At 74.8% G+C, this 56,093-nt stretch carries 44 protein-coding genes, 1 tRNA gene and 1 riboswitch; of the genes, 30 read left to right on the top strand and 15 right to left on the bottom strand.

Annotated features, from left to right (window positions below; translation table 11 throughout):
* Window positions 1–104 precede the first annotated feature (104 nt).
* Window positions 105–611: an ATP-binding protein gene (locus tag ACIOFR_RS23585; protein ID WP_401000374.1), complete on the bottom strand. Its 507-nt coding sequence runs from the start codon at window positions 609–611 to the stop codon at window positions 105–107.
* 694 nt (window positions 612–1,305) lie between these two features.
* Between ACIOFR_RS23585 and ACIOFR_RS23580 the strand changes: the two genes are divergently transcribed.
* A tRNA-Leu gene (locus tag ACIOFR_RS23580) sits at window positions 1,306–1,390 on the top strand.
* A 151-nt stretch (window positions 1,391–1,541) separates the two neighbouring features.
* Here ACIOFR_RS23580 and ACIOFR_RS23575 read toward each other — a convergent pair.
* Complete coding sequence (locus tag ACIOFR_RS23575; RefSeq protein ID WP_401000372.1) at window positions 1,542–2,174, bottom strand: TetR/AcrR family transcriptional regulator; 633 nt, start codon at window positions 2,172–2,174, stop codon at window positions 1,542–1,544.
* A gap of 146 nt (window positions 2,175–2,320) precedes the next feature.
* Between ACIOFR_RS23575 and ACIOFR_RS23570 the strand changes: the two genes are divergently transcribed.
* From ACIOFR_RS23570 to ACIOFR_RS23560, 3 genes are all read left to right on the top strand, one after another.
* Window positions 2,321–3,130, top strand: coding sequence for a class II aldolase/adducin family protein (locus ACIOFR_RS23570; RefSeq protein WP_401000370.1), 810 nt, complete (start codon window positions 2,321–2,323; stop codon window positions 3,128–3,130).
* A gap of 64 nt (window positions 3,131–3,194) precedes the next feature.
* Window positions 3,195–4,007, top strand: a complete 813-nt coding sequence (locus tag ACIOFR_RS23565; RefSeq protein ID WP_401000368.1) for a maleylpyruvate isomerase family mycothiol-dependent enzyme — start codon at window positions 3,195–3,197, stop codon at window positions 4,005–4,007.
* A 50-nt stretch (window positions 4,008–4,057) separates the two neighbouring features.
* Window positions 4,058–4,414 carry a hypothetical protein gene (locus ACIOFR_RS23560; RefSeq protein WP_401000366.1) on the top strand — a complete coding sequence of 119 codons (357 nt, stop codon included), beginning with the start codon at window positions 4,058–4,060 and terminating at the stop codon, window positions 4,412–4,414.
* A 15-nt stretch (window positions 4,415–4,429) separates the two neighbouring features.
* Here ACIOFR_RS23560 and ACIOFR_RS23555 read toward each other — a convergent pair whose 3' ends face one another.
* Window positions 4,430–4,990, bottom strand: coding sequence for a WhiB family transcriptional regulator (locus tag ACIOFR_RS23555; protein ID WP_401000364.1), 561 nt, complete (start codon window positions 4,988–4,990; stop codon window positions 4,430–4,432).
* Window positions 4,991–5,384: 394 nt separating this feature from the next.
* A riboswitch (cyclic di-AMP (ydaO/yuaA leader) is annotated at window positions 5,385–5,535 on the top strand.
* Window positions 5,536–5,540: 5 nt separating this feature from the next.
* On the opposite strand from ACIOFR_RS23555, the gene ACIOFR_RS23550 reads away from it, so the two are divergent.
* The 14 genes from ACIOFR_RS23550 to ACIOFR_RS23485 all read left to right on the top strand — a co-directional run bounded on the left by ACIOFR_RS23550 (window position 5,541) and on the right by ACIOFR_RS23485 (window position 25,773).
* On the top strand, window positions 5,541–6,572 hold the full coding sequence (locus ACIOFR_RS23550; protein WP_401000362.1) for a transglycosylase family protein: 1,032 nt from the start codon (window positions 5,541–5,543) through the stop codon (window positions 6,570–6,572).
* 184 nt (window positions 6,573–6,756) lie between these two features.
* The gene (locus tag ACIOFR_RS23545) at window positions 6,757–7,692 is read left to right on the top strand and encodes an AEC family transporter (protein WP_401000360.1); all 936 of its coding nucleotides are present in this window, start codon (window positions 6,757–6,759) and stop codon (window positions 7,690–7,692) included.
* 148 nt (window positions 7,693–7,840) lie between these two features.
* Window positions 7,841–9,190, top strand: coding sequence for a M14 family metallopeptidase (locus tag ACIOFR_RS23540; protein WP_401000358.1), 1,350 nt, complete (start codon window positions 7,841–7,843; stop codon window positions 9,188–9,190).
* Window positions 9,191–9,547: 357 nt separating this feature from the next.
* Complete coding sequence (locus ACIOFR_RS23535; protein WP_401000356.1) at window positions 9,548–11,122, top strand: APC family permease; 1,575 nt, start codon at window positions 9,548–9,550, stop codon at window positions 11,120–11,122.
* A 7-nt stretch (window positions 11,123–11,129) separates the two neighbouring features.
* Entirely contained in the window at window positions 11,130–12,374 is a 1,245-nt protein-coding gene (locus ACIOFR_RS23530) for a saccharopine dehydrogenase family protein (protein WP_401000354.1), read from the top strand.
* Window positions 12,375–12,473: 99 nt separating this feature from the next.
* Window positions 12,474–13,757: a glycosyltransferase family 4 protein gene (locus tag ACIOFR_RS23525; RefSeq protein WP_401000352.1), complete on the top strand. Its 1,284-nt coding sequence runs from the start codon at window positions 12,474–12,476 to the stop codon at window positions 13,755–13,757.
* On the top strand, window positions 13,754–14,920 hold the full coding sequence (locus ACIOFR_RS23520) for a glycosyltransferase (RefSeq protein ID WP_401000350.1): 1,167 nt from the start codon (window positions 13,754–13,756) through the stop codon (window positions 14,918–14,920). The genes ACIOFR_RS23525 and ACIOFR_RS23520 overlap by 4 nt, the downstream gene beginning before the upstream one ends.
* Complete coding sequence (locus ACIOFR_RS23515) at window positions 14,917–15,888, top strand: SGNH/GDSL hydrolase family protein (protein ID WP_401000348.1); 972 nt, start codon at window positions 14,917–14,919, stop codon at window positions 15,886–15,888. Before ACIOFR_RS23520 ends, ACIOFR_RS23515 begins: the two co-directional genes overlap by 4 nt.
* On the top strand, window positions 15,885–17,771 hold the full coding sequence (gene mutA / locus ACIOFR_RS23510) for a methylmalonyl-CoA mutase small subunit (protein ID WP_401000346.1): 1,887 nt from the start codon (window positions 15,885–15,887) through the stop codon (window positions 17,769–17,771). The genes ACIOFR_RS23515 and mutA overlap by 4 nt, the downstream gene beginning before the upstream one ends.
* Window positions 17,768–19,972: a methylmalonyl-CoA mutase gene (gene scpA / locus ACIOFR_RS23505; RefSeq protein ID WP_401000344.1), complete on the top strand. Its 2,205-nt coding sequence runs from the start codon at window positions 17,768–17,770 to the stop codon at window positions 19,970–19,972. Before mutA ends, scpA begins: the two co-directional genes overlap by 4 nt.
* A gap of 12 nt (window positions 19,973–19,984) precedes the next feature.
* Entirely contained in the window at window positions 19,985–21,004 is a 1,020-nt protein-coding gene (gene meaB, locus ACIOFR_RS23500; RefSeq protein ID WP_401000342.1) for a methylmalonyl Co-A mutase-associated GTPase MeaB, read from the top strand.
* 204 nt (window positions 21,005–21,208) lie between these two features.
* Window positions 21,209–22,048 carry a class I SAM-dependent methyltransferase gene (locus ACIOFR_RS23495; RefSeq protein WP_401000340.1) on the top strand — a complete coding sequence of 280 codons (840 nt, stop codon included), beginning with the start codon at window positions 21,209–21,211 and terminating at the stop codon, window positions 22,046–22,048.
* Window positions 22,049–22,146: 98 nt separating this feature from the next.
* Complete coding sequence (locus ACIOFR_RS23490) at window positions 22,147–23,724, top strand: alpha-amylase family glycosyl hydrolase (protein ID WP_401000338.1); 1,578 nt, start codon at window positions 22,147–22,149, stop codon at window positions 23,722–23,724.
* Between the two features lie 174 nt (window positions 23,725–23,898).
* Window positions 23,899–25,773 (top strand): hypothetical protein, encoded by a 1,875-nt coding sequence (locus tag ACIOFR_RS23485; protein WP_401000336.1) that lies wholly within the window; start codon window positions 23,899–23,901, stop codon window positions 25,771–25,773.
* A 45-nt stretch (window positions 25,774–25,818) separates the two neighbouring features.
* Here the strand turns inward: ACIOFR_RS23485 and ACIOFR_RS23480 are convergent, their stop codons facing one another.
* Complete coding sequence (locus tag ACIOFR_RS23480) at window positions 25,819–26,433, bottom strand: TetR/AcrR family transcriptional regulator (protein ID WP_401000334.1); 615 nt, start codon at window positions 26,431–26,433, stop codon at window positions 25,819–25,821.
* Between the two features lie 37 nt (window positions 26,434–26,470).
* Between ACIOFR_RS23480 and ACIOFR_RS23475 the strand changes: the two genes are divergently transcribed.
* On the top strand, window positions 26,471–26,797 hold the full coding sequence (locus tag ACIOFR_RS23475) for a rhodanese-like domain-containing protein (RefSeq protein ID WP_401000332.1): 327 nt from the start codon (window positions 26,471–26,473) through the stop codon (window positions 26,795–26,797).
* 21 nt (window positions 26,798–26,818) lie between these two features.
* On the opposite strand, the gene ACIOFR_RS23470 is transcribed toward ACIOFR_RS23475, so the two are convergent.
* On the bottom strand, window positions 26,819–27,316 hold the full coding sequence (locus ACIOFR_RS23470) for a MarR family winged helix-turn-helix transcriptional regulator (protein WP_401000330.1): 498 nt from the start codon (window positions 27,314–27,316) through the stop codon (window positions 26,819–26,821).
* A 196-nt stretch (window positions 27,317–27,512) separates the two neighbouring features.
* Between ACIOFR_RS23470 and ACIOFR_RS23465 the strand changes: the two genes are divergently transcribed.
* The 4 genes from ACIOFR_RS23465 to ACIOFR_RS23450 all read left to right on the top strand — a co-directional run bounded on the left by ACIOFR_RS23465 (window position 27,513) and on the right by ACIOFR_RS23450 (window position 38,152).
* On the top strand, window positions 27,513–29,606 hold the full coding sequence (locus ACIOFR_RS23465) for an MMPL family transporter (protein WP_401000328.1): 2,094 nt from the start codon (window positions 27,513–27,515) through the stop codon (window positions 29,604–29,606).
* A 121-nt stretch (window positions 29,607–29,727) separates the two neighbouring features.
* Complete coding sequence (locus tag ACIOFR_RS23460) at window positions 29,728–32,400, top strand: PKD domain-containing protein (RefSeq protein WP_401000326.1); 2,673 nt, start codon at window positions 29,728–29,730, stop codon at window positions 32,398–32,400.
* Between the two features lie 255 nt (window positions 32,401–32,655).
* Window positions 32,656–35,319, top strand: a complete 2,664-nt coding sequence (locus ACIOFR_RS23455; RefSeq protein ID WP_401000324.1) for a PKD domain-containing protein — start codon at window positions 32,656–32,658, stop codon at window positions 35,317–35,319.
* 139 nt (window positions 35,320–35,458) lie between these two features.
* Window positions 35,459–38,152 (top strand): PKD domain-containing protein, encoded by a 2,694-nt coding sequence (locus tag ACIOFR_RS23450; protein WP_401000322.1) that lies wholly within the window; start codon window positions 35,459–35,461, stop codon window positions 38,150–38,152.
* Between the two features lie 54 nt (window positions 38,153–38,206).
* Here the strand turns inward: ACIOFR_RS23450 and ACIOFR_RS23445 are convergent, their stop codons facing one another.
* The 7 genes from ACIOFR_RS23445 to sigK form a co-directional block, all read right to left on the bottom strand.
* On the bottom strand, window positions 38,207–39,019 hold the full coding sequence (locus ACIOFR_RS23445) for a DUF1295 domain-containing protein (RefSeq protein WP_401000320.1): 813 nt from the start codon (window positions 39,017–39,019) through the stop codon (window positions 38,207–38,209).
* Window positions 39,016–40,281 carry a class I SAM-dependent methyltransferase gene (locus tag ACIOFR_RS23440; RefSeq protein ID WP_401000318.1) on the bottom strand — a complete coding sequence of 422 codons (1,266 nt, stop codon included), beginning with the start codon at window positions 40,279–40,281 and terminating at the stop codon, window positions 39,016–39,018. Before ACIOFR_RS23440 ends, ACIOFR_RS23445 begins: the two co-directional genes overlap by 4 nt.
* A complete protein-coding gene (locus tag ACIOFR_RS23435; protein WP_401000316.1) occupies window positions 40,278–41,567 on the bottom strand; it encodes a class I SAM-dependent methyltransferase in 1,290 nt (429 codons plus the stop codon). The genes ACIOFR_RS23440 and ACIOFR_RS23435 overlap by 4 nt, the downstream gene beginning before the upstream one ends.
* A complete protein-coding gene (locus ACIOFR_RS23430) occupies window positions 41,564–42,328 on the bottom strand; it encodes a DUF1365 domain-containing protein (RefSeq protein WP_401000314.1) in 765 nt (254 codons plus the stop codon). Before ACIOFR_RS23430 ends, ACIOFR_RS23435 begins: the two co-directional genes overlap by 4 nt.
* Complete coding sequence (locus tag ACIOFR_RS23425; protein WP_401000312.1) at window positions 42,325–43,650, bottom strand: NAD(P)/FAD-dependent oxidoreductase; 1,326 nt, start codon at window positions 43,648–43,650, stop codon at window positions 42,325–42,327. The genes ACIOFR_RS23430 and ACIOFR_RS23425 overlap by 4 nt, the downstream gene beginning before the upstream one ends.
* A 133-nt stretch (window positions 43,651–43,783) precedes the next feature.
* Window positions 43,784–44,536 (bottom strand): anti-sigma factor domain-containing protein, encoded by a 753-nt coding sequence (locus tag ACIOFR_RS23420; protein WP_401000310.1) that lies wholly within the window; start codon window positions 44,534–44,536, stop codon window positions 43,784–43,786.
* Window positions 44,533–45,117 (bottom strand): ECF RNA polymerase sigma factor SigK, encoded by a 585-nt coding sequence (gene sigK, locus ACIOFR_RS23415; protein ID WP_401000308.1) that lies wholly within the window; start codon window positions 45,115–45,117, stop codon window positions 44,533–44,535. The genes ACIOFR_RS23420 and sigK overlap by 4 nt, the downstream gene beginning before the upstream one ends.
* A 310-nt stretch (window positions 45,118–45,427) precedes the next feature.
* On the opposite strand from sigK, the gene ACIOFR_RS23410 reads away from it, so the two are divergent.
* The 4 genes from ACIOFR_RS23410 (at window position 45,428) to ACIOFR_RS23395 (ending at window position 50,638) form a co-directional block, all read left to right on the top strand.
* Complete coding sequence (locus ACIOFR_RS23410; protein ID WP_401000306.1) at window positions 45,428–46,504, top strand: spore photoproduct lyase family protein; 1,077 nt, start codon at window positions 45,428–45,430, stop codon at window positions 46,502–46,504.
* Between the two features lie 43 nt (window positions 46,505–46,547).
* The gene (locus tag ACIOFR_RS23405) at window positions 46,548–48,041 is read left to right on the top strand and encodes an SDR family oxidoreductase (protein WP_401000304.1); all 1,494 of its coding nucleotides are present in this window, start codon (window positions 46,548–46,550) and stop codon (window positions 48,039–48,041) included.
* A gap of 120 nt (window positions 48,042–48,161) precedes the next feature.
* Window positions 48,162–49,766: a molybdopterin-dependent oxidoreductase gene (locus tag ACIOFR_RS23400; RefSeq protein WP_401000302.1), complete on the top strand. Its 1,605-nt coding sequence runs from the start codon at window positions 48,162–48,164 to the stop codon at window positions 49,764–49,766.
* Between the two features lie 206 nt (window positions 49,767–49,972).
* Complete coding sequence (locus ACIOFR_RS23395) at window positions 49,973–50,638, top strand: fasciclin domain-containing protein (protein WP_401000300.1); 666 nt, start codon at window positions 49,973–49,975, stop codon at window positions 50,636–50,638.
* Window positions 50,639–50,711: 73 nt separating this feature from the next.
* Here ACIOFR_RS23395 and ACIOFR_RS23390 read toward each other — a convergent pair whose 3' ends face one another.
* Window positions 50,712–51,554, bottom strand: coding sequence for a UbiA family prenyltransferase (locus tag ACIOFR_RS23390; RefSeq protein ID WP_401000298.1), 843 nt, complete (start codon window positions 51,552–51,554; stop codon window positions 50,712–50,714).
* A 77-nt stretch (window positions 51,555–51,631) separates the two neighbouring features.
* Between ACIOFR_RS23390 and ACIOFR_RS23385 the strand changes: the two genes are divergently transcribed.
* The 3 genes from ACIOFR_RS23385 to ACIOFR_RS23375 are packed head-to-tail and all read left to right on the top strand — an operon-like array spanning window position 51,632 to window position 54,270.
* A complete protein-coding gene (locus ACIOFR_RS23385; protein ID WP_401000296.1) occupies window positions 51,632–52,699 on the top strand; it encodes a type III polyketide synthase in 1,068 nt (355 codons plus the stop codon).
* A gap of 6 nt (window positions 52,700–52,705) precedes the next feature.
* On the top strand, window positions 52,706–53,245 hold the full coding sequence (locus ACIOFR_RS23380) for an isoprenylcysteine carboxyl methyltransferase family protein (RefSeq protein ID WP_401000294.1): 540 nt from the start codon (window positions 52,706–52,708) through the stop codon (window positions 53,243–53,245).
* Window positions 53,242–54,270, top strand: coding sequence for an NAD(P)/FAD-dependent oxidoreductase (locus tag ACIOFR_RS23375; RefSeq protein WP_401000292.1), 1,029 nt, complete (start codon window positions 53,242–53,244; stop codon window positions 54,268–54,270). The genes ACIOFR_RS23380 and ACIOFR_RS23375 overlap by 4 nt, the downstream gene beginning before the upstream one ends.
* Before the next feature lie 41 nt (window positions 54,271–54,311).
* On the opposite strand, the gene ACIOFR_RS23370 is transcribed toward ACIOFR_RS23375, so the two are convergent.
* Complete coding sequence (locus ACIOFR_RS23370) at window positions 54,312–55,580, bottom strand: cytochrome P450 (RefSeq protein ID WP_401000290.1); 1,269 nt, start codon at window positions 55,578–55,580, stop codon at window positions 54,312–54,314.
* A gap of 44 nt (window positions 55,581–55,624) precedes the next feature.
* A complete protein-coding gene (locus tag ACIOFR_RS23365; protein ID WP_401000288.1) occupies window positions 55,625–55,828 on the bottom strand; it encodes a ferredoxin in 204 nt (67 codons plus the stop codon).
* Between the last annotated feature and the right edge of the window lie 265 nt (window positions 55,829–56,093).

Genomic DNA, 56,093 nt, shown 5'->3' with positions numbered 1-56,093 from the left:
TTCCGGCTTCCGGCTTCCGGCTTCCGGCTTCCGGCTTCCGGCTTCCGGCTTCCGGCTTCCGGCTTCCGGCTTCCGGCTTCCGGCTTCCGGCTTCCGGCCAAAGCTCACACCGGACAGGCGCCGCCGTCCAGGACGTCCGGGTCCTGCGCGGGCGGGCCGGCGGGTGCCGGGGGCAGCGCGGCGTCGGGCGTCGGCGGGTGTGGCGGCAGCGGGAGTGGGAGCGAGGCCCAGATGACCTTGCCGCCCTGCTCGGTCCGTTCCACGTCGCAGACCCCGCCGGCCTGCAAGGTGATGCTCTTCACCAGGAGCAGGCCGCGGCCGCCGAGTCGGCCGAGGTCGCTCTCCTGCGCCTTCGGCCGGTAGGGGTGACCGTCCTCGACCGCGATCCGCACGTGCGAGCCGTCGATCCTCAGCTCGGTGGTGACCTGCGGCGAGAGGGCCGCGGCGTGGGTGACGGCGTTGCCGACCAGTTCCGAGACGATCAGCAGCAGGTCGTCGATCAGCTCCTGGTAGCGCTCCCCCGCCATGCCCTCGGCGAGCAGCCGGTCACGGACCGCGTGGCGGGTCCGGGGCACCGAGGCCTCGCTGGTGGCCGCGGCGAAGCGCCACACCCCGGGGCGGGGCTCCGGCTCCGGCCGCCGCCCGGTGACCGGGACGGCTCGGGCTCCCGCTCCGGCCGCCGGGGTGCGGCCGGATGGGAGGGGATCCTCGTCCTCGGCCGATCTGGTCGAAGGCCCTGTCGCCTCGCTGGTCTGTTCCACGGTCAAGCCGCCCTTCGCACGGTGACGGGAGGCTCTGCCACCGACCGCAGCCAATGCCACCGGCGGCCTCTCGGGAATCGGGCGTTCCGCTCAAGGCTCCCTTGGTCCACAGAGGCTAGGAGACCAGCTGTCAGCGGCTGAAGCCAGGACTGGAACTAGGCGGGTGCTGAACTCTTCCGACAGATTCTGAGGACAAGGGGCACGATTTGATCCGATCCTGCCACCGATCGTGAAGACCATCCGGCGGGACCGCTCACCCCGGCGACGGCTTCTCGCCACCGCACCGCCCGGCGCGGGCGTCCCGACCCCGGTGCCGGCCCGCGCTCCGGCGCACCCCGCTCCGCGCCCGGCGCGCACTCCGGCCGCCCCGTCGCGCCCCCTCGCCGGTGCCCCGATTTGTCGCTGTTGCACATATTCGGGGGAAGGCTCCCCCGAAGGCCCCGCCGGACGGCAGATATGCAGGTGAGAAGCGCTCCGCAGGCCTGGTATTGTTCTCTCTGTCGCCACGGGGCGAACGAAAGTGAAGCCCGGGGCAACACACCCGGTCCGGGTGGCGGAATGGCAGACGCGCTAGCTTGAGGTGCTAGTGCCCTTTATCGGGCGTGGGGGTTCAAGTCCCCCCTCGGACACAGAATGACTCACCGGAATCCACGGTGAGGGACGATGCGAGTCGGGAGAGATCCCGGCTCGCATTTTTCGTTGTCCCCGGACGCGGCCGGACGCGATGGGGCGCAGCCGGCTGCCGCGCGGACGTCGGCAGGGGGTCTCTCCCGGCCGCGGTCACCCCGGCCCGGGCCGGCCGTCGGTGCGCTCCGCGCTGACCGCGGTCAGCAGGATCGCGAGGAAGCGGCGTTCGAGCTGTCCGGGCGGGAGTTCGTCGGGCTCGACGTAGCTCTGGGCCAGTCCGCCCTCGCGGACGGCGATCAGCAGCCGGGCGAGCTCGTCGGCGTCGACCGTCAGGGTGCGGCCGGCCCGGTCGAGGTGCTCGCGCAGGCAGCGGGCGATCTCCGCGCGCAGCCGCGCGTCGTGGCGCGCGAGCACCCAGGCGGCCTGCGGGTCGCGGATGGCGTGCAGGGTGAACTCGGTGGTGACGAGGTACCAGTCGCGTTCGGCGGGTTCGACGTCGGAGAGGACCTCGACCAGGCCCTGGAGGGTGAGGTCCTCGGTGGCGATCGAGTCAACCAGCTCGGTGATCCGCCGGACGATCCGCTCGCTGTGCTCGTCGAAGAGGGCGAGGAAGAGCTCCTCCTTGCTGCTGAAGTTGGAGTAGAACGCGCCCCGGGTGAAGCCCGCGCGCTCGCAGATCTGCTCGATCGAGGCCGCCCGGAAGCCCTGCTCGGCGAAGGTCTCCAGCGCCGCCCGCAGCAGTGCGGCGCGGGTGCGCGGGCGGCGTCTGGTCACGCCCTTGGGCATCGGTACTCCCTGTTCGGCCGGGCGGCCCGGTCGGACGGGCGGCGACACCGTTCACGATACCGATACACATCGGATCCATTGGCGTATCCGATACACCGCTGTATCTTTCGGTTGTCCGCACCGCCGCCGACTCCTGGAGCCCCGCCATGAGCACCACGCTGCCCGCCGCCCTGGCCGCCGCCGTCGGTCCCGTCCCGGAGGGCGTCACCCTGCCGATGCCTCCGGTCTTCGAGTCGGTCGAGGCCGACCGGCAGTACCGCAAGGAGCAACTCGCGGCCGGATTCCGGCTGTTCGGCAGGTTCGGCTTCTCCGAAGGGGTGGCCGGGCACATCACGGTGCGCGACCCGGAGAACCCCGAGTGGTTCTGGGTGAACCCGTTCGGGATGAGCTTCCAGCAGATCAGGGCCTCGGACCTGATCCTGGTCGACCACGAGGGCACCCTGCTGCACGGCAGCCGGCCGGTGAACCGGGCCGCGTTCGTCATCCACTCCCAGGTGCACGCCGCCCGCCCCGACGCGGTCGCCGCCGCGCACTCCCACTCGCTGCACGGCAAGGCGTTCTCCAGCCTCGGCATCCCGCTGGACCCGATCACCCAGGACGCCTGCGCCTTCTTCGAGGACCACGGCATCCACAGCGACTACCGCGGTGTCGTCAACGAGACCGAGGAGGGGAAGCGGATCGCCACCGCGCTCGGCAGCCACAAGGCGGTGATCCTCAAGAACCACGGCCTGCTCACCGTCGGGCACTCGGTCGCCGAGGCGGTCTGGTGGTTCATCACCATGGAACGCTCCTGCCAGGCACAGCTGCTGGCGATGGCCGCCGGCACCCCGCACCTGATCGACCGGGAGACCGCACTGATCACCCGCGGGCAGATCGGCACCCACCTGGCGGGCTGGTTCCAGGCGCGTCCGCTGTGGGACCAGATCACCGCCTCGGACCCGGACCTGTTCGACTGACCCGCCGGCGGCCCCCGGCACACCTCTGGACAGCCCGGCCGGTCGTGGGCCAGGCTTCGTCCCCATGACCGAGCCCGCCGTTGCCGCCGCCGTCAGTCCGCGACTGATCGCGGCCACCCTCGCCACGGCCGAGGACATCGCCCGGGTCCTGCGGACCAGGCCCGACGCGGCGGCGCCGATACCCGGCGCCGAGTGGTCCGTGGGCGAGGCGGCCGCCCACCTGGCGATGGCCAACCGGCTGATGGCGGACCTGGCTCGCGGCCTCGACCGCCCGTACGGCGACGGCACCCCCGCGAGCCTCGCGGCGGCCAACGCCGGGTCGCTCGCCGCGGACCCGGAACGCGACCCGCTCGTCCTCGCGGAGGCGATCGTCCGCCACACCCGCGACTTCGCCGAGGCCGCCGCCGGCGGCCCCGGCGCCCGGCTCCTCGACACCCCGCTGGGGCCGATGGACCTGCCGACCCTGGCCTCCTACCTGCTCACCCACATGCTCGGGCACGGCTACGACCTGGCCCGGGCGCTCGGGCAGCCGCACATGGTCGACCGCGAACGCGTCGACCTGTCGCTCCCGTTCCTGCGCACCGCCATGCCCCGCGTGGTCGACGCCCGGGCCGCCGCCGGTCGCCACATCCGCTACGCCATCGGCGTGCGCGGCGGCACCCTGTTCGGAGTCACCGTCGACGACGGCACGGTGACGGTCGATCAGCAGGCGCCGCGGCGGCCCGACTGCACGATCGTCACCGAGCCCGTCACCTTCTTCCTGATGGCCCTCGGGCGTCGCTCCCCGCTCCAGGCCGTCGCCCGCGGCGCCCTGCTCGCCTGGGGGCGCCGCCCCTGGCTCGCGCCCGCGTTCCCCGCCTTCTTCACGGCGCCGTGAGTCCGGCGGGCGCGTCCCACGGCCGGGCGGACACCGGAGCGGTGCGCCGGGTGTTCGCCCATGACGCGGTGGTCGAGCTGGAACCGGGGGCCGACCCGCGGGCGCCGGGGGCCGCCGTGACGGTGGCGCTGTGCGGCGGTTGGGAGCACGAACCGCCGTGCCCGCTCGCCCCGCACTTCACCTCGGCCGAGCCGGCCGGCAGCCGGCTCCGGGTGCGGGTGCTGTTCGCGGCCGATCCGGCGGACGAGGCCGAGGCCCGGGCCCGGATCGGCGCCGGGCTGCGGCGGGGAGCACTGACCGGTCCGGACGGGCGGGCGAGCCGCTGGCGGCTGGTCACCGACTCCCCCGGCGACGTCCGGGCGGACGAGGCCGAGCACGGCGCCCGGCTGGCCGGCCACGAGGACTGACCGCCGTCCCGGGTGCTATCCCACGGGGACGACCACCCGGGCCCAGGTCGGAGCCCGCAGGCCGACGGCCCGGCAGTGGGCGACGATCCGCTCGGCGGTGATCCGGGCGGTACGGACGGCGGCCGGCTCCACGCCCAGCGCGGAGGCGAGCTGGGCCTGCGTCCAACCCCGGTCGGTGAGGAGCAGGACGACACCGGGGCGGGCCCGGCGCTGCTCGCGGCCGATCGCCATCAGCTCGGCGTCGGAGCGGCGCGAGGCCTGCTCGCCCAGGTCGATCAGGTCGCCCAGCTGACGGCCGAACCTCCGCCGTTCGGCCGGGGTGAGCCCACCCCAGACACCGTCCCGCTCTTCGTGCACCAGCGCGCTGCGCAGGCAGGCCTCGCGCACCGGGCAGTGCCGGCAGACCTCCTTGGCCGCCTCCACCCGGGGCCCGGTGTCCTGCCGGCGCGCCCCGAAGAAGAGGTCCGGGTCCACCTGGCGGCAGCCCGCGGCCTCCAGCCCGGGCAGCACACCGACGCGGGCCGGCCGGCGCCGGGCCGTGGCGGTCGGCGCCCCGGTGATCGACTGTACGGACATGGGCGGCCTCCCTGGTCGAGCTGTCGAGCTGGTCCCACACCGGACAAGACGTGGCGGAGGGGGTCGGCGGTTCGGCCGGAGGGCGTCGAAATCCCCGGAGAGGCGGGCGGGCCGGGTGCGGGCCGGCCGTCGGCCGGGGGACCCGGGAGCGCCTTCGAGCGCTGGTCGCAGACGTGCCGGGGGCCGTGCGCCGTCGAACCTCCGGGGTCTCGGGACCGCCGGTCCCGGCCGGGGCGGAGGGGGGGTTGACGGGCCGCCGGTCGGGGGTGTCGTGATGATTGTGTGATGCTCAGTATGCAGGCTTGTTATTGAGGCGTGGATCCCTCTAATCTCCCGAGCAGCCCGCTGCTGCGGGCGCCCGGAACGCGGCACGCCCAACCCTGCCCACCGCGCCACGGGACGATCGAAAGACCCTGGGCAGGGGCGGGGGACCCAGGTTTTTCCGCCGATCCCCCTCGGCTTGGGGTGAAGCCGCGCCCGGCGCGGCCGGGCCACCTCCCGGTCCGAACCCGACAGCTCACCTCGCAGGCGTGCGGAGAGGGATGACTGAATGGTCTTTTCGGGTTCCGGGCGTCACCGCCGTCCCACCCAGGCCGACCGGGCCGTGGCGGCCGCCGGCGTGGCGGGTGTCGGTCTCGCGCTTCCGTTGCTGACCGCGACCGGCGCACACGCCGCCACGGCCGACACCTGGCAGACGGTCGCCCAGTGCCAGACCGGCGCGGACTGGAACGGCGATCCCGGCACCGGACACTACGGGGGCCTCGGACTCACGTTGCGGACCTGGGTGGCGTACGGCGGCGACGAGTTCGCCTCGCAGCCCGACCACGCCACGCCCGAGCAGCAGGTCATCGTCGCCGAGCGGCTGCTGGCCGGCCACGGCCCGAGCCTGTGGCCCACCTGCGGCCCCGCCGCCGGGCTGCCCGCGCAGACGGCCACCCCGGCCCCCGCGCCGACCGAGACCACGCCGGACACCGGTCCCCGGGTCCGCGGCGACGGCGCGGCCGTGCCGCAGTACTTCACGCCGACCACCACCCCCGACGCGACCACCGCTCCGGCGCAGCCGGGCGCCTCCCCGCAGATCTCCACCGACCTTCCGGGGACCCTGCCGGGCGCCCTGCCGACCGACCAGCCGTCGGGCCTGCCGACCGGCCAGCCCAGCGGGCTGCCGACCGACCAGCCGACCATCGTGCCGCAGCCCGGTGTCACCCCGCCGGCCACCCCGGCCCCCGGGGACCCCACGGCGACCACCCCCGTCACCCCCGCGCCGACCGGCACGGCCCCCACCGGCACCGCCTCGCCCGGCGCCGACCTTCCGGTGCCCGGCGCCTCCCCCAGCGGCACGCCGACCGCCGCCCAGGACACGACCGCGGCGTCCGCGCCGACCACCCGGGCCGCAGCGGTGACCGCCGCCGTCGCCGAGCCGGCCCCGCCGAACACCTACACCGTCGCGCCCGGCGACACCCTCTCCACCATCTCCGACTCGCTGACGCTGGGCGGCTGGAAGGGGCTGTACGCGCAGAACCCGACGGTCGGCACCAACCCCGACCTGATCCGTCCCGGCCAGGTGCTCAACCTGCCCTGAGCCACCGGCTCGGCCGCCGTTCCCGGGCGGTCCCGGTGGGTGCCCGGCACCCACCGGGACCGCCCGCGGTGCGTCGGGGTGCGTTCGGGGACGCACGGGCGGGCGGCCCCGCCGCCGGCGGCCGGCGGCGGCCCTGGCAGACTGGCGCCCGCGGCCCGTGCCCGACGATCCAGACCGAGGTTCCATGCAGTCGCTGCTGTCCGGTTTCGCCCCGATCTGGGTGCTCACCGCGGTCGGCTACCTGGTGGCGCGGACGGGACTGCTGGGCGAGCAGGCCGAGGCGGTGCTCGGCCGGTTCGTGTTCCACGTGGCGATGCCCGCCGCACTGTTCACGATGCTGGCGGGCGCACGGCTGGACGCCTTCGCGAACACCGCGATGCTGGCGTTCGCCGCCGGGACGGTCCTGGCCACCGGGCTGGGCTTCCTGGCCGGGCGCCGGCTGTTCCACCGCCGGCCCGCCGACCGGGCGATCAGCGGGATGGCGGCCGGCTACGTCAACTCGGCCAACCTGGGCATCCCGGTGGCCGTGCAGGTGCTCGGTGACGCCTCGTTCGTGGCCCAGATCCTGCTGTTCCAGGTGCTGTTGGTCTCGCCGGTGATCCTGGCCCTGCTGGACGCGGGGACCGGCCGGGGCCGGGGTGCGGGCACGGCCGGCCGGATGCTGATGCTTCCGGTGCGCAACCCGATCATCATGGCCTCGGCGCTGGGCGCCCTGGTCTCGGCCGCGGGCCTGGGGGTGCCGACCGCGCTGGCCCGCCCCGTCGAGCTGCTGGGGGCGGCCGCCGTCCCGACCGCGCTCATCACGCTCGGGATGTCGCTGCACGGCCGCGGCGCCCCGGTCCCGGGCGGGCGCGCCGAGGTCGGCGTGGCCGTCGTCCTGAAGACCCTGGTGCAGCCGCTGACCGCGCTGGCCGTCGGGGGCCTGCTGCTGGACCTGCCGCGGCATCAGCTGCTGGCGGTGGTGCTCTGCTCCGCCCTGCCGACCGCCCAGAACGCCTTCGTCTACGCCCGCGAGTACGGGCTGAGCACGGCGGTGGCCCGGGACTCGGTGCTGTCGTCCACGCTGGTGTCGATGGGCACGCTGTCGCTGGTGTACGCCGCCCTGGGGCCCACGCACTGATCCGGTGTCACACCGCCGGGCGGCCTCCCTCCCGCCGCCTTGGCACCACACTCTTGACGCAACCATGACATTGACGGACCATCATGCTGGCGCGCGCCGCAGCTCCTCCCCCGTTCCGTCCCCTACGGACCCCCACAGGAGGACAGTCATGCGACTGCCCCGCCGAGGGAAGCCCGCCGCGGCCACCGCCGTGCTGCTGGCCCTCGCCCTCGCGTCCCCGCTCGGCAACCAGGCCTCCGCGCACCCCGTGGGCCCCGACAGCGCCGCCGTCGCGGCCGACACCGCCCGGCAGTACGTCGCCGAGGGCCCCGCCACCGTCGCCGACCGGTCCGCGATCGCCGCCACCGGTGCCTCCGTCGACGCCGTCCGCACCACCTCCGTCGTCCTCACCGCCACCCCGGCCGAGGCCGCCCGGGTACGGGCGCTCGGCTGGGACCTCGCGCCGCTGCCCGGGCGCGCGGACGGCGCCGACGGCAGCCCGCAGGCCGTCGACACGCCGGCCGACTTCCCGTCGGCCGACTCCGGCTACCACAACTACGCCGAGGCCACCGCGGACATCGACGCCGTGGTCGCCGCGCACCCCGACATCATGAGCAAGCGCGTCATCGGCACCTCGTACGAGGGCCGGGCGATCGTCGCCGTGAAGATCAGCGACAACGTCGGCACCGACGAGAACGAGCCCGAGGTGCTGTTCACCGCCCACCAGCACGCCCGCGAGCACCTCACCGTCGAGATGGCGCTGTACCTGCTGCACGAGTTCGGCGACAAGTACGCCACCGACAGCCGGATCGCGGCGGCGGTGAACAGCCGGGAGATCTGGGTGGTGCCCGACCTCAACCCGGACGGCGGCGAGTACGACATCGCGACCGGCCGCTACCGCAGCTGGCGCAAGGACCGCCAGCCCAACGCGGGCAGCGGCAGCGTCGGCACCGACCTCAACCGCAACTGGAACTACAAGTTCGGCTGCTGCGGCGGCTCGTCCGGCTCCACCTCCAGCGAGACCTACCGGGGCAGCGCGCCGGAGTCGGCCAAGGAGACCAAGGTGGTCGCCGACTTCGTCCGCAGCCGGGTGGTCGGCGGCAAGCAGCAGATCACCGCCGCGATCGACTTCCACACCTACAGCCAGCTGGTGCTCTGGCCGTTCGGCTGGACCACCGCCAACACCACCACCGGCATGACGGCGGACGAGTACAACACCTTCGCCACCCTCGGCCGCACCATGGCCGGCACCAACGGCTACACCCCCGAGCAGTCCAGCGACCTGTACATCACCGACGGGTCCATCGACGACTGGCTGTGGGGCGTCCACCGGGTCTTCGCCTACACCTTCGAGATGTACCCGGGCCCGAACGGCAGCAGCGGCTTCTACCCGCCCGACGAGGTGATCGGCCGGGAGACCAGCCGCAACCGGGAGGCCGTCCTGAGGCTCGTGGAGACCGCCGACTGCATGTACCGGGTGATCGGCAAGCAGCAGCAGTACTGCGGCATCGCCGGCTGACGCCGCCCGGCCCCGACGGCCGCCGCCGACCGCCGCCCGGCCCCCGCTGCCACGGGGCCGGGCGAACCCGGCGGCGGCCCGGCCGAGCTGACGGGAGGTCCGCGACGCGCACCCCGGACCTCCCGTCTCACCCGGACGGCGGCCTCCGTCACTCCCGGTGCCGCCCGCATCACCAGCCCGTTCCAGGCCCGTGGTACCGGCCCCGCGGAGCCCGGCGGGCCCCTAACCGGCGGTCAACTGCGACCGGGGGGACCCGGCCCGGCGCGCAGCCCGCAGGAAAGGGCCCGCTCCCCGGCGTACGCTGAGGTGGTTGAGCCCGTCAGCACCTCTGCGCACAGGATCAGGGGGTAGGGAACGATGCACGGTCCCCCCGGGGAACACACTCCGCCGCCGCCCGCCGCACCCACGGTGGTCAGCTCCCGGGCCGGCGAGAAGGGGCTGAAGACCGGCGCCCTCGGCCTGGTCTCCTCGGTGGCCATCGGACTGGCCTCCACCGCTCCCGCGTACAGCCTGGCCGCGACCCTCGGCATCATCGTCGTCGGGGTCGGCCTCCAGGCGCCGATCATCACCATTCTGGCGTTCATCCCGATGCTGCTGATCGCGTACGCCTACAAGGAGCTCAACGCCTCCGACCCGGACTGCGGCACCACCTTCACCTGGGGCGCGCGGGCCTTCGGGCCGCGCACCGGGTGGATGGGCGGCTGGGGCATCGTGGTCGCCGACATCATCGTGATGGCGAACCTGGCCCAGATCGCCGGTGTCTACGGCTTCCGGCTGTTCGGCTTCGACGGACTGGCCGAGAGCACGGCGTGGACCACCGTGGCGGGCGTGGTGTGGATCATCGTGATGACGGCGATCTGCTACGTCGGCATCGAGATCTCGGCCGCCCTGCAGCGCTGGCTGCTGTGCATCGAGGTCGTGATGCTGGTGCTGCTCTCCGTCACCGCCCTGGTCAAGGTGTACGGGGACAGCCCGCCGTCCACCGCGATCCACATCGACGGGTCCTGGTTCAACCCGTTCGAGGTGTCCTCCTCCACCGCCTTCACCGCGGGCGTGCTGGCCGCCGTCTTCATCTACTGGGGCTGGGACACGGCCGTCTCGGTGAACGAGGAGACCGCCGACGCCGAGCGCACACCGGGCCGGGCCGCCGTCATCTCCACCGTCCTGCTGCTGCTCATCTACGCGCTGGTCGCCACCTCGGCACAGGCCTTCGCGGGCATCGGAACGGAGGGCATCGGACTGGGCAACGAGGACAACTCCGGGGACGTGCTGTCCTCGCTCGGCGGCGCCGTCTTCGGCAGCGTCGGGTTCGGCTGGTTCCTCACCAAGCTGCTGATCTTCATGGTGCTGACCTCCTCCGCGGCCTCCACCCAGACCACCATCCTGCCGACCGCCCGGACCACCTTCTCGATGGCCGCGCACAAGGCCATCCCCCGGCAGTTCGCCCGGGTGCACCACCGCCACCTCACCCCGACCTGGTCCACCGTCGGCATGGGCATCGCCTCCATCGCGTTCTACGTGCTGCTCACCGCGATCAGCGGCAACGTGCTGGCCGACTCGATCGCCTCGGTGGGCCTGGCCATCGCGTTCTACTACGGCCTGACCGGCTTCGCCTGCGTCTGGTACTACCGCAAGGTGCTCACCAGGAGCGCGCGGGACTTCATCTTCAAGGGCCTGCTGCCGCTGCTCGGCGGCCTGATGCTGCTCTACTTCTTCTGCTACGGCGCCTTCGACGTCTACGCCAACCCCGACTACGGCTCCACCTCGATCGACCTGCCGATCTTCGGCGAGACCGGCGGGGTCACCGTGATCGGCATCGGTGCGCTGCTGCTCGGCGTGGTGCTGATGCTGATCCAGTGGGCGGTCGACGGGCCCTGGTTCCGGCACCCGGACGTCCCGGTCAGTGCCGCCGACCCGGTCGACGCCCCGTGAGGCCGCGATGAGGATCCTGCTGGTCGGTGCGGGCGGGGTCGGCACGGCCGCCGCCCGGATCGCCGTCCGCCGCCCGTTCTTCGAGGAGTTCGTGGTCGCCGACTACGACCCGGCGCGGGCCGAGGCCGCCGTCGCCGGACTCGCCGGCAGCCCGGGCGGAGAGCGCTTCCGGGCCGCCGCCGTGGACGCCTCCAACCCCGCCGCCGTCACCGCGCTGCTCGCCGAGCACCGCTGCGACGTGCTGTTCAACGCCACCGACCCGCGCTTCGTGCTGCCGCTGTTCGAGGCGGCCCTGGCGGGCGGGGCGCACTACCTCGACATGGCGATGTCGCTGTCCCGGCCGCACCCCGAGCGGCCCTACCAGGAGTGCGGGGTCAAGCTCGGCGACGAGCAGTTCGCCCGGGCCCGCGCCTGGGAGGAGGCCGGCCGGCTGGCGCTGTGCGGGATGGGCGTCGAGCCGGGGCTCTCCGACGTCTTCGCCCGCTACGCCGCCGACGAACTCTTCGACGACATCGAGGAGATCGGCGTCCGGGACGGCGCCGACCTGACCGTCGACGGCTACGACTTCGCGCCCTCGTTCAGCATCTGGACGACCATCGAGGAGTGCCTGAACCCGCCGGTCGTCTTCGAGTCCGGGCGCGGCTGGTACACCACCGAGCCGTTCAGCGAGCCGGAGGTGTTCGACTTCCCGGACGGGATCGGGCCGGTCGAGTGCGTCAACGTGGAGCACGAGGAGGTGCTGCTGATCCCCCGCTGGGTCGGCGCCCGCCGGGTGACCTTCAAGTACGGTCTCGGCCAGGACTTCATCGAGGTGCTCAAGACCCTGCACCGGCTGGGCCTGGCCGCCACCGACCCGGTCACCGTCGGCAGCGCCGCCGGCCCGGTCGGGGTCTCGCCGCGCGACGTGGTGGCCGCCTGCCTGCCCGACCCGGCCACCCTCGGGGACCGGATGCACGGGAAGACCTGCGCGGGCACCTGGGTCCGCGGCACCAAGGACGGCCGCCCCCGGCAGGTGTACCTCTACCACGTGGTCGACAACACCTGGTCGATGCGCGAGTACGGCTCCCAGGCCGTGGTCTGGCAGACCGCCGTCAACCCCGTGGTGGCGCTCGAACTCCTCGCCGGCGGCGCCTGGTCCGGCGCCGGCGTGCTCGGCCCCGAGGCGCTGCCGCCGAAGCCCTTCCTGGACCTGCTCACCGCGTACGGCTCGCCGTGGGCGATGCGCGAGGAGACGCCCGCCGCGCAGCACTGACCGGCCTCCGGCCGGGCCGCGCCCAATTGGCCACGGACGTTCGCCTGTACGAAAGATCCCCGTGGTCGGTCGCACGCCCCGGCCGGACACAACGTTGGCATGCGAGTCGCCATCGTCACCGAGTCCTTCCCTCCTGAGGTCAACGGCGTCGCCCACAGCGTGCTGAGGACTGCGGAGCACCTGGTCCGCCGCGGCCACGAGCCGCTGGTCATCACCCCGGCCCCGGCCCGGGGCGCCCACTGCCCACCGCACTCCTTCGGCCCGGACTCCACTCCGCTGCCGGTGGTGCGGGTCCCCTCGATCCCGCTGCCCGGCTACCCGCAGGTCCGGGTGGCGCTGCCCAGCCGCCGGCTGGCCGAGGCGGTCGCCGAGCACCGCCCCGACCTGGTCCACCTGGCAAGCCCGTTCGTGCTCGGGGCCCGCGGCGCACGGGTCGCCCGGCGCCTGGGGCTGCCCTCGGTCGCCGTCTACCAGACCGACCTGGCCGGCTACGCGCAGGCGTACCGGGTCGGCCGGGGCGCCGGCTCCGCGCTCGCGTGGGCCCGGATCAGGGCGGTGCACGCCGCCGCGGACCGCACCCTCGCGCCGTCCACCCCCGCCGCCCAGGACCTCACCGCGCACGGCGTGCCCCGGGTGCGGCTGTGGCCGCGCGGCGTGGACTCGGTCCGCTTCCACCCCTCGCACCGCGACGACGCGCTGCACCGCACCCTGGCGCCCGACGGCGAGCTGCTGGTCGGCTACGTCGGCCGGCTGGCCCCCGAGAAGCGGGTCGACCTGCTGGCCGGGGCCTGCGAGCTGCCCGGCGTACGGGTGGTGGTGATCGGGGACGGTCCCAGCGGGCCGGCCCTGCGGGCGGCGATGCCGCGCGCGCTGTTCCTGGGCCGCCGGACCGGCGCCGAGCTGGCCCGCTGCTTCGCCACCCTCGACCTGTTCGTGCACACCGGCCCGCTGGAGACCTTCTGCCAGACCATCCAGGAGGCGATGGCCAGCGGCGTCCCGGTCATCGCCCCGGCCGTCGGCGGCCCGCTCGACCTGGTCGGGCACCACCGGACCGGCCTGCTGGTGCCGCCCCGGGACACCGCGGCCGTCACCAGGGCGGTCGCCGAGCTGGCCGCGGCCGGCCCCGAGGTCCGGGCCGCCTACGGACGGGCCGGACGGGACGACGTCACCGCCCGCACCTGGGAGGCGGTCGGCGACCTGCTGCTGCGCCACTACACCGAGGTGCTGGCCGAGCACCACGGCGGGACGGCCCGGGCGCTGCGTCCGACCGCGGACCGGGCCGCGGGCACCCGCACCGGTCCGGCCACCGCCGCGGGTCCGGGCGCCGCGGTGGGCCCGGTCGCCGCACCCGTCCCGCAGCTGCCCGAGGAGCTCCCGGCATGAGCCGGCCGCACGACGGGCTGCGGATCGTCCGGGTGGCGAACTTCGTCACCCCGGTCTCCGGCGGCCTGCGCACGGCCCTGCGCCACCTCGGCGAGGGGTACCTGGCCGCCGGGCACCGGCCCGTCCTGGTGGTGCCCGGCCGGCGCCGCGCGGACGAGTCGACGTCCCAGGGCCGGGTGATCACCCTGCCCGGCCGCACCGTCCCCGGCAGCGGCGGCTACCGGGTGCTCACCGACCGGCGGGCCGTCGCCCGGACCCTCGCCGAGCTGGCACCCGACCGGCTGGAGGTCTCCGACCGCACCACGCTGCGCTGGACCGGCGCCTGGGCCCGCGCCCACGGCGTCCGGTCGCTGATGGTCTCGCACGAGAGCGCCACCGGCCTGCTCGGCACCTGGGGCGCGCCCGCCGCCACCGCCCGGACACTGGCCGACCGGCTGAACGCCCGCACGGCCCGCTCGTACGACACGGTGCTGTGCACCACCGCCTGGGCCGCCGCCGAGTTCGAGCGGATCGGCACCACCAACCTGACCCGGGCCCCGCTCGGCGTGGACCTGGCCCAGCTGCACCCGGACCGCCGGGATCCGCAGGTACGGGCCCGGTACGCCGATCCCGGCCAGGTGCTGCTGGTGCTCTGCTCCCGGCTCTCCCCCGAGAAGCGTCCCGAACGGGCCCTGGAGGCCCTGGCCGCCCTGCGCCGGCGCCACCGCGTCCCCGCCGTGCTGGCGGTCGCGGGCGCCGGCCCGCTGCGCCGCCGGCTGGAGGCGCGGGCCGCCGAGCTGCGGCTGCCGGTGCGGTTCCTGGGCCACCTCGGCGGGCGGGACGAGGTGGCGGCGCTGCTGGCCAGCGCGGACGCCGTGCTCGCCCCCGGGCCGGTGGAGACCTTCGGGCTGGCCGCGCTGGAGGCACTCGCCTGCGGGACGCCGGTGGCGGTGAGCCGCTCCTCCGCGCTGCCCCCGATCGTCGGCTCGGCGGGCCTGGCCGCGGAGGACTCCGGTGAGGGATTCGCCATCGCGGTACGGGAGTTGCTGGCCCGACCGGCCGATGAGCGGCGGGCGGCCGCGAGGGCCCGGGCGGAGACGTTCGGCTGGGAGTCCGCGGTGGCGGCGTTCCTGGCGGCCCACCGGGTGCCCACCCCGGCGGGCCGTCCGGAGCCCGCGCCGTGACAGCCGTCCGGTTCGCCGCGCTCGGCGACTCGATCACCGAGGGTGTGGGCGACGCGGCGCCGACGGGCCCGCGCGGCTGGGCCGCGGTGCTGGCGCCGAGCCTGTCCGACGGCCCGGTGGAGTTCCGCAACCTGGCCCACAGCGGGGCGCTCAGCGCCGATCTGACGAGGGCACAGCTACCCGCGGCGCTCCACCTGCGGCCGACCCACGCGGCCGTGCTGATCGGCGGCAACGACACCCTGCGGGCCGGTTTCGACGTCGCCGCCACGGCCCGCCACCTGGACGCCACGCTGGCCGCGCTGCGGGCCCAAAGCAGCGTCCTGCTCACCGCCTGCCTGCCGGACCCGGGGCGGCTGTTGCGGCTGCCGCCGCCGCTGGCCCGTCCGCTGGCCCGCCGGATGCGGGCCGTCAACGCCGTGGTGCACGCGCTCTCCGCCCGCCACAGTGCGGCCCACCTGCACCTCGCGGAGCTGCCCTGGCTCACCGAGCGGGCCCTGCTCAGCGTCGACCGGCTGCATCCGAGCACGGCGGGCCACCACCGGATCGCGCGGGAGTTCCACGCCGTCCTGGCGGCCTCGGGGCACCGGCTCGGCCCGGCCCCGGGCGCCGACCCGCCGGGCGCGGCTCCCGGTCTCGCCGCCGACCTGCACTGGATGGCGACCCGGGGCACCCGCTGGGTGGCCGCCCGCTGCACCGACCTGCTGCCCGGGCTGCTGGTGCTGGCCGCGGCCGAGGGCGGCCACCTGCTGCGCGGTACCGCGGGCCGGCTGGACGCCCGTGCGGCGCGCGCGGCGGACGCCGCGCTGGCCGCCCTGGACCCCGCCGCGGGCGCACCACGCCGAGCCGTCGAAACGCCGCCCCCAAGCACACCGGCGTTGCACTCCGCGGCGCTTGGAGTGCAAGGAGTGAAAGGTCACACCGGTTTGCTGTACAGCCGCGGCGGCACGGGCTCTAACCTTCCCTCATGACGGTCTCGCCCGAAGGGCTCTCCCTGGCCGCCGAGTTCCCGGATGCAAGCCGTGAGCAGTGGCAACGCCTGGTCGAAGGTGTGTTGCGCAAGTCCGGCAAGCAGGACGTGACCGGTGCGCAGGCCGAGGACGCCCTCGCCACCAAGCTGGAGGACGGCCTCACGGTCCGTCCGCTCTACACCGCCGAGGACGCCCCCGAAGGGGTCGGGTTCCCCGGCTTCCCGCCGTTCGTCCGGGGCGGGCGGCCGCAGGGCTCGGCCGTCTCCGGCTGGGACGTGCGCCAACGCCACGCCCACCCGGACCCGCGGACCTCCAACGAGGCGGTGCTCGCCGACCTGGAGCACGGCGTGAGCTCGCTCTGGCTGGAGCTCGGCCGCGACGGCCTGCCGATCGGCGCGCTGCCGCAGCTGCTGGAGGGCGTCTACCTGGACCTGGCCGCCGTGGCGCTGGACGCCGGCGCCGAGTTCCCGGCCGCCGCCGAGGCGCTGCTCGCCCTGTACCGGGAGCGCGGTGTGCCCGCCGACGCCGCCACCGGCAGCCTCGGTGCGGACCCGCTCGGCCTGCTGGCCAGGACCGGCGACGACGCGCCCACCGCCGGGCTGCTCACCGAGGCCGCCGCGCTGGCCGCCCGACTGCGGGACGGCTACCCGGGCCTGCGCGCGATCACCGTCGACGCGCTGCCGTACCACGAGGCCGGCGCCTCGCCCGCCCAGGAGCTGGGCTGCGCGCTGGCCACCGGCGTCGCCTACCTGCGCGGGCTGACGGCCGCGGGGCTGAGCCCCGACGAGGCCGCCGCCCAGCTGGAGTTCCGCTTCGCGGCCGGCGCCGACCAGTTCCTGACCATCGCCACCTTCCGGGCCGCCCGGCGGCTGTGGTCGCGGGTGGCCGAGGTGAGCGGGATCTCCCCGGAGGCCGCCGCCCAGCGCCAGCACGCCGTCACCTCCGCCGTGATGATGACCGAGCGCGACCCGTGGGTGAACATGCTCCGCACCACCGTGGCCTGCCTGGGCGCGGGCGTCGGCGGGGCGGACTCGGTGACCGTCCTGCCGTTCGACAGCGCGCTCGGCCTGCCGGACGCCTTCGCCCGCCGGATCGCCCGCAACACCCAGGCGATCCTGCTGGAGGAGTCCCACCTGGCCCGGGTCGTCGACCCGGCCGGCGGCTCCTGGTACGTCGAGCAGCTGACCGAGGAGCTGGCCGCAGCGGCGTGGGCGTGGTTCCAGGAGATCGAACGGGCCGGCGGCCAGCGCGCCGCCCTCGGCTCCGGGCTGGTCGCCGACCGGATCGGCGACACCTGGGCCCGGCGCTCGGTCGCGCTGGCCCGCCGCAGGGAACCGATCACCGGCGTCAGCGAGTTCCCCAACCTCCAGGAGCAGGCGCTGGTCCGCGAGCCCGCCCCGGCGCCGCTCACCGGCGGCCTGCCGCGGGTGCGCCGCGCCGAGGCGTACGAGGCCCTGCGGGCCCGCTCCGACCGGCACCGGGACACCTCGGGCGCCCGCCCGCAGCTGTTCCTGGCCGCCCTGGGTCCGGCCGCCGCCCACACCGGACGGCTGACCTTCGCCGCCAACCTGTTCCAGGCCGGCGGCATCGAGACCGTCGTCGGCCAGGGCACCGACCCGGCCGAGCTGGCCGCGGCCTTCACCGCGAGCGGCGCCACCGTCGCCGCGCTCTGCTCCTCCGACGCGCTCTACGAGGAGCACGCCGAGACGGTGGCGTCCGCCCTGAAGCAGGCCGGCGCCGGCCGGGTGCTGCTGGCCGGCCGGCCCGCGGGCGAGCAGGCCGAGGCGTACCGGCAGGCCGGGGTGGACGAGTTCGTCTTCGCGGGCGGCGACGCGGTCGCGGTCCTCACCTCCCTGCTCGACCAGATCGGAGTGGCCCGATGATCCCCGACTTCACGGAGATCGGACTCGACGCGCCGGCGGGCACCGCCGCCACCGGCGAGCAGTGGCGGGCTGCCTGGCAGCAGGCCACCGGCAAGGACGTCGAGGAACTGCTCTGGGAGACCCCGGAGGGCATCGGCGTCAAGCCGCTGTACAGCGCCGAGGACCTGGCCGGGCTGGACTTCCTGGGCACCTACCCGGGCGTGGCCCCGTTCCTGCGCGGCCCGTACCCGACCATGTACGTGAACCAGCCGTGGACGGTGCGCCAGTACGCCGGCTTCTCCACCGCCGAGGAGTCGAACGCCTTCTACCGGCGCAACCTGGCGGCCGGTCAGAAGGGCCTGTCGGTCGCCTTCGACCTGCCGACCCACCGCGGCTACGACAGCGACCACCCCCGGGTGACCGGCGACGTCGGCATGGCCGGTGTGGCGATCGACTCGATCTACGACATGCGTCAGCTGTTCGACGGCATCCCGCTGGACAGGATGTCGGTGTCGATGACCATGAACGGCGCGGTGCTGCCCGTCCTGGCGCTCTACATCGTCGCGGCCGAGGAGCAGGGGGTGCCCCCGGAGAAGCTCGCGGGGACCATCCAGAACGACATCCTCAAGGAGTTCATGGTCCGCAACACGTACATCTACCCGCCGCTGCCCTCGATGCGGATCATCTCCGACATCTTCGCGTACACCTCGCAGAAGATGCCCCGGTACAACTCGATCTCCATCTCCGGTTACCACATCCAGGAGGCCGGGGCCACCGCCGACCTGGAACTGGCCTACACCCTGGCCGACGGTGTGGAGTACCTGCGGGCGGGCCTCGGTGCCGGTCTGGACGTGGACGCGTTCGCGCCCCGGCTGTCGTTCTTCTGGGCGATCGGCATGAACTTCTTCATGGAGGTCGCCAAGCTGCGCGCGGCCCGGCTGCTGTGGGCCAAGCTGGTCAGGCAGTTCGACCCGAAGAACGCCAAGTCGCTCTCGCTGCGCACCCATTCGCAGACCTCCGGGTGGTCCCTGACCGCCCAGGACGTGTTCAACAACGTCACCCGCACCTGCGTGGAGGCGATGGCCGCGACCCAGGGCCACACCCAGTCGCTGCACACCAACGCGCTCGACGAGGCGCTGGCGCTGCCGACCGACTTCTCGGCCCGGATCGCCCGCAACACCCAGCTGATGCTCCAGCAGGAGTCGGGCACCTGCCGGGTGATCGACCCCTGGGGCGGCAGCGCCTACGTGGAGAAGCTCACCCACGACCTGGCGGCCCGCGCCTGGCAGCACATCCAGGAGGTCGAGGCGGCCGGCGGCATGGCCAAGGCGATCGACGCCGGCATCCCCAAGCTGCGCGTCGAGGAGGCCGCCGCCCGCACCCAGGCCCGGATCGACTCCGGCCGCCAGCCGGTGATCGGCGTCAACAAGTACCGGGTCGCCAACGACGAGCAGATCGACGTTCTCAAGGTCGACAACTCCTCGGTGCGGGCCCAGCAGATCGACAAGCTCCGCCGGCTGCGCGCCGAGCGCGACGAGGAGGTCTGCCAGGCCGCGCTGCGGGCACTGACCCGCTCGGCCGAGGCCGGCGCGAAGGGCGGCGGCTCACTGGAGGGCAACCTGCTGGCACTGGCCGTGGACGCGGCCCGGGCCAAGGCCACCGTCGGCGAGATCTCGGACGCCCTGGAGAAGGTGTACGGGCGTCACTCCGGCCAGATCCGTACCATCTCCGGTGTGTACCGCGACGAGGCAGGACCGTCCACCGGGGTGGAGCGCACCCGGGCACTGGTCGAGAGGTTCGAGGAGGCCGAGGGCCGTCGCCCGCGCATCCTGGTGGCCAAGATGGGCCAGGACGGGCACGACCGCGGGCAGAAGGTGATCGCCACCGCCTTCGCCGACCTCGGCTTCACGGTCGACGTCGGCCCGCTGTTCCAGACCCCCGCCGAGGTCGCCCGGCAGGCCGTGGAGGCCGACGTGCACATCGTCGGCGTCTCCTCGCTGGCCGCCGGACACCTCACCCTGGTCCCCGCGCTGCGCGCCGAACTGGCCGCCGCCGGACGGGAGGACATCACCATCGTGGTCGGCGGCGTCATCCCGCCGCAGGACTTCGACGCCCTGTACGAGGCCGGCGCCGCCGCCGTCTTCCCGCCCGGCACGGTCATTCCGGACGCGGCCTACGACCTGCTGAAGGCGCTGGCCGCCGACCTCGGCCACGAGCTGTGAGCCACTGACCCGATGCCGCCGCGGACGATCGACCTCGACGCCTACGTCAAGGGTGTGCTGGAGGGCTCGCGCGCGTACATCGCGCGGGCCATCACGCTGGTGGAGTCCACCCGCCCCGACCACCGGGCGCTCGCCCAGCGCCTGCTGGTCGAGCTGCTCCCGCATGCCGGGAAGGCGGTGCGGGTCGGCATCACCGGCGTGCCGGGGGTGGGCAAGTCGACCTTCATCGAGGCGCTCGGCACCATGCTCACCGGCTCCGGCCACCGCGTCGCGGTGCTCGCCGTCGACCCGACCTCCAGCCGTACCGGCGGCTCCATCCTGGGCGACAAGACCCGGATGGCGAAGCTGGCGGTCGACCCGAACGCCTTCGTCCGGCCGTCCCCCACCTCGGGGACGCTGGGCGGGGTGGCCCGCGCCACCCGGGAGTCGATGGTGGTGATGGAGGCCGCCGGCTACGACGTGGTGCTGATCGAGACGGTCGGCGTGGGCCAGTCGGAGACCACCGTGGCCAACATGGTCGACTCCTTCCTGCTGCTCACCCTCGCCCGCACCGGCGACCAACTGCAGGGCATCAAGAAGGGCGTGCTGGAGCTCGCCGACCTGGTCGCCGTCAACAAGGCGGACGGGCCGCACGAACGGGACGCCCGCGCAGCCGCCCGCGAACTGGCCGGCGCCCTCAGGCTGTTGCAGGCACCCGACGCCGTCTGGACGCCCCCCGTGCTCACCTGCAGCGGGCAGGACGGCAGCGGCCTCGCCGAGCTCTGGGAGCGGCTCCAGCAGCACCGGCTGCTGCTGGACACCTCCGGTGCGCTGGAGGCCAAGCGGCGCGACCAGCAGGTGGACTGGACCTGGTCGATGGTCCACGACCAACTGCTGTCCGCCCTGCACGAGCACCCCGAGGTACGGCGGCTCGCGCCCGGCCTGGAGCAGCAGGTCCGCGAGGGCACGCTGACCGCGACGCTGGCGGCCGAACGGATCCTGGCGGGGTTCCGCGAGCCCGTCGACGGCGCGACGGGGGCCGCCGGCTCCTGACCGGCACCTCCGCCGACGGGCCCGCACCCGCACCCGCGCCCACGCCCACGCGCGGGGGGCGGCGCCGGGGTGCGGATGTCGCCGGGCGAGGCGCGGCAGGGCCGGTGACGCCGCGTCAGACTCCTGCCGGAGCGACTTTTCGGGGCCGCCGTCGTGCGCCGGGCGGGACTTGACGCCGCATTCGGATTAGGTAAGCCTAACCTCATGTCAGCTGCCTCTGCCTCCCACGGCCTGACCGGCGTCGCCTCGACACTCCTCACGCCGCTCTACGGCCGCGCCCACGCCCGCCGTCTGCTCCCCTCGACCGACTTCAGCGATCCGCTCGCCACCGCCGTGCTCGAACGGACCGGCTACCGGCCCTCCGAGGTGCTCACCGACCGGAGCAACGCCCTCGGCTCGCTGCACCGCGCCATCGTCCTCGACCGGCTCACCACCGCCTTCACCACCGAGCACCCGGACGCCACCGTCGTGTCGGTCGGCATCGGACTGTGCACCCGCAACGCCCGGCTGGCCGACCGGGTGCCGGACTCGGTCCGGTGGGTCGGCATCGACACCCCCGACGTCATGACCCTGCGCCGACGGCTGCTGCCCGACCGGGGGATCGACCTGCACGCCGCCTCGGTGACCGACCCGGACTGGACCGCGGCCCTGCCCGCCGAACCGGGGCCCACCCTGGTCATCGCCGAGGGCCTGCTGATGTCCCTCGCGCCGCAGGACGTGGCCGGCTTCCTCGACCGGACCCACCGCGCCCTCGGCCCCGGCACCGAACTGCTCGCCGACCTCTTCCACCCGTGGGTCGTACGCAGCGGCCGGCACCCGATCGTGAAGGCCACCGGCGCCCGGTTCCACTCCGGCTACCGGGGCTGCGCCGGCCTGGCCGCCGCCGCACCGGGATGGCAGCCGCTCGGCGAGCACGGCGTGATGGAACGGATCAGCCCCGCCCACCGCGCGACGGCCTACGCCTTCCGGCTGGTGGGCCTGGGGCACCCGCGCTACACGGTCGCCCGACTGCGGGCCGTCGCCCGGCCCACCGCCGCACGCTGAGGCCGGCCCCGGCGTTCTGCGCCAGGTGCCCACATCCGCCGCCCGACGCGGGCATCCTGGAGTGAGTCCGCCCCGCACCCCGGGAGAAGGAGCGCCGTATGACCGCGAACCGCCCCGTACCGGCCTGGCTGTCCGACGCCGTGCTCTACCAGGTCTACCCGCAGAGCTTCGCCGACTCCGACGGCGACGGGATCGGCGACTTCGCCGGCCTCACCGAACGCCTGGAGTACCTGCACTGGCTCGGCGTCGACGCGGTCTGGCTCAACCCCTGCTTCGCCTCGCCGTTCCGCGACGCCGGCTACGACGTCGACGACTACCTGACCACCGCGCCGCGCTACGGTGATGCCGCGGCCCTCGCCGAACTCACCGACCGGGCAGGCAGGTTGGGGATCCGGGTGCTGCTCGACCTGGTCGCCGGCCACACCTCCGACCAGCACCCGTGGTTCCGGGCCTCCGCCGCCGACCCGACCGACCACCGCTACATCTGGGCCGACCACCCCGCCGAACGGTTCGCCCCCTCCCCCGGCAGCCGGCCCGGCTGGTACCTGCCGAACTTCTTCGACTTCCAGCCGGCCCTTAACTTCGGCTACGCGCGCACCGATCCGGCCGAACCATGGCGCCAGGGCATCGACGCCGAGGGCCCGCGCGCCAACCGGGCCGCGCTGCGCGAGATCATGGCGCACTGGCTCGGGCTCGGCATCGCCGGCTTCCGCGTCGACATGGCCTCCTCCCTGGTCAAGGACGACCCCGGCAAGGTCGAGACCGGCCGGCTCTGGACCGAGCTCCGCGGCTGGCTGGACGACCGGCACCCCGACGCGGCACTGCTCGCCGAGTGGGGCGACCCGGGACGGTCCGTCCCGGCCGGCTTCCACGGCGACTTCCTCCTCCAGTTCGGCGGCGACCAGGACGGCCGGCCGCTGCGCTCACTCTGGCACAACGGCACCGGCACCGACCAGGACGGCTGGCCCCCCGAGCCGTGCTACTTCGACGCCGAGGGCAAGGGCGACATCGGCGTCTTCCTGGACGCCTGGCGCACCGCCGACCGGGCCGTGGGCACCACCGGGCGGATCGTCCTGCCCACCTCCAACCACGACTTCTCCCGCCTGGCCTGCGGCCCGCGCACCCCCGACCAGCTCGCCCCGGCCTTCGCCTTCCAGCTCACCTGGCCCACCCTCCCCGCGATCTACTACGGCGACGAGATCGGCATGCGGTACGTCCCCGGCCTGCCCGACACCGAGGGCAGCACGCTCGGCCCCCGCTACAACCGCGCCGGCTGCCGGACCCCGATGCAGTGGGACGCCACCCCGGGCGCCGGCTTCTCCGCCGGCACCGCCCACCCCTACCTCCCGCTCGACCCCGACCCCGGGCGCCCCGACGTCGCCACCCAGCGCGCCGACGAGTCCTCCCTGCTGCACCTGGTCCGCCACCTGATCGCCCTGCGCCGCAGCCACCCCGCACTCGGCGCCCACGGCAGCCTCGACGTCCTGCACACCGGCTACCCCCTGGTCTACACCCGCGGCGACCGCTTCCTGGTCGTCGTCAACCCCCGCCGCGAACCGGCGGCCGTCCACCTCCCCGACCTGACCCCGCGCCAGGCACTCGCCACCCGGGGCGTCCACCTCACCGGCCCCGAGCTCCGCGCCGACGGATTCTCGTACGGCGTGTTCGCACTCTGAGCCACCCGGTCGGCGCGAGCGCGGGGCGACAGGGCCTACACCCGGCGCGGTGGTGCTCGCCCGGGCATCGGCCGGACGGCCGCAACCATCGCATGATCGACTCGTTGGATGATCTGCAACGCGCCGCGCCGGTGCGCTGCCCAGCCGTGAGCCGTCCCGCCGGGAGCCGATCCGATGGACCGTCAGAAACTGCGCCGCGCCGTCAGGGCATCCGTACGGGTGGTCGGCGGCGGTGGGGCGGACGGGCTCGGGGACGCCGAGGCCGCGTTGGTGCGCAACTACGGGCGGCTGGCCCGCATCGCGTACCTGGTGCTGCCGGCCGGGGTGGACCGCGGGCGGCGGCTGCTGGCCGCGCACGGGGTGGTGCAGCGTGCGTTGCCCGGGCGGGCGGCCGCCCGGGCCGGGGAGCCGGAGGAGGTGTACGCCGCGCTGCGGGTGCGGGTGGTGCGCGGCGCGCTGGCCCGGGCCCGGCGGCCGGGGCGGCGGCCGCTGCCCCGGGTGTGGGGGCTGCGGCTGTTCACCGCCGACGGAACGGCGGCGGAACTGGCCGTCGACCAGGCACTCGGCGCGCTCTCCGTCGCCGGCCGGGCCGCGTACGCACTGTGCCTGGCGGAGGGGTTGCCGCGCGAGGAGGTGGCCCGGCTGCTCACCGCCGCCGGGGTGCCGGAACCCGGCGGGGCGATCCGCCAGGCGGACCGCCTGATCGCCGAAATCCCCCTGGGGGCGGCGGAGTTGTCCGGCTCGACCCGATTCGACCCGTGTACCGTCCGGGTCCGGCCCGGCGATCTGCTGCGGCGCCGGCGGACCACCCGGCTGGCCGCGGGCGGGGTCCTGCTGCTGGGTGCCGTCACCGCCTGGGCCGTACCGCTGCCGGGCGCGCCCGCGGCCGCGCCGGTGTCCGTCGACGCCGCCGGGCCGTCCGGGCTGCTGCGGGCCGCACCCGATCTCTGGCAGCACACGGCCCGCCTCGACCTGTCCGCCTGGCCGGCCCGCGGCGAGCTGCTCGGCGACGAGGGGCTCACCGGCCAGGCCCTCGCGGCCTGGCGCGGCGGGCGCCTCCAGCTGGAGCCCGGCACCCGGCCCGGTCCGCCCGACGGCACCCCGCAGCTGCTGTTCGCCGGCCGGGTCGACGGGGCGCCGGTGGTGCTGCTGTACGACGGCGGGCGGATCGCCCGTTTCACCGACACTCCGGCGGGCGGTCTGCTGGTCGCCCGTGCCGACGACGCCGACGTGGTCACCGGCGCGGCCGTGGTGCTGCACCGCGACGGCGTCAACTCCCGTTTCCTGCTGGCTCCCTGGGTCGACGGCGTGGAGATCAGGCTGCTGCGCGAACCGGACACGCAGTCCCGCTCGGTCGACCGGACGGACGGGCTCACCGCCGCTGTCCCGAGCGGCACGCCCGGCGGCTGCCTGGACGGCGCGGTGCTCCAGCTCCGGTCCTCCAGGACGGTGGCCGAGAAGCACGCCTTCCTGCTGGCCGACACGGGCGGGCTGCTCCCCGCCCATCTGACCTACACCCCGCTGCCGCAGCAGGGCGACGCCCGTTCCCCGCGCGAGGCCACCGGCTCCGACGCACTGCTGGCCTGGGCCCGCACCGCGTGCGCCGTTCCCGAGCGGGCGCCCGGGGTGAGGTCGCTCAACGCCTGGGCGTTCGCGCAGCAGTCGCTCCCGCAGCAGGCCGGCACCGCCACCTGGGTCTGCCTGCGCACCGACCGCTGGAACGGCACCGGCTCGGCCGCCACCGAGGTGCTGCTGCCCGCGGCCCGGCCCGACGACCCGGCCCGCCGCACGGCGCTCGCCGAGGGCCGCGGGTGCAGCCGCTTCGACCAGCACACCGTCGGGTGGACCAGGTGGCGCGCCCCCGACGGGCGCGAGTACCTGCTCGCCGCCGGCAGCCGCCGGGTCGCCCGGATCACCGTGGCCGGCCCGCACGGCTCGTCCGAACAGGCCGTCCCCGACCGCACGTTGGCCCTGGAGGACCCGCCGCGCGAGCAGCCCGGCGTGACGGCGACCCTGGACGACGGCACTCGGATCGCACCGCTGTCCTGACGCCGCGGTACCGGCCGGCGCCGCGGTACCGCGTCGCGCGCGGCCTCACATCGCCGCGAGCGCGAGCCGCCGCAGCCCGTCGCGCAGGCGTCGCTCGCCCAACTCGGGGAGCAGGGCGGCGACGTGGTCGGCGGCGAGGGGGGCGAGCAGGGCGTGCGCGGCGTGGTCCGGGTCGGGGGTGGCGGCGAGCAGGATCGCCAGGTGGCGGTGCCAGAAGCGGTAGGCGCCGATGCGGTAGCGGGCGCCCGGGGTGGCGGTCTCGGACATCCGGACCAGGGCGAGGTGTTCCAGCAGGTAGTCGAGGTAGGCGTCGAGGAACGCGGTCAGGCGTTCGCCGCCCGGGGCGCCGGGGCCGAGCGGGGGCGGGCCCTGGAGGACGGCCTCCTGGAGGACGCGCTCGCGGGCGTCGAGCAGTGCCGCGGCCAGGCCCGACTTGTCGCCGAAGCGACGGAACAGGGTGCCCTTGCCGACGCCGGCGGCCGCGGCGACCTGGTCCATGGAGACGGCCTCGACGCCGTGCTCGACGAAGAGCCGGCCGGCCGCCTCCAGGACGGCGAGCCGGTTGCGGGCGGCGTCCGCGCGCTCCTTGGGCGGTGGGGTGCGCAGCAGTTCCAGCGGCATTGCGGAAACGGACTGCGGTCCGTTACTGTCGTGAGTCACAAGAGGACTGTAGTCCGATTTACTCGAAGGAAGCGACATGACCACACTCATCTCCCGTGACGAACTGGCGTCGGCGATCGCGGCCGACGCGGTAACCGTCCTGGACACGCTCGGCGGCGAGTACTACGCGCAGCAGCACCTGCCCGGCGCCGTCGCCCTGATCAGGGCCGACGTCGACGCGCAGGCGCCCGCACTGCTCCCGGACCGCGACGCCGCGATCGTCACCTACTGCTCCAACCCGGCCTGCCCGAACAGCGGCCAGGTCGCCGACCGGCTCACGGCGCTCGGCTACACCAACGTCCGCAAGTACCGGGAGGGGATACAGGACTGGGTGGAGGCCGGCCTGCCCGTCGAGACGGCCTGACCCACGCGACGGCCGGGCCGGTCAGCGATCGGCGGAGCCTTCGCGGCGGGCCCGGCGCAGCGTCTCCAGCTCCTCCGTCATACGACCCAGGAAGCGGGCCACGACGTGGAGCTGGTCGGCGGTGAACTCCTCGCGCACGGCGTCCGTGCACTCGGCGACCGGCGTGAACCAGGCGGTCGCGAGGGCACTGGCGCCGGGGTTGTAGTGGATGTTGACCTGCCGGCGGTCCGCCTCGTCGCGGGTGCGGCGGATGTGGCCGGCCCGCTCCAGCCGGTCGAGGACGGCGGTGACGGCCCCGGAGGTGAGGGCGAGCTCCTCGCGCAGCCGTCCCGGGGTGACGACCCCTCCGCCCGCGGTGCCCCGCATGACCGCCAGCAGCGCCTGGACGTCGGTGGCGTGCAGGCCCTGGGCGGCCGCGAAGTCGTGGCCGAGCAGGTTCATCTCGGAGGCCAGCCCCTGGAGCAGGCCACCGAAGGCGCGGCGGTCGGGGCCGGACTCCTGGGGCGGGTGCGGGGGCAAGCTCGACGTCCTCGGCAGGTCGGGTACGGATCCGCACAGCCTACGCGGAGCCGGAGACAGGAGCAGGGGACGGGAGCAGGAACGGGAGCCGGCCCAGGAACGGGAGCCTGTGCAAGAACGGGAGCCTGCGCAAGAACGGGAGCCCGGCGGATATCTCAATGATTGAGTCTCTTGACCGATGAGATAACCTCCGGGGGTGAACCGCACCCGGTACCTGATCCCGCTCGCCCTCCTGGCCCTCTGGCTCGGCCTCGGCGGAGCCCTCGGACCGTTCGCCGGCCGGCTCGGCGAGGTCGCCACCCACGACAGCGCCGCCTTCCTGCCGCGCAGCGCCGAGTCCACCGAGGTCCTGGCGCTCGGGAAGTCCTTCGCCACCGACGCCACGCTGCCCGTGATCGTGGTGTGGGAGGCGACGGACGGCCCGGTCACCGACGCCCAGCAGCAGGCCGCGACCGCGGCACTGCGCCGGGCCGCCGGCGTCCCCGGCGCCACCGGGCAGACCTCGCCCGCACTGCGCTCCGGGGACGGCCGGGCCCTGGAGGGGGTGCTCTCGTTCCACGCCGACCTCGGCAAGGGCGTCACCGACAGCCTGGCCGCCGTACGGACCGAGGCCGGCCGGGTGCCGGGCACCGCCGTCGGCATCGCCGGGCCGGCCGCCATCCAGGCCGACCTGGCCGGCGCCTTCGCCGGGATCGACGGGCTGCTGGTGCTGGTCGCCCTCGGTGTGGTGCTGCTGATCCTGCTCGCCGTCTACCGCAGCGTCCTGCTGCCGCTGCTGGTGATCCTCGGCGCCGTGTTCGCGCTCGGGGTCGCCTGCGCCGCGGTGTACGTGCTGGCGCAGCACGGCGTGGTGCGGGTGGACGGGCAGGTCCAGGGGCTGCTGTCGATCCTGGTGATCGGGGCGGCGACCGACTACGGGCTGCTGCTCTCGGCCCGGTTCCGCGAGGAGCTCCGGCGGCGCGGCGACCGTTTCGCCGCGATGCGGGTGGCCTGGCGGCGGTCGGTGGAGCCGATCGCGGCCTCGGGCCTGACGGTGGCTCTCGGCCTGCTGGTGCTGCTGCTCTCCGATCTGACGAACAACCGGGCGCTCGGCCCGGTCGGTGCGGTCGGCGTCGTCTGCGCGGTGCTGGCGGCGCTGACGTTCCTCCCCGCGGCGCTGGTGCTGTGCGGCCGGGCCGCGTACTGGCCGGCGCGGCCGCCCGCGGACGGGTCCGCGCCGGTGCACGGGATCTGGCGCCGGGTCGCGGCGCTGGTGGGGCGGCGGCCGCGGGCGGTCTGGGCGACGAGCCTGGCGGTGCTGGCGGCCTGCGCGGCGTTCGCGCCGCTGCTGGACGCCCAGGGGGTGCCGCAGACCGAGCTCTTCACCAAGCCGCAGCCGTCGGTGGCGGCGCAGCGGACGCTCTCCGCGCACTTCCCCGGCGGTTCGGGCAATCCCGCGGTGGTCATCGCCTCGGCCGACGCGGCCGATCGGGTGCTGGCCGCGGCCCGGGCCGTCGACGGGGTGGCCTCGGTGACGCCGTACGGCGGTGGTGCGCCGGGCGCTCCCGCCCGGGTGGTCGACGGCCGGATCCGGCTGGACGCCACGCTCGCCGACCCGGCCGACAGCGACGCGGCGGTGGCCGCCGTGCAGCGGCTGCGGACCGCCGTGCACGGCGTCCCGGGGGCGGGCGCGCTGGTCGGCGGGTACACCGCGCAGCAGCACGACACCCGGCACACGGCGGAGCACGACCGGACGGTGATCATCCCGGTGGTGCTGGTGTGCATCCTGCTGATCCTGGTGCTGCTGTTGCGTTCGCTGGTGGCGCCGCTCCTGCTGGCGGCCACCGTGGCGCTGTCGTTCCTCGCGACGCTCGGGGTCTCGGCACTGGTCTTCCCGCACCTGTTCGGTTTCTCCGCCACCGAGCCCTCGGTGCCGCTGTACGGGTACGTGTTCCTGGTGGCGCTCGGGGTGGACTACAACATCTTCCTGATGACCAGGGTCCGCGAGGAGTCCCTGCGGCACGGCACCCGGGAGGGCGTCCTGCGCGGGCTGACGGCGACCGGCGGGGTGATCACCTCGGCGGGCGTGGTGCTGGCGGCGACGTTCGCCGCGCTCGGCGTGATCCCGCTCGCCTTCCTGGCGCAGATCGCCTTCATGGTGGCCTTCGGAGTGCTGCTGGACACCCTGCTGGTACGGTCGCTGCTGGTGCCCGCCCTGGTCCACGACCTGGGTGAGCGCACCTGGTGGCCGGCCGCCCCCGGACGCGCCCGGACGGAGCGTCAGTCCGCGGTCCCGGCCGCCCGGATGTGACCGGGACGCGGGCGGGCTGCGGCGAAACCGTGTCGACGCACCCGAACGGTTTCTGTCAGTCTGGTCCGGCCCCAGCGCCGGGGGGCGCTCCCCGGCGCCGCTCTCACGGAAAGACTCGATCTTGCGCATACGCCGCGCCCTCGGCCTCACGGCCGCCGGGGCCACCGTCGTTCTCGCCGTCCCGGTACCCGCGCTCGCGGACTCCCCGGACACTCTCTACGTCAACAACGCCGCCCCCGCGCACTGTTCGGACGCCGGCCCGGGCACCCAGGAACAGCCGTTCTGCACCGTCACCGCGGCCGCGAACGTCGTCGAACCCGGACAGACCGTCCAGGTGCGCTACACCCAGGGGTACCTGGAAGAGGTCCACCTGACCCGCTCGGGCACCCCCGAGAAGCCGATCACCTTCGTCGGCACGCCGGCGACCACGACCGGATCGCTGGGCAAGCTCCCGGTCGTCGGCCGGAGCGGCCACGGCTTCGTCCTGACCGGGGTGCACGACGTGGTGGTCCGCCAGTTCGCGGTCCGCAGCACGCTGGACGGGGTGACGGTGGCGGACTCCGCCCGGGTCACGGTCGACGCGAACACCTTCGGCTCCGACGTGCGCGGGGCCGCGGTCCGGGTGACCGGGCAGAGCGAGCACGTCACGGTGAGCCGTAACCGGCTCTACCAGTCGGCCGGCGTGGTCGCCGAGGGCGGCGCGCGCGACACGGTGGTCACCACCAACGACTTCTCCCGCACCCTGAGCGGCGTCCGGGGCACGGACGCACCGGGCCTGACGGTGGTGCACAACACCGTCGCCTTCGCGTGCGGCCCGAGCGTCACCCTGGACGGCGCCTCCACCGGGGCCGTGGTCGAGAACAACGTCCTGACGGCCCACAACAGCGAGTCGCTCGCGACCGGACCGGCCACCGTCTGCGGGGCCGACACCGGCGGCCGCGGCGAGTCCGAGGTCGTGGTGGCGGCGGCCGCCACCACCGGTACCACCGTGGACTTCAACGTCGTCCACCCGTTCCCGGACGCCTCGGCCTACACCTGGGCGGGCACGGCCTACCGCACCCCGCAGGCCCTGACCGCCGCCACCGGCCAGGCCCGCCACGACGCCGACCAGGACGTCAGGTTCAACCCGGGCAACCTGCCGGAGCGCAACACCCTGCTGGAGACGGCCACGGCCGCCATCGACTCGGCGGACCCCGCCGCGCCCGGCACGCTCCCCGCGGACCTGGAGGGCCGGACGGCCCTGGACGACCCGCTGGTCGCCAACACCCCCGGGGGAACCGGCCGCGACCGCGGGGCGCACGAGCTCGAAGGCCTGCACGGCGTCTCCCTCCAGACCTCGGGGGTCAACGGCGCCCCGGACATGGGGCCGGCACCGCTCGACATCCGGCTCACGGCCGCTGTCACCAACTCCTGGCCCACCAAGGTCACCTTCACGTACGAGTTCGACGACGGCAGCGCACCGCTGGTGACCACCGACACGTCGGTCCTGCACACCTACACCGCGGTCGGCGCGTACCACCCGACGGTGACCGCCACGGACGAGCTGGGCGTGCGCGTGACCAGCCCGCTGCTCGCGTACGTCTACGCGAACCGTCCCGGCCCGCTGGTGCCGGTGCTCAACGTCAAGCCCGTGGAGTCCGGGCCCGCCCTGACGTACTGGGCGGACAGCAGCGGCAGCTCGGGCCCGTGGTCCATCCGGGACTTCCGGGCGGACTTCGGCGACGGGACCGTCGTCAGCTCCGGCTTCCTCCAGCACACCTACGCCCGCCCGGGCAGCTACACGGTGACGCTCACCGAGACGGACGCGGGCGGCCGGACGGCCAGCGTCAGCAAGGTGGTGAACGCCGACTACACCGACGCCCAGAAGGCGCTGCGGTCCGGCGAGCGGGTCCGCGTCCTGGCACAGACCTCGAACGACGGGCTCTCGGACGGCCAGGCGAACTACACCAGCGGCAGCTGGAGCCCGTTCGCCAAGATCGCCCCGGCCGACCCCGCACCGGTCTCGGTCGCCGCCGCGTACACCGCGAACGGCAACCTGCACGCCGTCCGGACCGCGTTCGACGGCATGGTCGAGATCGCCGACTGGGACCGCACCGGCACGCTCTGGGGCGGCTGGTCCGCCGTCCCGGGCAAGGTCCCGGCCGGGCTGAGCCCGTCCGTCGCCCAGGTGGCCGCCACCAGCATCGGCAACAAGCTGCACGTGGTCGCGCTCGCCGAGGGCCGGGTGTTCGAGGCCGTGGGCGACTACGACAGCGGCCGCTGGAGCGCGTGGGGCGAGATCACCGCCGCCACCTGGCTGCACGCCCCGGTCAGCCGGATCGCGGTGGCCGCCACCGGCAACACCCTGCACGTCGCGGCCCTCGGCGCCGACGGGCACCTGCGGGTCGCCGACGGCGACTACACCCGCGGTACCTGGAGCAACGGCGACCTCACGGCGTACATCGGCGGCCCGAGCGGCATCACCGAGCTGTCCGCCGCGGCCATCGGGTCGAAGTTCCACGTCCTCGCGCTGGCCGGCGGCAACGTCCACCAGGCCACCGGTGACTACGCCGCCGGCACCTGGACCAGCTGGGCGAACGTCTCCGACACGATCGGTCTCGGCGGCTCGGTCACCCGGCTGAGCGCCGCCGCCACCGGCAACACGCTTCACCTGTACGGCGTCGCCAACGGCCGCATCCACAACGCGAACGGCGACTACACCGCCGGCCGCTGGTCCGCCTGGGCCGACGTCACCGCGCCCGACCGCAACGCCCCGACCTCGGGCATCACGGGGCTGGCCGCGGCCGGTTCCTGACCCGTCGGCACGAGGGGCCCGCCGCACCGGAATCCACCGGTCGGCGGGCCTCCGGCGTCTGTGGCGGTTCAGGCATCTCGGGCGGTTCGGGCATCTCAGGCGTCCCGGGCGGCCCCTGCGGGCAAACGTGATCAAGGTGAGATCCACCGGGGCCCTCCCCCACTCGACGCGTGCGAACGGGTTCTGGAAAACTGGGCCGGTTCTCCACCACCACGGCGTCTGTCGTGGACTCAGCACCCGGACGGAAGCACCACGTTGCCCATACGCCGTACCCTCGGCCTGACCGCCGCAGTGGCCACCGCCCTGCTGGCCGGCCCGGTCCCCGCCTTCGCCGCCCCCGCCACCACCCTCTACGTGGACGGCGTCCGGAGCCACTGTTCCGACAGCGGCCAGGGCACCCAGGCCGTGCCCTTCTGCACCGTGGCCGCCGCCGCGGCCGTGGTGGTGCCCGGCCAGACCGTGCAGCTGGCGCCCGGGCGGGTCTTCGAGGAGCAGGTGCGGCTGACCCGGTCCGGCACGCCCGACCAGCCGATCACCTTCGTCGGCGGGCTTCCCGGCCGGGACGACTCGGCCGTCGTGGGCACCGCCACCGGGGCCTTCGTGCTGAGCGGCGTGCACGACGTGGTGCTGCGGCAGATCGTCCTGCGCGGCGACGGCGACCGGGTGGCCGTCGAGGACTCCAGCCGGGTCACCGTCGACGGGACCCCCTCGGACGGCTACAACGGCACCGGCACGATCCGGATCTCCGGTCAGAGCGACCACGTGACGGTCAGCCGCAACCACTTCCACGACGACCACGGGGTCACCGTCGAGGCGGGCGTCCGCGACACGGTGATCACCACCAACGACTTCGCCCGGACCCGCCGCGCCGTCCTCGCCACCGACGCCCCCGGCGTGGTGGCCGTCCACAACACCGTCGCGTTCTCCTGCGGCCCCGGCATCGCCCTGGAGGGCGCCTCCACCGGGGCCGTCGTCGAGAACAACGTGCTGAGCGGCCACAACGAGCGCGACCTCACCATGGGCGCCGGGCCGGACTGCGGCCCGGAGGGCGGCCCCGGCAGCGCGGAGGTCTCCGTCGCGGCCGGCTCCACCGCCGGCACCACGGTCGACCACAACGTCGTCCACCCCCGCCCCGGGGCCGCCGTGTACAGCTGGTCCGGCACCGCGTACGCGACGCCCGCGGCGTTCAACGCCGCCACCGGCCAGGGCCGCCACGACGTCGACCAGGACGTCGAGTTCGAGCTCGCCGGCCAGCCGATGACCGACCGGCTGACCGACCAGGCGCTCGCCGCGATCGACTCCGCCGATCCGTCGGCCCCCGGGGCACTGCCCACCGACCTGACGGGCACGGCGGCGCTGGACAGCCCGCTGGTAGCCCACTCCGGCACGGTCGGCTTCCGTGACCGCGGCGCCTACGAGCTCCAGGGGCTGCGGAGCGTCTCCCTCCGGGCGGGCGGCGCCACCGTCCCCACCCCGACGGGCCCGGCGCCGTTCACCGCGCGCCTCGTCGCCGAGCCGGTCAACGCCTGGCCCACCAAGCTCGGTTACCGCTACGACTTCGGCGACGGCAGCACCCCCCTGGTGACCACCGCGACCACGGTCGACCACGTCTACACCACGGTCGGCGTCTACAAGCCGACCGTCACCGTGACCGACGACCTCGGTGGACGAGTGGTCGGCGACCCGCTCGTCCCGGGGATCGCCGTCAACGCGGACGGACCGCTGCGGCCCACCCTCACCGCCGTCCCGGGCACCACACAGCTCAGCGTGCAGGTCAACGCGGCCGCCGACGGCAGCCCCTGGCAGGTCAGCGGCTACACCACGGACTTCGGTGACGGAACCACCGCCACCGGCGCCTCCGGCTACCACGTCTACGCCCGTCCCGGCACGTACACCGTGACGGTGACGGCGAGGGACGAGGCCGGGCGGACGGCGTCGACGAGCCAGGGCTTCACCGCCGAGTACGACGACCACCACAAGGACCTGCTCACCGGTGAGCGGGTCGACGTGCTGGCCGGCACCTCGGGCAGCGGCATCTTCGCCGGGCAGCTGAACTACACCCGCGGCACCCGGCAGCCGTTCGCCGGACTGGCGGACCTGGAGGCCGACCACACCGTCAAGAACACGCCGTCGATGGCGGCGGCCTACACCGCCAACGGCGACCTGCACGCCGTCCGGGCCCTCGGGAACTCCGTCCAGGTCGCCGACTGGCGCCCGTCCGACCTGCACTGGCAGTCGCCGTGGGCGACGATCCCGCGCACCTCGCCGTTCGGGAACCAGACCGTCACCGAGGTCGCCGCCGCCACCATCGGTGACAAGCTGCACGTCCTCGCCCTCGCCGGCGGCCGGATCTACCAGGTCACCTACGACTTCGGCATCCACAGCCTGTCCGAGTGGGCGGAGGTCACGGCCGCCACCGACCTGCGGTTCCCGGTCACCCGGATCGCCGCCGCCACCACCGGCAACAGCCTGCACGTGGCCGCCCTCGGCACCGACGGTCACCTGCGGATCGCCGACGGCAACTACGACCGCGGCACCTGGTCCAACGGCGACCTCACCGCCTACCGGGGCGGCCCGAGCGGTGTCACCCAGCTCTCGGCGGCCTCGATCGGCGGCTCGTTCCACCTGCTCGCCCTGGCCGGCGGCAGCATCCACCAGGCGACCGCCGACTACACCGCCGGCACCTGGACGAACTGGGCGAACGTCTCCGACGCCACCGGCCTCGGCGGCTCGGTCACCCGGCTGAGCGCCGCCACCACGGGCAACACCCTCCACCTGTACGGCGTCAGCAACGGCCACGTCCACAACGCGAACGGCGACTACACCGCCGGCCGCTGGTCCGCCTGGAGCGACGTCTCCTCGCCCGACGCCCACACCTCCCTCGCACCCGTCACCACCGTCGCCGCCGCCGGCCGCTGACGGCCGCTGACGGCCGCTGACGGCCCGCGCCACCCACGGCGCCGTCCGGACCGGATCCGGACGGCGCCGACCGCCCGGCGGACAGCGGAGCACAGCTGCCGAGCGACCCGCCCTCACCTTCCCCGGAGGAAGACCTCCCGTGCGCATTCGCCGCGCCCTCGGCCTCTCGGCCGCCGTCGCCACCACCGTGCTGGGCGTCCCCGCTCCCGCGCAGGCGGACTCCCCGGCCACGCTGTACGTCGACACCGACGCCACCCGCTGCTCCGACACCGGTCCGGGCAGCTCGGCCGAGCCGTTCTGCCACATCGCCACGGCCGCGGCACTGGTCGAACCCGGCCAGACCGTACGGGTGGCCGGGAACAGGCAGTACCGGGAGGAGGTCCACCTGACCCGCTCCGGCACCCCCGCCAAGCCGATCACCTTCGTCGGCGGCACCGGCACGCAGGGCCCGCTGCCCCTCGTGGGCGCGACCGGCCGGGCGTTCGTCCTCTCCGGTGTGCACGACGTCGTCGTCCAGGGGTTCAACCTGCGCGGCACGTCGGAAGCGGTCGCGGTGACCGCATCCAGCCGTGTCACGCTCGACGGGAACCAGTTCGGCGCCGGGGACCCGGCGGTCCGGGTGTCCGGGCCCGGCGACCACGTGACGGTCAGCCGCAACCGCTTCCACCGATCCGGCGGTGTCACCGTCGAGGGCGGCGCCCGCGACACCCTGGTGACCACCAACGACCTCTCCCGGACGCTGGGCGGGGTGCGGGTCACCGACGCGTCGGGGCCGGTCGTCGTGCACAACACGGTCGCCTTCGTCTGCGGCCCGAGCGTCGTGCTGGACGGTGCCTCCGCCGGCGCCGTGGTGGCGAACAACGTCCTCACGGGGCACAACGCCGACTCGCTCGCCGTCGGCGTCGCGCCGGCCTGCGGGGCCGAGCAGGACGGGACCGAGGTCTCCGTCTCGGCGGGTTCCACCACCGGCAGCACGGTGGACCACAACGTCGTCCACCCGTTCCCGAACGCCTCCGCGTACACCTGGGCCGGCACGGCCTACCGGTCGCCGAAGGACTTCGCCGGCGCGACCGGCCAGGGCGCCCACGACGTCGACCAGGACATCGCCTTCGACACCAAGGCCCTCCCGACGGCCAACGTGGTCACCGAGGCCGCCACGGCGGCCGTCGACGCGGCCGACCCGGCGGCGCCCGGCGCGCTGCCGACCGACCTCCTGGGCACACCCCCGCTGGACGATCCGCTGCTCCCCAACGCCCCCGGCAGCACCGGCCGGGACCGCGGTGCCTACGAGCTGAAGGGGCTGAGGAGCGTCACCGCGGTGTCCTCCGGCGCCCAGGTCCCCAGTCCTCGCGGCCCGGCGCCGTTCACCGCCCGGGTGACCCCCACGGCCGTCAACGCCTGGCCCACCAAGCTCACCTACACCTACGACTTCGGGGACGGGACGCCGGCCCTGGTGACCGGACAGGCCACCGCCGACCACGCCTACGCCTCCCCCGGGGTGTACCGGCCGACGGTCGTCGCCACCGACGAGCTCGGCGCCCGGGTGAGCGGTTCGTCCTCCGCCGTCACCGTGGGCACGCCGGGTCCGCTGGTCCCGTCGCTGGTCGTCAACCCGAACGGGCCGCTGTCCTACACGGTCGACACCGGTGGCAGCACCGGCCCGTGGGCGGTCAACGGCTGGAAGGTGGACTTCGGCGACGGCACGGCGGTCGTCCCGGGCGCCTCACCGGCGCACACCTACGCCGCGCCCGGCCGGTACACCATCACGCTGACCGAGACCGACGAGGGCGGTCGCACGGCGTCCGTCGGCCAGGTGCTCGACGTCGACTACGACCGCATGCACAAGGACCAGATCAGCGGTGAGCGCGTCCGGGTGATCGCCGGACTCGACGACGCGCTCTCCGACAACCAGGTCAACTACACCAGCGGCACCTGGTACCGGATGAACGCCCTCACCTGGCTGAACACCACCCTCGGGTTCGACCGGACCACCCGGCTGGCCGCCGCCTACACCCGCAACGGGGACCTGCACGCGGTGCGCAGCACGGCGTCGGGGTGGATCCAGCTCGCCGAGTGGCAGGCGGGCACCTTCGAGTGGCGGCCGTGGGAGAACATCATCCGCAGCGGGCCGACGGGCACCGCGCTCGCCACCCCCGGCGGCAACCTGTCGGTCGACCAGGTGGCGGCGACCAGCATCGGCAACACCCTGCACGTGGTGGCGCTGGCCGGCGGGCGGGTCTTCGAGGCCACCCGCGACTACGACACCGGGACCTGGAGCGGGTGGGGCGAGATCAGCGCCGAGGCCCACCTGCCGGGCCCGGTCACGCGGATCGCGGCCTCGGCCGTCGGCAACGCCCTGCACGTGGCGGCGCTCGGCGCCGACGGCCACCTGCGGATCGCGGACGGCGACTACACCCGCGGCACGTGGAGCAGCGGTGACCTGACCGCGTACCGCGGCGGGCCGGGCGGCGTCACCGAGCTGGCCACGGCCACGATCGGCAGCAGGTTCCACGTGCTGGCCGTGTCGGGCGGGCGGGTCCAGCAGATCACCGGCGACTACGCCGGCGGCGACTGGAACACCTGGGCCGACGTGTCGGCGGCGACCGGGCTGGGCGGCTCGGTCAGCCGGATCTCCGCCGCCGCCACCGGCAACACCCTGCACCTGTACGCCGTCACGGGCGGCGCGAGCGGGACGAACAGCGGCGGCGTGTACAGCGCCGACGGTGACTACACCCGGGGCACCTGGTCGTCCTGGGCCGACATCACGGCGCCGGAGCGGACCGGGCCGATGGGCGGCGGAACGGTCTTCACGGTGGCGGCCGCGGGTCGGTGATCCCCGGCCGGTCCAGGTGCCCGCCGCCCCCGTCCGGGGCGGCGGGCACGGTCGTCAGCCGGCCCGGGAGGGGCCGCGCCGCGGCGGCAGCGGGAAGAAGCCGCTGGTGCGGGCGGCGTACGCGGCCCAGCCGGGTTTGCTCTCCCTCATCTGCCGTTCCAGCAGGGGTTTTCCGCTGCCGTAGGCGAGCAGCCAGGTCATCAGGAGCACGCTGGGCAGGAAGGCCCAGCCGATCGGGTCCTGGGCGGCGAACAGGAACAGGCCCCACCAGACGCAGGCGTCGCCGAAGTAGTTGGGGTGGCGGGTGTAGCGCCACAGGCCGCGGTCCATCACCCGGCCCCGGTTCGTCGGGTCGGCCTTGAAGCGGGCCAGCTGCCGGTCCCCGACCGCCTCGAAGAACAGGCCGACCGCCCACAGCACGGTGCCGGCCCAGGCCGCCGGTCCGAGCCGGTCCGGCAGGTACTGGGCGGCCTGGACGGGCAGCGAGACGAACCACAGGATCCCGGCCTGGAGCAGGTACACCTTGCGCAGCGCGTACCACCGCTCGCCGCCCGCCGGCGCCTCGGCCAGCATCGCCGCGTAGCGCGGATCCTCGGGGGCGCCGCGGGAGCGCCGGGCGATGTGGGCGGACAGCCGGACGGCCCAGATCACCACCAGCACGGTGACCAGGGCGCGGCGCCCGGCGTCGCCGTGGCCGGCCGACAGGCCGTAGCCGTCCAGCGCGACCGCGGCGAAGCCGAGGCCCCAGGCGATGTCGACGCCGCGGTGCCGGCCGGTGCGCAGGCCGACCGCGAAGGCGGCGACCAGCACGGCGAGCGCCGCGGCCAAGGTGGCCGCGAGGTTGACCGCGAAGGCTACGCCGTTCACCCGTACCACTGCGCGGGCGTGGCGGGGACGGCCGCCGAGCCGTCGGGGGTCGGGCGGACGGCGAGGATCTGATCGACGCCCATCCGGCGCTGCCCGAACGCCTGCGAGCTGCCGACCAGGTAGAGCCGCCAGAGCCGGAAGGTCGGGACGCCGACCAGCGCGACGAACTCCTCCCGGTGTTCCTCCAGGGTGCGCCGCCAGGCGTCGATGGTGCGGGTGTAGTGCTCGCGCAGGGCCTCGACCTGGCGGACCTCCAGCCCGGCGTCCTCCAGCTGGGCGACCGTCTCGCCGACCGGCCGCATGTGCATGTCCGGGGCGATGTACGTCTCGATGAAGGCGCCGCCGCCGGGGGTGCCTCGGCCGCGCGACATCTGCTGCACCAGCAGCCGGCCCTCGGGCCGCAGCAGCGCGAACAGCCGGGCGGCGAAGGCCGGGTACTCGCGGTCGCCGACGTGCTCGCCCATCTCGACGCAGCTGATCGCGTCGAAGGCGCCGTCGGCGAGCTCACGGTAGTCCTGGAGCCGGACGTCGATCCGGTCCGCGAGACCGGCCTCGGCGGCCAGCGACTCGGCGAAGCGGTGCTGCTGCCGCGAGAGGGTCACCGCGGTGACCCGCACCCCGTGGTGCCGGGCGGCGTGGACGGCGAGGGCGCCCCAGCCGCAGCCGACGTCGAGCAGCCGCATGCCGGGGCGCAGGCCGAGCTTGCGGCAGATCAGGTCGAACTTGGCGGCCTGCGCCTCGGCGAGGGTGGTGGCCTCCGGTGTCCAGTAGGCGCAGGAGTAGGCCATGGCCGGCCCGAGCAGCAGTTCGTAGAACTCGTTGGAGAGGTCGTAGTGGTGGCTGATCACGGCCCGGTCGCGGGCCCGGCTGTGCCGTTCGCCGCGGACGGCGGCGCGGGTGGCGGGCGCGGGCGGTCGGGGGCCGAGGACGCCGAGGCGGCCGGCTGCGGTGAGCAGCCGGGGCCAGTCCCGGGGGGCGGGGCGGACGGTGACGTGTCCGGCCAGCATCCGGCGGATCCGGGCGAGGCCGGTGGCGAGGTCCCCCTCGACGTCGAGGTCGCCGCTGATGTAGGCGTCGGCGAGGCCGAGTTCGCCGGGCTGCCAGATCAGGCGCCGCAGCGCGCGGCGGTTGTGCAGGATGACGGTGGGCGCGTCGGTGGGCCCGGCGGTCGAGCCGTCCCAGGCGCGCAGCCGGAACGGCAGCGGGCTGCCGAGCAGTTCACCGATGAGCGGGGCGAGCCGGGCGGCCGCGGCGGGGTTCATCGGGTGGCCCCCTCACGGGTCAGCAGGAGGTGCTGGACGTCCAGGTAGCCGGTGCGGAAGCCGGCCTCGGAGTACGCCAGGTACAGCTCCCACATGCGGCGGAACACCTGGTCGAAGCCGAGGTCGGCGACCTCGTCGGCACGTTCGGTGAAGCGTTCGCGCCACAGCCGCAGGGTCTCGGCGTAGTGCGGGCCGTAGGGCCGGCAGTGCGTCAGGCGCAGGCCGGTGTAGCGGTCGGCGGTCTGGGCGATGGCCCGGACGGAGGGGATCAGGCCACCGGGGAAGATGTACTTGAGGATCCAGGTGTAGGTCTCGCTGCTGGCGAGCATCCGTTCGTGCGGCATGGTGATGGCCTGCAGGGCGGCCCGGCCGCCGGGGGCGAGCACCCGGTCGATGGTGCTGAAGTAGGCGGGCCAGAACGGCCGTCCGACCGCCTCGATCATCTCCACGCTGACCACGGCGTCGTACTCGCCCTCGGCGGCGCGGTAGTCGCACAGCCGGACCTCGGCCCGGTCGCTCTGGCCGGCGTCGGCGATCCGCTGCCGGGCGAGGGCGAGTTGCTCCTCGGAGAGGGTCAGGCTGACCACCCGGGCGCCGCGGGCGGCGGCCCGGAGGGCGAGTTCGCCCCAGCCGGTGCCGATCTCCAGCACCCGGCTGCCCCGGCCGACCCGGGCGAGGTCGAGCAGGTGGTCGATCTTCCGGTGCTGGGCCGCGGGCAGGGTGTCCCAGTCGGCCGAGGGGAGGCCGCTGGGGCCGGTGGGGAAGACCGCCGAGGAGTAGGTCATGGTCGGGTCGAGGAAGAGCGCGAACAGCTCGTTGGAGAGGTCGTAGTGGCGGCTGATGTTGCGCCGGGAGTTGGCGGTGGAGGGCAGCTCGTCCTCGGGCTGGCGCTGCACGTAGAGTCGGCGCAGCCACTGGGCGCCGGTCGGCACCAGGGTCTCGGGGGCGGTGGCGAGTTCGGTGAGCAGGCCGACCAGGTCGGGTGAGTCCCAGTCGCCGGCCTGGTAGGACTCGCCGAAGCCGATCAGTCCGGTGGCGCCGACCCGGTGGAAGAAGGCGTCCGGCCGGTTCAGGGTGAGCACGGGCGCGCCCGGGCCGGCCGGTACCAGCACGCCCCCGCCGGGCAGTTCGACCCGCAGGCCGCGGCGGCGGGCGACCCGGCGCAGCAGGCGTTCGGCCACGGCGGCGCGCAGCGGGACGTCGGGGACGCGGGCGACGTCGGGCCAGCGCAGGGCGTCGACCTGGTCCGGCCGGTGGTGGACGGGTCGGAAGGCTTGCTGGGTCACGGGAGGGGTACCTCTTCCTGGGCCGGGGGCCGGGCGGCGGGACGGGGCTGGACGGGCAGGCCGCGCAGCAGCAGCCGGATGCCCTGGTAGCGGATGTGCAGGGAGACGGCGACGGTGGAGAAGGGGTGCCGCAGGAGGGCGCGCAGCAGGGCGGCGGGCCCGGCGGGGGTGCGGGTGGCGTGCACGGTGGCGGTGAACGGGCGGCCGCCGGCGCGCTCCAGGTGGATCGTCAGGTCGAGCCGCTCGGCGGGCCGGGGCAGACGCATCCGGTAGCCGCCGTCGACCGGGAAGAACGGCGAGACGTAGAACTCCTTGGGGGTGGCGGCCCGGCCGTCCGGGTCGGGGTGCAGCAGGTAGCGGTGGTGGCCGCCGTAGGTGTTGTGCACCTCGGCGACGGTGCAGGCGGGGCGGCCGTCGGGGGTGTGGCACCAGTAGACGGTGATCGGGTTGAAGACGTGGCCGAGCGAGCGGGCCTGGGTGAGCATCAGGACCCGGCCGCCACCGAGGTCGACGCCTTCGCCGGCGAGGTAGCGGTCGAGGTTCTGGCGCAGGGTGAGCCGGGGGTCACCGGGGTGGTCGGCGGCCCGGAACCGGGCCAGCGGGCGCAGCGGGGCGGGCAGCCTGGGCAGGGCGTCCAGGTCGACCAGCCAGAGCAGGCCGCGGTGGCGGAAGGCGTGCCGCAGCGGTGCGGTCCGGACGTGGGTGGTGGTGGTCTCGTACAGCGCCGCTCCCCACGGTCCGGGCAGGGCGGCGGGGGTCACGGCGCGGTCACCCCGGCGAGGGCCTCGGCGGCGGCGAGGCCGGAGCGGCAGCCGTCCTCGTGGAAGCCCCAGCCGTGGTAGGCCCCGGCGAACGCGGTGCGGCCGGTGTTGAGTTCGGGCAGGCGGCGCTGGGCGGCGAGAGCCTGCTGGGTGTAGATGGGGTGGCGGTAGACGGTGCGGGAGAGCACGTGTTCGTCGTCGATCGGCCTGGCCGGGTCCTCGTTGAGGGTGACCAGGTAGTCCTCGGCGGTGTCCAGGCCGAGCAGCCGGTTGAGGTGGTAGCTGACCTGGACCTGGTCGGCGGCTCCGGTGCAGTCGGGCATCCGGTAGTTCCAGGAGGCGCGGGCCCGGACGGCGCGGGGCAGGTGGGAGGCGTCGCGGTGCAGCACGGTGGGGTTGCGGGAGTAGTGGATGGCGCCGAGCACCTCGCGTTCGGCGGCGCTGGGGTTGGCGAGCAGGGCGAGGGCCTGGTCGGGGTGGGTGGCGACGACGACGGCGTCGGCCTCGGTGCGCCGGCCGTCCTCGGTGATCACCTGGGCGCCGTCGGGGTGCCGGAAGACCGCGCGGACGGGGGCGCCGCGGTGAACGGCGGTCAGCCGTTCGGCGATCTTCGCCACGTAGCCGCGGGAGCCGCCGACCACCGTGCGCCAGGTGGGCGAGCCGGTGACGCTGAGCATCCCGTGGTTGTCGAGGAAGGCGAACAGGTAGCGGGCCGGGTAGTCGCCGGCCAGGTCCGGCGCGCAGGACCAGACCGCGGAGACCACCGGCGTCATGAAGTGGCTGACGAAGTACGGGGAGAAGCCGTTGGCGGCGAGGAACTCGCGCAGCGTCGGGTCGCCGGCCGCCGGGTCGGCGAGCAGCCGCCGGGCCCGGCGGTGGAAGACCGGGACCTCGGTGAGCATCCGCAGGTAGCGGCCGCGCAGCGGCGCGGTGGGCTGGGCGAGGAGCCCGGCCGGGCCGCGGGAGCCCGCGTACTCCAGCCCGCAGCCGTCGCACCGCACCGACATGCTCATCTCGCTCTCGCGGGTCTGGACCCCGAGGTCGGCGAACAGTCGCACCAGGTTGGGGTAGGTGCGGCGGTTGTGCACCAGGAATCCGGTGTCCAGCGGGACGGTCCGGCCGTCGGCGCCGACCGCCTCCTGGGTGTGGGCGTGGCCGCCGAGCCGGTCGTCCGCCTCGAACAGCTCGACCTCGGCGCCGCCGCTCTGGAGCCGGTACGCGGCGGTGAGCCCGGCGACGCCGCTGCCGATCACGGCGATCCGGCGCGGCCCGCCGGCCCGGCGGCCGGCCGGGATCCAGGCTGCTCGGGCAGTCTGCGGCATGGTCACGTGCACCCCTGTCGATCCGGACCGGGCCCGTACGGGCCCGGTCCTGCCACTTGCGTTCCACCAGCCATTCGGAGCACACGGGGAAACGGATTGGTGGCCTTCGGTCAGGGGCTCACCCGACGGCCGGTCAGGTGAAGTCGAGCAGCATCATCGGGGAGCCGGTGGGGTGCGCGGAGCCGCCCGCCGGTTCGACGGTCACGCCGATGCCCGCCGCGCCCTGGATGCCGCCGGCGAGCAGCAGCGAGCCGTCCGGGCCGGGCAGCAGTCCGGCGGGACGCATCGTGCCGGCGTCGTTGAACCAGATCTCGTACGCCTTGTCCGGGGGCAGCGTCGGCAGCCCGGAGGCGAGGAAGCCGGCCTGGCCGAGGGTCTCCGACCAGACCACCGTGCCGACGCCGCCGCCGGCCGTGCCGGTGCTGGTGCGGGCGTCCGGGGCGGTGAGCAGGCTGCTGAAGCGGGCCTGCTGCTGCTGGAGGGCGGCCGCCTCGGCCATGGCCTGCTCGGCCCGGTCGTGCTGCTGGTAGGCGAGGCCGCCGAGGGTCGCCGCGACGGCCACCGAGGCGGCCAGCGCCAGCTTGGGCCACTGGCGGGCCAGCCTGCCGGGGCGGCGGCCCGCGCCGTCCTGGTCCGGCTCCGAGGAGACCGGGGCGAGCTGGCGGACGGTGCCGATGCCGGCCAGCACTCTGGCCTTCATCTCGTGGGGCGGCACGACGGCCTCGGCCGCACCCAGCCGGGCCAGCGTGGAGGTGAACTCCCGGACCTCCTGCTCGCAGGCCGGGCACTGGGAGAGGTGCTGCTCGAAGGCGTGCCGTTCGGCCTCGCCGAGGGCGTGGGTCGCGTAGGCACCGGTGAGCGTGTGCAGGTCGGCAGCGGTCGTCACGATCCCACCCCCAGGCAGTCGCGCAGCCGGATCAGGGCATCGCGCATACGGGTCTTGACGGTGCCCAGCGGCGAACCGAGCATGTCGGCGACCTCCCGGTAGGAGTATCCCCGGTAGTACGCCATCGTGACCGACTCCCGCTGGAGCTCGGTCAGCCCTTGCAGGCAGCGCCGGACCTGCTCGCGTTCGAGCCGGCCCTCGACCTGTTCGGCGACCTCGTCGAAGGCGGGGGCGTGCGCCTGGGCGGCGGCCCGCTGGTCCCGGTCGGCGGCCGCCTGGGCGGCCCGGACCCGGTCGACGGCGCGGCGGTGCGCCATGGTCAGCACCCAGGGCATCACCTCGCCCCGCTCCGGCCGGTACCGAGCGGCGGTGCGCCAGACCTCCAGCAGGACCTCCTGGGCGACCTCCTCCGACTGGGCGGGGTCGCGCAGTACGCGGCGGATCAGCCCGAGCACCGGGCCGGCCACCACGTCGTACAGGCGGCTGAAGGCGTCCTGGTCCCCGAAGGCGACCCGGGCGACGAGCTCCTGCAGGTCGGGGCCGCGCCGGTGCGGACCGGAGAGGTGCACGACGGTGTTCACCGGCCCACCTCCGGGCGGCGGTCGGCGGCCCGGACCACCGGTCGCGGCGGACGGGCCCGGGTCGGGTCCATCGGGTAGGCGGCTGGCATGGGGGACCTCCGGGAGGACGGCGGGGCGCGGCCGGGTGCTCCGCAGAGCCTCCGGCACCGGTTGTTCGTAGCGGACTCCGGGACGGATGGGTGCCGCGGTCCGGAGATTTCGTCCGATCATGGACCGGACGCGCCGCTTTTACCAGGAAATCCCACCAATCGGCGGGCGGCCGGGCGACGAATAGGCTGTGCCCCGCTCTCCCCGGAAGGACCCACCCGCCGTGCCCGCCGACCAGCGCCCCCGCCACCTGCTCGACGTCCGCGAGATCTACGCCGAACCCGCCGCCGCGGCCTCGCCCCGCGGCCGGCAGGTGCTGGAGCGGTTTCCCGGGGCCCGGCTGATCGAGGTCGGCTCGCACTGGCAGATCCCCCACCTGCACGGCAACGCGGGCAACGTGGAGCGCTGGGCCCGGATCAAGAGCGAGGTGCTGGTGCTCGGCGTCAAGAAGTCGCTCACCGCCCGCGAGAACGGCCGGTCCGCCGACTGGATCGCCCCGAGCTCCGCCAACGGGTGCGCGCTGGCCTGCGCGTACTGCTACGTGCCGCGGCGCAAGGGCTACGCCAACCCGATCACCGTGTTCACCAACATCGACCGGATCATCGGATACCTGGGCCGCCACATCGCCCGGCAGGGCCGCAAGCCGGAGCCCAACCAGTGCGACCCGACGGCCTGGGTCTACGACATCGGCGAGAACAACGACTGCGCGGTGGACGCCCTGGTCTGCGACAACACCGCCGACCTGATCCGGGCCTTCCGGCACTGGCCGGGCGCCAAGGCCTCGTTCGCGACCAAGTGGGTCAACCGGGACCTGCTGGACCTCGACCCGCGCGGCCGGACCCGGATCCGGTTCTCCCTGATGCCGCCCGCCGACGCCCGGCTGCTGGACGTCCGGGCCGCCACCGTGCCCGACCGGCTGGCAGCGGCGGCGGACTTCCAGGAGGCTGGGTACGAGGTGCACTTCAACCTGTCCCCGGTCGTCCTGCGGGAGGGCTGGGAACGGGACTGGGCCGAACTGCTGCGCCGGATGGACGACATCCTGCCGCCCGCCGTCAAGGCGCAGGCCGCGGCCGAGATCATCATGCTCACCCACAACCAGGAACTGCACCACGTCAACCTGGGCTGGCACCCCAGGGCCGAGGAGGTCCTGTGGCGTCCGGAGCTCCAGGAGCCGAAGCGCTCGCAGAACGGCGGCCTGAACGTCCGCTACCGGGCCGGCCGCAAGGCCACCGCCGTCGCGGAGCTCCGGGCCCTGGTCGAACGGCACGCGCCGTGGCTGCGGATCCGCTACGCGTTCTAGCCCGGCCCCGGCCCCCGCGCGAGCCCCGGCCACGGGAGACGAGATGACGGACGAACCCACCGGCGGCAGGCTCTGCCTGGTCACCGGCGCGACCGGATACATCGGCGGACGGCTGGTCCCCGAACTGCTGGCGGCCGGCCACCGGGTGCGCTGCCTGGTCCGCGATCCCGGCCGGATCCGCGACTACCCGTGGCGGGCCGACGTGGACACCGCGCGGGCGGACGTCACCCGCCCCGAGACCCTGGCCGGCGTGTTCGACGGCGTCCAGGTCGCCTACTACCTGGTGCACTCGCTCGGCACCGGCCCGGCCTTCGAGGAGCGCGACCGCGAGGCCGCCCGGGCGTTCGGGGACGCGGCGGCCCGGGCCGGCGTGCGCCGGATCGTCTACCTCGGCGGGCTGGTGCCGCCCGGCGCCGCACCCGACTCGCTCTCCCCGCACCTGCGCTCGCGCGCCGAGGTCGGCCGGCTGCTGCGGGAGAGCGGCGTCCCGACCGCGGAACTGCGCGCCGCGGTGATCATCGGCTCCGGCTCGGCCTCGTTCGAGATGCTGCGCCACCTCACCGAGCGGCTGCCCGTGATGGTCACGCCGAACTGGGTGGACACCCGGATCCAGCCGATCGCCGTCCGGGACGTGCTGCGCTACCTGGTCGGGGCCGCCGGCCTGCCGCCCGAGGTCAACCGGCCCTTCGACATCGGCGGGCCGGACGTGCTGACGTACCGCGAGATGATGCTCCGCTACGCCCGGATCGCCGACCTGCCGAAGCGTCTGATCGTCCCGGTACCCGTCCTCACCCCCCGGCTGTCCAGCCACTGGGTCGGCCTGGTCACACCCGTCCCCAATTCGATCGCCCGGCCGTTGGTGGAGTCGCTGCGGCACGAGGTGGTCTGCCACGAGCACGAGATCGCCCGGTACGTGCCCGACCCGCCCGGCGGGCTGATCGGCTTCGAGCGGTCCGTCCGGCTGGCCCTCAAGCGGATCCAGGACGCCGAGGTGACCACCCGCTGGTCCTCCGCCTCGCTGGCCGGCGCGCCCAGCGACCCGCTGCCGACCGACCCCGACTGGGCCGGCGGCAGCCTGTACGAGGACCTCAAGGAGCGCGAGGTCTCGGCCGCCCCGGCGTCCGTCTGGCGGGTGGTCGAGTCCATCGGCGGCGAGAACGGCTGGTACTCCTTCCCGCTCGCCTGGGCGGTGCGCGGCTGGCTCGACCGGCTGGTCGGCGGGGTCGGCCTGCGCCGCGGCCGGCGCGACCCGGAGCGGCTGAGGGTCGGCGACTCGCTGGACTTCTGGCGGGTGGAGGAGATCGAGCCGGTCAGCCTGCTGCGGCTGCGCGCCGAGATGCGGCTGCCCGGGCTGGCCTGGTTGGAGCTGCGGGTCGACGACGACGGGTACGGCGGCACCGTCTACCGGCAGCGGGCACTGTTCCACCCGCACGGCCTGGCCGGGCACGTGTACTGGTGGTCCGTCGCCCCGTTCCACTCCTTCGTGTTCGGCGGCATGGCGCGCAACATCACCGAACGGGCCCGACTGCTTCCGTGAACCCGCCCAGGCAGCGGTCGACTTGCCGTCACACGCCGTCAACCAGGCACGATGCGGCTCGCGTTCACTCGTCGAAGTGATGTCGAAATTCGCACCCATCCGCCCGGCCCGCGGCACCGAATGCAGGACGTGACCACCGAGACGCCCACCCCGAACCCGGCCATCGCCGCCGCTCCGCGAAGCCGCCGCAGCCGCGCGGCCCGCGCGGCGGCAGCCGCGGGGACCGGACTGGCGGCCGCCGCCGCGGCCGTCGGGATCGGCGAGCTCGCCGCCGCCCTCACCGGCCCGGACAGCGCGCCGGTGATCGCCGTCGGCTCCGCCGCCATCGACCTGACGCCGACTCCGCTCAAGGAGTACGCCGTCCGGACGTTCGGCACCGCCGACAAGCCGGTGCTCCTGGGCGGGATCTACCTGACCATGACCGCGCTGGCCGCGCTGGCCGGCGTGCTCGCGGCCCGCCGGCCGGCTCTCGGCGGGGCGGTTGTCGCGTCGTTCGGCGCGGTCGGCGTCTGGGCGGCGCTGTCACGGTCCACCGCCACCCCCGCCGACGCACTGCCCTCGGCGGCGGCGGGGGTGGTGGGTGCGGCGGCGATGGTCGTGCTGGCCCGGCTGCTGCGGACGGCGACCGCCGTGCCGGCACCGGAGCCGGCCGGCCCGAGCCGGCGCGCGGTGCTGTCCGCCACCGGCGGCACGGTCGCCCTCGCCGCGCTCTCCGGGTTCGGCGGCCGTACCTACGCCGACAGCCGTTACGACGTGAGCGCGGCCCGGGACGCCGTCCGGTTGCCCGCCCCCGCCGTGCGGTTGGCGCCGCCGCCGGCGGCGGCCCACCCCGGGGTTCCCGGTCTGGCGCCGTTCCGCACGCCCAACGCCGACTTCTACCGGGTCGACACCGCGCTCACCCTCCCGAGGATCGACCCCCGGGACTGGAGTCTGCGGCTGCACGGCCTGGTAGACCACCCCGTGACGATCGGCTTCGACGAGTTGCTGCGGCGCCCGCTCCAGGAGCTGGACTACACGCTCACCTGCGTCTCCAACGAGGTCGGCGGCCCCTACGCGTCCACCGCCCGCTGGCTCGGCGTCTCCCTGCCCGACCTGCTCCGGCAGGCCGGAGTCCGGTCCGGCGCCGACCAGTTGGTGGGCCGCTCCAAGGACGGCATGACCATCGGCACCCCGCTGGACGCCCTGCTCGACGGCCGGGAAGCCCTGCTCGCCGTCGCCATGAACGGCGAGGTGCTGCCGGTCGCGCACGGCTTCCCGTGCCGCAGCCTGGTGCCCGGCCTGTACGGGTACACCTCGGCCACCAAGTGGCTGGTCGACCTGGAGGTGACCACCTTCGCCGCGTACGACCCCTACTGGGTCAAGCGCGGCTGGGACCGCACCGGCACCGTCCGCACCGCCTCCCGGATCGAGGTCCCGGCGGCCTTCGCCCGGGTGCCGGCCGGGGACGTGACGGTCGCCGGCAGCGCCTGGGCCACCCACCGCGGCATCGCGGCGGTGGAGGTCCGGGTGGACGGCGGGCCGTGGGCCGAGGCGCGGCTGGCCACCGATGCCGGACCCGACCTCTGGCGGCAGTGGAGCTACGACTGGACGGGTGCCCGCCCCGGCACCCACCGGATCGAGGTCCGCGCCACCGACGCCGGCGGCGCCGTCCAGCCCGAGGCCAGAGCGGCCCCCTTCCCCGCCGGAGCCACCGGCTGGCACTCGACGGTGGTCACCGTCACCTGAACCCTCCCCGAACCCCCTGAGGCCTCCAGCCCCCTGAACCCCCTGAGCCCTCCAGCCCCCTGAGCCCTCCTGCCCCCGAGTCCCTCGACCCGGATTCCCCGCAGTACCCGAAGTCCCCCGAAGTCCGCGCGACGGCACCGCCTTGCCCGGACCGCCTCACGTCACCGATGTTCCCTTCATCAACCGCCATCCAAGGAGCAGTTGCCATGTTCGTCACCCGCATCCAGTCCGTCGCCACCCTGCTCGCCGCCGGCACGCTCGCCCTCGGCCTCACCGCGTGCAGCAGCGACAGCTCCTCCGGCTACGGCGCGCCCGCCGCGGCGCCCGCGGCCCCGCAGGCCGCCGCCCCGGCGGCGGCGGGCGCACCGTCGACCGCCCCGAAGGCCGCCGGCGGGGCGGACGCGCCGTTCGGTGCCGCCTGCGCGGCCGTGCCGAAGGACGGCTCGGGCAGCTTCGCCGGGATGGCCAAGGACCCGGTCGCCACCGCGGCCTCCCACAATCCGATGCTGTCCACCCTGGTCAGTGCCGTGACCGCGGCCGGGCTCGGCGACACCCTCAACTCCGCGCAGAACATCACCGTCTTCGCACCGACCAACGACGCCTTCGCCAAGGTCCCCGCCGACCAGCTGAAGGCGCTGCTGGCCGACAAGGACAAGCTGACCAAGGTGCTCACCTACCACGTGGCGCCCGCCCCGTTGGCTCCCGCGAACCTGGCCGGCGCCCACAAGACGCTGGAGGGCGCCGACCTCAAGGTGGCCGGCGCGGGCCAGGCCTACACGGTCAACGGCAACTCCAAGGTGCTGTGCGGCAACGTCCAGACCGCCAACGCGACCGTCTACATCGTCGACACCGTGCTGATGCCCGCCTCCTGACCCGACCGGCGCCACCGCCCGGTGGCGTCACGGTCCCGAGCTCCCACGGTTCGGCCCTGGCCCCCTCCCTCCCTCAGGCCAGGGCCGAACCGCGGGCCAGCAGCAGGGCCACGTCGATCGCCGCCACCCCGAGGGCCGCCAGGAACGGCCAACGGCCGCGCGGCAGCAGCAGGGCCGGCAGCACCAGCAGCGCGGTCGCCGCCAGCGCGCCGCGGCCCGCCGCACCGGCGGGGCCCGGCGGTGCCACCACCAGGACGGCTGACGCCGCCGCCAGCAGCACGGCCGCCGCCGCACCGGCCCCGGCCCGCCCGAGCCTTTGCGGCAGCCCCCGGACACCGGCCGCCAGGTCGTCGTCCAGATCGGGCAGCACGTTCGCGAAGTGCGCGCCGACGCCGAGCAGTCCGGCCGCGAGCACCACCCAGGGGTAGGGCCGGGGAGCACCCGGCAGCCCCAGCGTGACCAGGGCCGGCAGCAGCCCGAACGCCAGCGCGTACGGCGCCCAGGACAGTACCGTCCGCTTCAGCCCCAGGTTGTACGCCCACGCGGCGGCCACACCGGCCAGGTGGGCCGCCCCCGCGGCCGGACCGCTCGCCAGCGAGAGCGGTACGCACACGACCAGTGCGGTGAGCGCGGCCGTCCGGACCGCGGCCGCGTCCAACTCCCCGGTGGCGAGCGGCTTGTCCCGCCGCCGCGCGTCCCGGTCCCGGCACCGGTCGACCAGGTCGTTGCTCCACCCGACCGACAACTGCCCCGCCGCGACGGCCGCCCCCACCGAGACGGACCCCGGCACCCCACGGCCGCAGGACACCGCCAGTGCCGTCGCGAACAGCGTCACCGCCGCCGCCGGAGCCGGATGGCAGGCCCTCAGCAGCGCACCCGGACGCAGGACCGCGGCAGCCGCGCTCTCGTTCGACATCCCCCGATGGTAGGGCGGGACGCGCCCGGTTCAACCGATTGATGAGGGTATGTCAGCGACATCCCTATGCTGGGTCGGTGACCCGAATCGTGGCAGTGACGGGCGTCGTACCGCCGCACCGGTACCGGCAGAGCGAGCTGGCGGACACGTTCGCGACGGCCCTGCGGTTACCCGCCGACAGCGGCCGGGCCGTGCTCGACCGCGTGCACACCTCGGCCGGGGTCGACACCCGCCACCTGGCGCTCCCGCTCGCGCAGTACGCCGAGTTGAGCGGATTCGGCCGGGCCAACGACGCGTACATCGCCGCCGCGCTGGAGCTCGGCGAGCAGGCCGTGACCGGCGCGCTGGCCCAGTGCGCACTGACCGCCGACGCGGTCGACCTGGTGATCTCCACCTCCGTCACCGGCATCGCCGCGCCCTCCCTGGAGGCGCGCCTGGCCGGCCGCCTGGGCCTGCGGCCGGACGTCCGGCGGATCCCCGTCTTCGGCCTCGGCTGCGCGGCCGGCGCCGCCGGGGTCGCCCGGCTGCACGACTTCCTGGCCGGGAACCCGGACGGCGTCGGGCTGCTGCTCTCCACCGAGCTGTGCTCGCTCACCCTCCAGCGCTCCGACGGCTCCGCCGCCAACCTGGTGGCCGGCGCCCTGTTCGGCGACGGCGCCGGCGCCCTGCTCGCGGTCGGTTCCGGGCACCCGGGCCACGCGTCCGCCACCGGGCCGACCGTGCTGGCCACCCGCAGCAGGCTCTACCCCGGTACCGAGCACCAGCTGGGCTGGGACGTCGTCGACACCGGCTTCCGGATCGTGCTCGGCGCCGAACTCCCCTCCCTGGTAAGGCTGCACGTAGCCCAGGAGGTCGAGGCGTTCCTCGCCGGGCACGACCTCAAACCCCGCGACGTCACGGCCTGGATCTGCCACCCGGGCGGCCCCAAGGTGCTGGACGCCCTCGCCGACTCGCTCGACCTGCCGTACACCGCACTGGAGTTGAGCCGGCGGTCGCTCGCCGCGGTCGGCAACCTGTCCTCCTCCTCGGTCCTGCACATCCTGCGCGACACGCTCGACCTGCGCCCACCGCCGCCCGGCTCGTACGGGCTGATGCTCGCCCTCGGGCCGGGCTTCGCCTCCGAACTCGTCCTCCTGCGCTGGTAGTTGCCGATGACTCCCTACACCGTCCTGATCCTGCTGGTCGCCCTCGAACGGCTGGCCGAGCTGGTCGTCGCCCGCCGCAACGCGGCCTGGAGCCTCGCCCTCGGCGGCACCGAGCACGGACGCGGCCACTACCCGCCGATGGTGCTGCTGCACACCGCCCTGCTGGTCGGCTGCCTCCTCGAACCCGCCCTCGCCGACCGGCCGTTCCTGCCCGCCCTGGGCTGGCCGATGCTGGTGCTGGCCCTCGCCGCACAGGGGCTGCGCTGGTGGTGCATCGGCACCCTCGGCACCCGCTGGAACACCCGGGTGATCGTGGTGCCCGGCCTGCCGCTGGTCTCCGCCGGGCCCTACCGGTGGCTGAACCATCCCAACTACCTGGCGGTGGTGGTCGAGGGCTTCGCCCTGCCACTGGTCCACACCGCCTGGGTCACCGCGCTCTGCTTCACCCTGCTCGACCTGGCGCTGCTCCGGGTCCGGATCCGCTGCGAGGACGAGGCACTCGGCGGCGGCCCGGCGGCGGCGGCCGGGCCGGGAGCGCCCGCGTGATCGACCTGCTGGTCGTCGGCGGCGGCCCCGCCGGGCTGGCCACCGCGATCGGGGCCGCCCGGGCCGGGCTGGAGGCCGTGGTGGCCGAACCCCGGCCGTCCCCGGTCGACAAGGCCTGCGGCGAGGGCCTGATGCCGTCCGCCGTCCGCGCCCTCGAACGGCTCGGGGTGGGCGTGCCAGGCCGGCCCTTCCACGGCATCCGCTACCTGGACGCGGACACCGGCCGCGGCGCCGAGGCCGCCTTCCGCACCGGGCCCGGCCTGGGTGTGCGCCGCACCGCCCTGCACGCGGCGCTCGCCCGGCGCGCCGACGACCTCGGCGTGCGAGTGCTGCCCGTCCCGGTCCGCGAGTTCCACCAGGGCGCGTTCTCGGTGCGGGCCGCCGGGCTGACCTGCCGGCACCTGGTGGCCGCCGACGGCCTCCACTCGCCCACCCGCCGCGCCCTCGGCCTGCACCGGCCACCCGACCCGGCCGCCCCGAGCCGGTACGGGCTGCGCCGGCACTACGCGGTGGAACCGTGGAGCGGGTCGGTCGAGGTGCACTGGTCGGCGCACGCCGAGGCGTACGTGACACCGCTCGCGCCGGACCTGGTCGGCGTCGCGCTGCTCACCGGCGACCGCGCGCCGTTCGAGGAACAGCTGTCCCGGTTCCCCGTCCTGGCCGCCCGGCTGGCGGGTGCCCCGGCGCGCACGCCGGTCCGTGGCGCCGGGCCGCTGCGCCAGCGGGTCCGGGCCCGGGTACGGGGGCGGGTCCTGCTGGTCGGGGACGCGGCCGGGTACCTGGACGCGCTGACCGGCGAGGGACTGTCGGTCGCGCTCGCCTCCGCGGAGGCGCTGGTGCGGTGCGTCGCGGCGGGGCGCCCGCAGGAGTACGAACGGGCCTGGCGGCGCGCCTCGCGCAGCTACCGCCTGCTGACGGGCGGGCTACTGTGGGCACGTCAGCAGCCCGCGCTGGCCACCCGGATCGTCCCGGCGGCGGTCGGGCTGCCGGGGGTCTTCCGGGCCGCCGTCAACCTGCTCGCCTGAGGACGGCGGCGGGGCGCCGCCCGACCCGCCGCCGGCCCGCGTCACCAGCTGACGGGCAGCTCCCGCAGGCCGTGGACCAGCGACTCCTCGCGGATCTCCACCTCCTCGAAGGGCACCGCCAGGCGGAGGTCGGGCAGCCGCCGGAGCAGCGTGCCCAGCGCGATCTGGAGCTCGGCCCGGGCCAGCGGCTGACCGAGGCACTGGTGGATCCCGAAGCCGAAGGCCAGGTGGCGCCGGGCGTCCCGGGTCACGTCCAGCCGGTCGCCGTCCTCGAACATCCCCGCGTCGCGGTTGGCCGTGGACACCATGCACAGCACGCCCTCGCCGGCCCGGATCAGGGTGCCGTCCAGATCCACGTCCTCCAGCGCGACCCGGGGAAGGCCCAGGTGGACGATGGTCAGGTAGCGCAGCAGCTCCTCGACCGCACCCTTGATCAACTCGGGCTGCGCCCTGAGCCGCTGCGCCTGCTCGGGGTGGTGCAGCAGGGCCAGGGTGCCGAGCGCCGTCATGTTGGCGGTGGTCTCGTGGCCGGCGACGAGCAGCAGCAGCCCCATGGCCGCCGCCTCCGCCCGGGTGAGCTCGTCGCGGGCGACGAGCCGGCCGAGCACGCTGTCGTCGGGCTCGCGGCGCTTGCGGTCCGCGAGGTCGCCCAGGTAGTCGGTCAGCGCCCGCTGCGCGGCGTCGACCCGGTCGATGTCCACCCGGATGTCCAGCAGGGTGCGGCTGTGCCGCTGGAAGAACTCGTGGTCGGCGTACGGCACTCCGAGCAGCAGGCAGATCACCAGGGACGGCACCGGCAGGGCGAACTCCTGCACCAGGTCGGCGGGCCCGCCCTTGGCGATCATCGCGTCGAGCGCCTCGTCCACGATCTGCTGGATCCGCGGGCGCAGCGCCTCCACCCGTTTGATGATGAAGTCGCCGGTCAGCATGCGCCGTTGACGCGCGTGCTCGGGGTCGTCGAGGCGCAGGAAGCTGGGGGTGGTGCGGGTGATCAGCTCACGCCGTCCGGGCACCAGGAACGGGAAGCCGGGGACCCGGGCGTCGGCGCTGAAGCGGTGGTCGCCGAGGACGGCCCGGGTGTGTCGGTAGCCGGTCAGCAGCCAGCAGGGGGCACCGTCCCAGAGGGAGACCCGGGTGATCGGGCCCTCGCGGTGGGCCTCCTGGTAGGCGGGCGGCGGGTCGAACGGGCAGCCGCCGTGGGCGGCCGGCACGGCGAGGGGGGCTGCCGCCCGGGTGGAGGTGTCGGAGCCGGTGGTGGTGGTGGTGTCGGTCGCATCGTCCGGCCGGGCGGTCGGGGTGTCGGTGGTCATGCGGCTGTGCTCCTTCCAACTGGGTGGAGTCCGGCCGGTCCGGATCAGCCGGGGTCGCCGTGCACGGTGATGGCGTTGCCCGGGCAGAGCGCCGCCGCGAGCCTGACGTCGGTGGCGAGTTGAGGCCCTGGGCTCTCCTGGAGCAGCCGGACGAGTCCGTCCTCCTCACCCTGGTCGAAGACGGCGGGCACGGTGAGCACGCACTGGCCTGAGCCGCAGCAGCGGTCCTGATCGATGATCACCTGCATGGTGGGCACCTCGGTCCGTGGGGTGAATCGGTTTCGCTTGGCAACCATTTCACGGTAGCCCAATCCGGTCCGCACACGAAGGTCCAGTACGCGAACGACACGAGTTGGCCGGAAACCGGCGGTGCGGCGGAGGCCTACGCGAAATCCCGTGCGGGCGAACGCCGGTGACGGACCCTAGAAGGCTCGTGAAGATCTTGGGTTCTGGCCCCGCCGCGTGAGCGGCGGGGCCAGACTGCTTCTTGTGGCAATGGGGGAATGGGCCGGG

Source organism: Kitasatospora sp. NPDC088346, from assembly GCF_044740765.1.
Lineage (GTDB): Bacteria > Actinomycetota > Actinomycetes > Streptomycetales > Streptomycetaceae > Kitasatospora.
This window is presented reverse-complemented; position numbering and strand designations above follow the sequence as displayed.

Coding starts and splice junctions, on each gene's coding strand:
- ACIOFR_RS23550 (WP_401000362.1), top strand. CDS start 5,541: ATGGTCTTTTCGGGTTCCGGGCGTCACCGCCGTCCCACCCAGGCCGAC.
- ACIOFR_RS23495 (WP_401000340.1), top strand. CDS start 21,209: ATGTCAGCTGCCTCTGCCTCCCACGGCCTGACCGGCGTCGCCTCGACA.
- ACIOFR_RS23390 (WP_401000298.1), bottom strand. CDS start 51,554: ATGTCGAACGAGAGCGCGGCTGCCGCGGTCCTGCGTCCGGGTGCGCTG.
- ACIOFR_RS23400 (WP_401000302.1), top strand. CDS start 48,162: ATGCAGGACGTGACCACCGAGACGCCCACCCCGAACCCGGCCATCGCC.
- ACIOFR_RS23490 (WP_401000338.1), top strand. CDS start 22,147: ATGACCGCGAACCGCCCCGTACCGGCCTGGCTGTCCGACGCCGTGCTC.
- ACIOFR_RS23440 (WP_401000318.1), bottom strand. CDS start 40,281: ATGAACCCCGCCGCGGCCGCCCGGCTCGCCCCGCTCATCGGTGAACTG.
- ACIOFR_RS23565 (WP_401000368.1), top strand. CDS start 3,195: ATGACCGAGCCCGCCGTTGCCGCCGCCGTCAGTCCGCGACTGATCGCG.
- mutA (WP_401000346.1), top strand. CDS start 15,885: ATGACGGTCTCGCCCGAAGGGCTCTCCCTGGCCGCCGAGTTCCCGGAT.
- ACIOFR_RS23365 (WP_401000288.1), bottom strand. CDS start 55,828: ATGCAGGTGATCATCGATCAGGACCGCTGCTGCGGCTCAGGCCAGTGC.
- scpA (WP_401000344.1), top strand. CDS start 17,768: ATGATCCCCGACTTCACGGAGATCGGACTCGACGCGCCGGCGGGCACC.
- ACIOFR_RS23555 (WP_401000364.1), bottom strand. CDS start 4,990: ATGTCCGTACAGTCGATCACCGGGGCGCCGACCGCCACGGCCCGGCGC.
- ACIOFR_RS23545 (WP_401000360.1), top strand. CDS start 6,757: ATGCAGTCGCTGCTGTCCGGTTTCGCCCCGATCTGGGTGCTCACCGCG.
- ACIOFR_RS23405 (WP_401000304.1), top strand. CDS start 46,548: ATGACGGACGAACCCACCGGCGGCAGGCTCTGCCTGGTCACCGGCGCG.
- ACIOFR_RS23425 (WP_401000312.1), bottom strand. CDS start 43,650: ATGCCGCAGACTGCCCGAGCAGCCTGGATCCCGGCCGGCCGCCGGGCC.
- ACIOFR_RS23575 (WP_401000372.1), bottom strand. CDS start 2,174: ATGCCCAAGGGCGTGACCAGACGCCGCCCGCGCACCCGCGCCGCACTG.
- ACIOFR_RS23540 (WP_401000358.1), top strand. CDS start 7,841: ATGCGACTGCCCCGCCGAGGGAAGCCCGCCGCGGCCACCGCCGTGCTG.
- ACIOFR_RS23570 (WP_401000370.1), top strand. CDS start 2,321: ATGAGCACCACGCTGCCCGCCGCCCTGGCCGCCGCCGTCGGTCCCGTC.
- ACIOFR_RS23485 (WP_401000336.1), top strand. CDS start 23,899: ATGGACCGTCAGAAACTGCGCCGCGCCGTCAGGGCATCCGTACGGGTG.
- ACIOFR_RS23370 (WP_401000290.1), bottom strand. CDS start 55,580: ATGACCACCGACACCCCGACCGCCCGGCCGGACGATGCGACCGACACC.
- meaB (WP_401000342.1), top strand. CDS start 19,985: ATGCCGCCGCGGACGATCGACCTCGACGCCTACGTCAAGGGTGTGCTG.
- ACIOFR_RS23525 (WP_401000352.1), top strand. CDS start 12,474: ATGCGAGTCGCCATCGTCACCGAGTCCTTCCCTCCTGAGGTCAACGGC.
- ACIOFR_RS23475 (WP_401000332.1), top strand. CDS start 26,471: ATGACCACACTCATCTCCCGTGACGAACTGGCGTCGGCGATCGCGGCC.
- ACIOFR_RS23530 (WP_401000354.1), top strand. CDS start 11,130: ATGAGGATCCTGCTGGTCGGTGCGGGCGGGGTCGGCACGGCCGCCGCC.
- ACIOFR_RS23380 (WP_401000294.1), top strand. CDS start 52,706: ATGACTCCCTACACCGTCCTGATCCTGCTGGTCGCCCTCGAACGGCTG.
- ACIOFR_RS23520 (WP_401000350.1), top strand. CDS start 13,754: ATGAGCCGGCCGCACGACGGGCTGCGGATCGTCCGGGTGGCGAACTTC.
- ACIOFR_RS23535 (WP_401000356.1), top strand. CDS start 9,548: ATGCACGGTCCCCCCGGGGAACACACTCCGCCGCCGCCCGCCGCACCC.
- ACIOFR_RS23395 (WP_401000300.1), top strand. CDS start 49,973: ATGTTCGTCACCCGCATCCAGTCCGTCGCCACCCTGCTCGCCGCCGGC.